This window comes from Leisingera sp. S232, assembly GCF_049800895.1.
Classification (GTDB): domain Bacteria; phylum Pseudomonadota; class Alphaproteobacteria; order Rhodobacterales; family Rhodobacteraceae; genus Leisingera.
Genome location: NZ_JBNAFX010000033.1, coordinates 1 through 44,456 on the forward strand (window position 1 = coordinate 1; position 44,456 = coordinate 44,456).

General features: G+C 61.7%; 41 protein-coding genes and 1 pseudogene. 17 read left to right on the plus strand and 25 right to left on the minus strand.

The features are described 5' to 3' along the window. Positions 1-1,176: elongation factor Tu (gene tuf / locus ACP151_RS16925; protein WP_424980071.1), on the plus strand; the 1,176-nt coding region annotated here is incomplete at its 5' end. Positions 1,177-1,472: 296 nt separating this feature from the next. Here tuf and ACP151_RS16930 read toward each other — a convergent pair. Further along, positions 1,473-2,291 carry a hypothetical protein gene (locus ACP151_RS16930; RefSeq protein ID WP_424980072.1) on the minus strand — a complete coding sequence of 273 codons (819 nt, stop codon included), beginning with the start codon at positions 2,289-2,291 and terminating at the stop codon, positions 1,473-1,475. A gap of 71 nt (positions 2,292-2,362) precedes the next feature. Here ACP151_RS16930 and ACP151_RS16935 point away from each other — a divergent pair. After that, positions 2,363-2,479, plus strand: a pseudogene (locus ACP151_RS16935) (hypothetical protein); the annotation flags it as partial. Positions 2,480-2,775: 296 nt separating this feature from the next. On the opposite strand, the gene ACP151_RS16940 reads toward ACP151_RS16935, so the two are convergent. Then, positions 2,776-3,594 (minus strand): hypothetical protein, encoded by an 819-nt coding sequence (locus tag ACP151_RS16940; protein ID WP_424980072.1) that lies wholly within the window; start codon positions 3,592-3,594, stop codon positions 2,776-2,778. Positions 3,595-3,860: 266 nt separating this feature from the next. On the opposite strand from ACP151_RS16940, the gene rpsJ reads away from it, so the two are divergent. Genes rpsJ through ACP151_RS16960 form a run of 4 tightly spaced genes read left to right on the plus strand, consistent with a single transcriptional unit; the run spans position 3,861 to position 5,806 of the window. After that, on the plus strand, positions 3,861-4,175 hold the full coding sequence (gene rpsJ / locus ACP151_RS16945; protein ID WP_019298501.1) for a 30S ribosomal protein S10: 315 nt from the start codon (positions 3,861-3,863) through the stop codon (positions 4,173-4,175). Between the two features lie 19 nt (positions 4,176-4,194). Further along, the gene (rplC, locus tag ACP151_RS16950) at positions 4,195-4,899 is read left to right on the plus strand and encodes a 50S ribosomal protein L3 (RefSeq protein ID WP_019298500.1); all 705 of its coding nucleotides are present in this window, start codon (positions 4,195-4,197) and stop codon (positions 4,897-4,899) included. Beyond that, the gene (rplD, locus tag ACP151_RS16955) at positions 4,896-5,513 is read left to right on the plus strand and encodes a 50S ribosomal protein L4 (protein ID WP_424980073.1); all 618 of its coding nucleotides are present in this window, start codon (positions 4,896-4,898) and stop codon (positions 5,511-5,513) included. The genes rplC and rplD overlap by 4 nt, the downstream gene beginning before the upstream one ends. After that, positions 5,510-5,806, plus strand: a complete 297-nt coding sequence (locus ACP151_RS16960; protein ID WP_424980074.1) for a 50S ribosomal protein L23 — start codon at positions 5,510-5,512, stop codon at positions 5,804-5,806. Before rplD ends, ACP151_RS16960 begins: the two co-directional genes overlap by 4 nt. A gap of 191 nt (positions 5,807-5,997) precedes the next feature. Here ACP151_RS16960 and ACP151_RS16965 read toward each other — a convergent pair whose 3' ends face one another. From ACP151_RS16965 to ACP151_RS17030, 14 genes are all read right to left on the minus strand, one after another. After that, positions 5,998-6,879 (minus strand): Ig-like domain-containing protein, encoded by an 882-nt coding sequence (locus tag ACP151_RS16965; RefSeq protein ID WP_424980075.1) that lies wholly within the window; start codon positions 6,877-6,879, stop codon positions 5,998-6,000. A gap of 31 nt (positions 6,880-6,910) precedes the next feature. Then, positions 6,911-7,129 (minus strand): calcium-binding protein, encoded by a 219-nt coding sequence (locus ACP151_RS16970; RefSeq protein WP_424980077.1) that lies wholly within the window; start codon positions 7,127-7,129, stop codon positions 6,911-6,913. 485 nt (positions 7,130-7,614) lie between these two features. Then, the gene (locus ACP151_RS16975; RefSeq protein WP_424980079.1) at positions 7,615-9,132 is read right to left on the minus strand and encodes an aldehyde dehydrogenase (NADP(+)); all 1,518 of its coding nucleotides are present in this window, start codon (positions 9,130-9,132) and stop codon (positions 7,615-7,617) included. Between the two features lie 132 nt (positions 9,133-9,264). Then, positions 9,265-9,945, minus strand: coding sequence for a GntR family transcriptional regulator (locus tag ACP151_RS16980; protein ID WP_424980081.1), 681 nt, complete (start codon positions 9,943-9,945; stop codon positions 9,265-9,267). A gap of 146 nt (positions 9,946-10,091) precedes the next feature. After that, a complete protein-coding gene (locus ACP151_RS16985) occupies positions 10,092-11,117 on the minus strand; it encodes a trans-3-hydroxy-L-proline dehydratase (protein ID WP_424980082.1) in 1,026 nt (341 codons plus the stop codon). Between the two features lie 20 nt (positions 11,118-11,137). Beyond that, positions 11,138-12,400 carry an NAD(P)/FAD-dependent oxidoreductase gene (locus ACP151_RS16990; RefSeq protein ID WP_424980084.1) on the minus strand — a complete coding sequence of 421 codons (1,263 nt, stop codon included), beginning with the start codon at positions 12,398-12,400 and terminating at the stop codon, positions 11,138-11,140. 11 nt (positions 12,401-12,411) lie between these two features. Beyond that, positions 12,412-12,666: a hypothetical protein gene (locus tag ACP151_RS16995; protein WP_424980085.1), complete on the minus strand. Its 255-nt coding sequence runs from the start codon at positions 12,664-12,666 to the stop codon at positions 12,412-12,414. 106 nt (positions 12,667-12,772) lie between these two features. Further along, the gene (locus ACP151_RS17000) at positions 12,773-13,723 is read right to left on the minus strand and encodes a proline racemase family protein (RefSeq protein ID WP_424980087.1); all 951 of its coding nucleotides are present in this window, start codon (positions 13,721-13,723) and stop codon (positions 12,773-12,775) included. Continuing rightward, positions 13,714-14,673, minus strand: coding sequence for a dihydrodipicolinate synthase family protein (locus ACP151_RS17005; protein ID WP_424980088.1), 960 nt, complete (start codon positions 14,671-14,673; stop codon positions 13,714-13,716). The genes ACP151_RS17000 and ACP151_RS17005 overlap by 10 nt, the downstream gene beginning before the upstream one ends. A gap of 66 nt (positions 14,674-14,739) precedes the next feature. Next, the gene (locus ACP151_RS17010) at positions 14,740-15,462 is read right to left on the minus strand and encodes an amino acid ABC transporter ATP-binding protein (RefSeq protein ID WP_424980089.1); all 723 of its coding nucleotides are present in this window, start codon (positions 15,460-15,462) and stop codon (positions 14,740-14,742) included. After that, a complete protein-coding gene (locus tag ACP151_RS17015; protein WP_424980090.1) occupies positions 15,459-16,121 on the minus strand; it encodes an amino acid ABC transporter permease in 663 nt (220 codons plus the stop codon). The genes ACP151_RS17010 and ACP151_RS17015 overlap by 4 nt, the downstream gene beginning before the upstream one ends. Positions 16,122-16,132: 11 nt before the next feature. Beyond that, the gene (locus ACP151_RS17020; RefSeq protein WP_424980091.1) at positions 16,133-16,795 is read right to left on the minus strand and encodes an amino acid ABC transporter permease; all 663 of its coding nucleotides are present in this window, start codon (positions 16,793-16,795) and stop codon (positions 16,133-16,135) included. Between the two features lie 73 nt (positions 16,796-16,868). Further along, positions 16,869-17,669 carry a transporter substrate-binding domain-containing protein gene (locus tag ACP151_RS17025; protein ID WP_424980093.1) on the minus strand — a complete coding sequence of 267 codons (801 nt, stop codon included), beginning with the start codon at positions 17,667-17,669 and terminating at the stop codon, positions 16,869-16,871. Between the two features lie 190 nt (positions 17,670-17,859). Then, a complete protein-coding gene (locus tag ACP151_RS17030) occupies positions 17,860-18,042 on the minus strand; it encodes a hypothetical protein (protein ID WP_424980095.1) in 183 nt (60 codons plus the stop codon). A gap of 368 nt (positions 18,043-18,410) precedes the next feature. Between ACP151_RS17030 and ACP151_RS17035 the strand changes: the two genes are divergently transcribed. Beyond that, complete coding sequence (locus ACP151_RS17035) at positions 18,411-20,321, plus strand: methyl-accepting chemotaxis protein (protein WP_424980096.1); 1,911 nt, start codon at positions 18,411-18,413, stop codon at positions 20,319-20,321. 75 nt (positions 20,322-20,396) lie between these two features. Here ACP151_RS17035 and ACP151_RS17040 read toward each other — a convergent pair whose 3' ends face one another. Both ACP151_RS17040 and ACP151_RS17045 read right to left on the minus strand, forming a co-directional pair. Continuing rightward, positions 20,397-22,610, minus strand: a complete 2,214-nt coding sequence (locus tag ACP151_RS17040; RefSeq protein WP_424980097.1) for an NADP-dependent isocitrate dehydrogenase — start codon at positions 22,608-22,610, stop codon at positions 20,397-20,399. Positions 22,611-22,915: 305 nt separating this feature from the next. Next, entirely contained in the window at positions 22,916-23,413 is a 498-nt protein-coding gene (locus ACP151_RS17045; protein ID WP_424980126.1) for an SH3 domain-containing protein, read from the minus strand. A 217-nt stretch (positions 23,414-23,630) separates the two neighbouring features. Here ACP151_RS17045 and ACP151_RS17050 point away from each other — a divergent pair, with 217 nt between their 5' ends. The 3 genes from ACP151_RS17050 to ACP151_RS17060 all read left to right on the plus strand — a co-directional run bounded on the left by ACP151_RS17050 (position 23,631) and on the right by ACP151_RS17060 (position 27,970). Continuing rightward, positions 23,631-24,617: a 2-hydroxyacid dehydrogenase gene (locus ACP151_RS17050; protein ID WP_424980098.1), complete on the plus strand. Its 987-nt coding sequence runs from the start codon at positions 23,631-23,633 to the stop codon at positions 24,615-24,617. 39 nt (positions 24,618-24,656) lie between these two features. Further along, positions 24,657-26,438 (plus strand): gamma-glutamyltransferase, encoded by a 1,782-nt coding sequence (gene ggt / locus ACP151_RS17055; protein ID WP_424980099.1) that lies wholly within the window; start codon positions 24,657-24,659, stop codon positions 26,436-26,438. A 128-nt stretch (positions 26,439-26,566) separates the two neighbouring features. Then, on the plus strand, positions 26,567-27,970 hold the full coding sequence (locus tag ACP151_RS17060) for an FAD-binding oxidoreductase (RefSeq protein ID WP_424980100.1): 1,404 nt from the start codon (positions 26,567-26,569) through the stop codon (positions 27,968-27,970). Between the two features lie 266 nt (positions 27,971-28,236). Here ACP151_RS17060 and aqpZ read toward each other — a convergent pair whose 3' ends face one another. Then, entirely contained in the window at positions 28,237-28,920 is a 684-nt protein-coding gene (gene aqpZ / locus ACP151_RS17065) for an aquaporin Z (RefSeq protein ID WP_424980101.1), read from the minus strand. Between the two features lie 479 nt (positions 28,921-29,399). Between aqpZ and ACP151_RS17070 the strand changes: the two genes are divergently transcribed. From ACP151_RS17070 to ACP151_RS17080, 3 genes are all read left to right on the plus strand, one after another. Beyond that, the gene (locus ACP151_RS17070) at positions 29,400-29,738 is read left to right on the plus strand and encodes a hypothetical protein (RefSeq protein ID WP_424980102.1); all 339 of its coding nucleotides are present in this window, start codon (positions 29,400-29,402) and stop codon (positions 29,736-29,738) included. A gap of 228 nt (positions 29,739-29,966) precedes the next feature. Continuing rightward, on the plus strand, positions 29,967-32,477 hold the full coding sequence (locus ACP151_RS17075) for a GcvT family protein (RefSeq protein WP_424980103.1): 2,511 nt from the start codon (positions 29,967-29,969) through the stop codon (positions 32,475-32,477). 308 nt (positions 32,478-32,785) lie between these two features. After that, positions 32,786-33,040 carry a hypothetical protein gene (locus ACP151_RS17080; RefSeq protein WP_424980104.1) on the plus strand — a complete coding sequence of 85 codons (255 nt, stop codon included), beginning with the start codon at positions 32,786-32,788 and terminating at the stop codon, positions 33,038-33,040. Positions 33,041-33,129: 89 nt separating this feature from the next. Here ACP151_RS17080 and ACP151_RS17085 read toward each other — a convergent pair whose 3' ends face one another. Together ACP151_RS17085 and ACP151_RS17090 are read right to left on the minus strand one after the other, a co-directional pair. Beyond that, positions 33,130-33,546, minus strand: a complete 417-nt coding sequence (locus tag ACP151_RS17085) for a VOC family protein (protein ID WP_424980105.1) — start codon at positions 33,544-33,546, stop codon at positions 33,130-33,132. Positions 33,547-33,766: 220 nt separating this feature from the next. After that, positions 33,767-34,357, minus strand: a complete 591-nt coding sequence (locus ACP151_RS17090; protein WP_424980106.1) for an HD domain-containing protein — start codon at positions 34,355-34,357, stop codon at positions 33,767-33,769. Positions 34,358-34,456: 99 nt separating this feature from the next. Between ACP151_RS17090 and ACP151_RS17095 the strand changes: the two genes are divergently transcribed. Continuing rightward, positions 34,457-35,305, plus strand: a complete 849-nt coding sequence (locus ACP151_RS17095) for a LysR family transcriptional regulator (RefSeq protein WP_424980107.1) — start codon at positions 34,457-34,459, stop codon at positions 35,303-35,305. A 22-nt stretch (positions 35,306-35,327) separates the two neighbouring features. Here ACP151_RS17095 and ACP151_RS17100 read toward each other — a convergent pair whose 3' ends face one another. From ACP151_RS17100 to ACP151_RS17110, 3 genes are read right to left on the minus strand one after another with little or no spacing between them, the layout of a single operon-like run. Continuing rightward, a complete protein-coding gene (locus ACP151_RS17100; RefSeq protein ID WP_424980108.1) occupies positions 35,328-35,984 on the minus strand; it encodes a DUF938 domain-containing protein in 657 nt (218 codons plus the stop codon). Then, positions 35,984-37,054, minus strand: a complete 1,071-nt coding sequence (locus tag ACP151_RS17105) for an NAD(P)/FAD-dependent oxidoreductase (protein ID WP_424980109.1) — start codon at positions 37,052-37,054, stop codon at positions 35,984-35,986. The genes ACP151_RS17100 and ACP151_RS17105 overlap by 1 nt, the downstream gene beginning before the upstream one ends. A 4-nt stretch (positions 37,055-37,058) precedes the next feature. Then, a complete protein-coding gene (locus tag ACP151_RS17110) occupies positions 37,059-38,021 on the minus strand; it encodes an aldo/keto reductase (RefSeq protein ID WP_424980110.1) in 963 nt (320 codons plus the stop codon). Between the two features lie 137 nt (positions 38,022-38,158). Between ACP151_RS17110 and ACP151_RS17115 the strand changes: the two genes are divergently transcribed. Both ACP151_RS17115 and ACP151_RS17120 read left to right on the plus strand, forming a co-directional pair. Continuing rightward, a complete protein-coding gene (locus ACP151_RS17115; protein ID WP_424980112.1) occupies positions 38,159-38,602 on the plus strand; it encodes a hypothetical protein in 444 nt (147 codons plus the stop codon). A gap of 3 nt (positions 38,603-38,605) precedes the next feature. Further along, positions 38,606-39,841, plus strand: coding sequence for an HlyD family secretion protein (locus tag ACP151_RS17120; RefSeq protein WP_424980113.1), 1,236 nt, complete (start codon positions 38,606-38,608; stop codon positions 39,839-39,841). 178 nt (positions 39,842-40,019) lie between these two features. Here the strand turns inward: ACP151_RS17120 and ACP151_RS17125 are convergent, their stop codons facing one another. Then, positions 40,020-40,370, minus strand: a complete 351-nt coding sequence (locus tag ACP151_RS17125) for a VOC family protein (protein ID WP_424980114.1) — start codon at positions 40,368-40,370, stop codon at positions 40,020-40,022. A 484-nt stretch (positions 40,371-40,854) separates the two neighbouring features. Between ACP151_RS17125 and dnaE the strand changes: the two genes are divergently transcribed. Continuing rightward, entirely contained in the window at positions 40,855-44,370 is a 3,516-nt protein-coding gene (dnaE, locus tag ACP151_RS17130) for a DNA polymerase III subunit alpha (RefSeq protein WP_424980115.1), read from the plus strand. The last annotated feature ends 86 nt before the right edge of the window (positions 44,371-44,456 follow it).

Sequence of the window (44,456 nt, forward strand, 5' to 3'; positions counted from 1 at the left end):
ATGGCTAAGGAAAAGTTTGAACGTAATAAACCGCACGTCAACATCGGCACCATCGGCCACGTTGACCACGGCAAGACCACTCTGACCGCGGCGATCACCAAATACTTTGGTGACTTCAAAGCCTACGACCAGATCGACGGCGCCCCGGAAGAAAAAGCCCGCGGCATCACCATCTCGACCGCGCACGTGGAATATGAGACCGACAACCGCCATTACGCGCACGTCGACTGCCCCGGCCACGCTGACTATGTGAAGAACATGATCACCGGTGCGGCGCAGATGGACGGCGCGATCCTGGTTGTGAACGCAGCTGACGGCCCGATGCCGCAGACCCGCGAGCACATCCTGCTGGGCCGCCAGGTTGGCATCCCGAAGATGGTCGTGTTCATGAACAAAGTGGACCAGGTTGACGACGAAGAGCTCCTGGAGCTCGTCGAAATGGAAATCCGCGAACTGCTGTCTTCCTACGAGTACCCGGGCGACGATATTCCGATCGTTGCAGGCTCCGCTCTGGCGGCGATGGAAGGCAACAAGCCGGAAATCGGCGAAGAGAAGATCAAAGAGCTGATGGCGGCTGTTGATGACTACATCGACACCCCTGAGCGCGCTGTTGACCAGCCGTTCCTGATGCCGATCGAAGACGTGTTCTCGATTTCTGGCCGCGGCACCGTTGTGACCGGCCGTGTTGAGCGTGGCGTGATCAACGTTGGCGACTCGATCGAAATCGTTGGTATCCGTGACACTTCCACCACCACCTGTACCGGTGTGGAAATGTTCCGCAAGCTGCTGGACCGCGGTGAAGCAGGCGACAACATCGGCGCCCTGCTGCGTGGTGTGGACCGTGACGGCGTTGAGCGTGGCCAGGTTCTGTGTAAGCCGGGTTCCGTGAAGCCGCACACCAAGTTCGAAGCTGAGGCCTATATCCTCACCAAAGAAGAAGGTGGTCGCCACACCCCGTTCTTCGCGAACTACCGTCCGCAGTTCTACTTCCGCACCACCGACGTGACCGGCACCGTGACCCTGCCGGAAGGCACCGAGATGGTGATGCCGGGCGACAACCTGAAGTTCGACGTTGAGCTGATCGCGCCGATCGCGATGGAAAACGGCCTGCGCTTCGCGATCCGCGAAGGCGGCCGCACCGTCGGCGCCGGCGTCGTTTCCAAAATCACTGAGTAATTTTGGAAACCGTGGGCGGCAGGCGGTTTTCCAAAGGAAAATCGCCGGGAACCCGCACCGGTGAGATGAAAGAAAGGGCCTCCTTTGGGGGGCCCTTTTTCTATGCGCCGCGCAAACGTAGGGTGGGCAATCTGTCCGCATTCCAGACCACAGCAATCTCCAGCTGTCATCCTCTTTGTGGCAACGTTTGAACAGGGCAGGGACCGGCCTGGGGCCGGAGGCCGTCTTGCAAAAGCTCCGGCGGAGCTTTTGAGGCCAGAGGGAGCGCCAGCTCCGGGGCGCTGGGGGAGTCCTGCTCAAAAATTTGATGATTTAAAAGTTCGGTCTACTTCGAATCTCGGGACAGGTGGGGCTTTACGGGCCAGCTTTTCCAACTGATATCGTTGACCCTTAACAAAAGGGTTTTCGCAAAATTCCAGTGTGTTGATTGGCGCGCGCTTAATGTACTCGTGTATCTCCCACCGCAAAGTATTGAGTTGTTCAGAGATGTGGCTGGATTGGTAGAGGAACGCATGGTCGTGGTACCAACTTTGGAACTCCTCAAGGATTAGATACTCTTCGCCGTCTTGTAGAGTGACGCCGTGGCTTTCCATAATCTGCTTTATTTTCTGAGCATCGGAAGCCAGTCTTGTAAAGTTGTGCTTCTCTATATTGCCACAGATCTTAAGAACTTCGTGGCGAGGGGTTTTGAGTGTCACCTCTGCTTGTATCGAGGGGAACCAAGCGTTCTCGATAACAGCTTCTTCATCTAGCCAGTTTGCAAATGTCAGAACTGCGTTTTCAAGCGCTTCGCTATAAGTTGCGATTGTGGGCCCTCGGGAAATTTTCTTAAGGTAGAAAAGAAATGTTCCATCGGACCCGCAAACCTGTGGTTTGGAAGGGGGAAGCCCGAAGGGCATCAATTTGTCCGTTGCCTTCGACGGTTGAGGTGCAGAAAGAAAGTCAGACAGACGTATATTGAACAAAGCCGCATGCTCGGCAGTGCGAAAGAGAATGTGAGGCCAAGTAGGTTCCCAAGTCTCGGCGAACATAGAGTAGTTAACGATGCTATCAATAAGTTCACAAACGGCAGTTAAGGCGATCAATTCTCTATCGATGCCTGTGAGGTCGTGCATTTTGGTTCAATTCCTTCTGGACAAAGCCTGAGGAACTCAGGTTAAGTTCAAATGTTGTCCCTTAACCAACCCTGAAGTTCGACGTTGAGCTGATCGCGCCGATCGCGATGGAAAACGGCCTGCGCTTCGCGATCCGCGAAGGCGGCCGCACCGTCGGCGCCGGCGTCGTTTCCAAAATCACTGAGTAATTTTGGAAACCGTGGGCGGCAGGCGGTTTTCCAAAGGAAAATCGCCGGGAACCCGCACCGGTGAGATGAAAGAAAGGGCCTCCTTTGGGGGGCCCTTTTTCTATGCGCCGCGCAAACGTAGGGTGGGCAATCTGTCCGCATTCCAGACCACAGCAATCTCCAGCTGTCATCCTCTTTGTGGCAACGTTTGAACAGGGCAGGGACCGGCCTGGGGCCGGAGGCCGTCTTGCAAAAGCTCCGGCGGAGCTTTTGAGGCCAGAGGGAGCGCCAGCTCCGGGGCGCTGGGGGAGTCCTGCTCAAAAATTTGATGATTTAAAAGTTCGGTCTACTTCGAATCTCGGGACAGGTGGGGCTTTACGGGCCAGCTTTTCCAACTGATATCGTTGACCCTTAACAAAAGGGTTTTCGCAAAATTCCAGTGTGTTGATTGGCGCGCGCTTAATGTACTCGTGTATCTCCCACCGCAAAGTATTGAGTTGTTCAGAGATGTGGCTGGATTGGTAGAGGAACGCATGGTCGTGGTACCAACTTTGGAACTCCTCAAGGATTAGATACTCTTCGCCGTCTTGTAGAGTGACGCCGTGGCTTTCCATAATCTGCTTTATTTTCTGAGCATCGGAAGCCAGTCTTGTAAAGTTGTGCTTCTCTATATTGCCACAGATCTTAAGAACTTCGTGGCGAGGGGTTTTGAGTGTCACCTCTGCTTGTATCGAGGGGAACCAAGCGTTCTCGATAACAGCTTCTTCATCTAGCCAGTTTGCAAATGTCAGAACTGCGTTTTCAAGCGCTTCGCTATAAGTTGCGATTGTGGGCCCTCGGGAAATTTTCTTAAGGTAGAAAAGAAATGTTCCATCGGACCCGCAAACCTGTGGTTTGGAAGGGGGAAGCCCGAAGGGCATCAATTTGTCCGTTGCCTTCGACGGTTGAGGTGCAGAAAGAAAGTCAGACAGACGTATATTGAACAAAGCCGCATGCTCGGCAGTGCGAAAGAGAATGTGAGGCCAAGTAGGTTCCCAAGTCTCGGCGAACATAGAGTAGTTAACGATGCTATCAATAAGTTCACAAACGGCAGTTAAGGCGATCAATTCTCTATCGATGCCTGTGAGGTCGTGCATTTTGGTTCAATTCCTTCTGGACAAAGCCTGAGGAACTCAGGTTAAGTTCAAATGTTGTCCCTTAACCAACCCCAAACGCACCGCCCTCTCCAAACGCAACGGTTTCGCCGCGAAACCCCTTGCCACATGGGGCCACAGGGCGTATAGGGCGCAAGTTCGCTGATGCGAATTGGGGCGGGATGATTCCCGCCTTTTGGGTTCGATGAGGGGTTGCGGTGGTCGCAGGCCCTCCTCTCAACCTCAACGCCTCAATAAAGGCAGATGTAATGCAAAGCCAAAACATCCGTATCCGGCTGAAGGCATTCGATTACCGCGTGCTGGATGCCAGCACCCAGGAAATCGTCAACACAGCCAAGCGCACCGGCGCTCAGGTTCGTGGCCCGATCCCGATGCCCAACAAGATCGAGAAATTCACTGTTCTGCGTGGCCCCCACGTTGACAAGAAATCCCGCGATCAGTTCGAGATCCGCACGCACAAGCGTCTTCTCGACATCGTCGACCCGACACCGCAGACCGTGGACGCGCTGATGAAGCTCGACCTGGCCGCCGGCGTCGACGTCGAAATCAAGCTGCAGTCGTAAGATCGGAGGGTATTAGAGTATGCGTTCCGGAATTATCGCTAAGAAAGTGGGCATGACCCGCCTGTTCATGGAAGACGGCAAGCAGATCCCTGTGACCGTTCTGTCCCTGGACGGCCTGCAGGTCGTTGCTCAGCGCACCGAGGAAAAAGACGGCTACACCGCCGTTCAGCTGGGTGCAGGTTCCGCCAAGGCAAAGCGCACAAGCCAAGCCATGCGCGGTGTCTTCGCAGCTGCCAAGGTCGAACCCAAGCGCAAGCTGGTCGAATTCCGCGTTCCCGCGGATGGCCTGATCGAAGTCGGTGCCGAAATCTCGGCCGAACATTTTCTGGCTGGCCAGAAAGTGGACGTGACCGGCACCTCGATCGGTAAAGGTTTCGCCGGTGCCATGAAACGGCACAACTTCGGCGGCCTGCGCGCCTCGCACGGTGTGTCGATCTCGCACCGTTCGCACGGTTCGACCGGTCAGTGTCAGGACCCGGGCAAAGTCTTCAAAGGCAAGAAAATGGCCGGCCACATGGGCGCAGCCCGCGTGACCACCCAGAACCTGGAAGTTGTGAAAACCGACGCCGAGCGCGGCCTGGTCTTCATCAAAGGCGCCGTACCCGGCCCGAAATCCGGTTGGGTGACCGTCAAGGACGCCGTGAAGAAGAAAGCCCCCGAGGGCCTGCCTTTCCCGGCTGCTCTGAAAACTGCGGAAGTTGCCGCGGAAGGTGGTGAAGCATGAAACTTGACGTGATCAAACTGGACGGCGGCAAAGCGGGCGACATCGAACTGTCCGAAGACCTGTTCGGCCTGGAACCGCGTGCGGACATCCTGCACCGCGTGGTTCGCTGGCAGCGCAACAACGCGCAGGCCGGCACCCACAAGGTGAAGACCCGCTCCGAGACCTCCTACTCGACCAAGAAGATCTATCGCCAGAAGGGCACCGGCGGCGCACGCCACGGTGACCGCAACGCGCCGATCTTCCGCAAAGGTGGTATCTACAAAGGTCCGACCCCGCGTTCGCACGGCCACGATCTGACCAAGAAGTTCCGCAAGCTGGGCCTGCGCCATGCGCTGTCCGCCAAAGCCAAAGCGGGTGAGCTGGTCATCATCGAGGACGTGGCTTCCGAAGGCAAGACTGCCGCTCTGGCCAAGCAGGTGAAAAACCTGGGCTGGAAACGCGCTCTGGTCATCGACGGCGCTGCCGTGAACGAAGGCTTCCTGCAAGCGTCCCGCAACATCGAAGGTCTGGACATCCTGCCGACCATCGGTGCCAACGTCTATGACATCCTGAAGCGTGACACCCTGGTGATCACCAAAGCAGGTGTCGAAGCACTGGAGGCTCGCCTGAAATGAGCGCGAAAGCAGCACACTACGACGTGATCCGCAAGCCGATCATCACCGAGAAAACCACCATGGCGTCCGAAAACGGCGCAGTGGTGTTCGAAGTGGCAATCGATAGCAACAAGCCGATGATCAAAGAAGCTGTCGAAGCTCTCTTTGGCGTCAAGGTGAAAGCGGTCAACACCACTATCACCAAGGGTAAGGTCAAGCGTTTCCGCGGCCAGATGGGCCGTCGCAAGGACGTGAAGAAAGCCTATGTGACCCTGGAAGAAGGCAACACCATCGACGTGTCCACTGGACTCTGAGATTTGCCGCTCTGAAAAATTGAAAGGCCCTCGCGAAAGCGGGGGCCTTTTTCACATGCATAGACAGCGAGCCATTGGTCCTTGCATAAGGTGCCAAATCGCCCGGGTTCGACAAATGCGGCTGTTTTTGCAGCTGAGTGTGCGAGGCCGATTGTCGGCGGCCTCGCATGTCTATTGGGCCAGAGGCCGGATCAAAACAGAAAGTCGCCTGTGTCGCTGATCTCAATCGTGACCGTCGCAGTGTCCTGAGCGCCGGAAGGATCAGTTGCTGTATAGGTGAAAGTGTCAAATGCGCTTTCGCCTTCTGACAGGTGTTCAAACGCGCCGTCGCCAGAATAGGTGAAAGTCCCATCGTTGTTGTTGATCACAGACCCCTGTGTTCCAGTTGTGTCGACTGTGAAGATCGAGGCATCACCATCCTGGTCAAATACGTCAGCGGCAATAATAACTTCAGGGCTGTCTCCCTGGAAATTGCCTGCGGCAGAGATTTCGTCAAACCCGATTATACCTGCAGCATTGTCGGTAAAATCAATGCCGCTCATTTGGAAGGAATATTCGGCACTGCCGCCATCCACGTCGCCAGAGAAGGAGAACGCCGCATCGACGCCCGGGCCGGTCGTATCGAGGATGACAAACCAGTCGCCGTTGGTCGTCGTGCTGCCCGCATAGCCGGTTAGTTGGATTGTAGAAGCATCAACCTGGCTGATGGTGCCATCGTTTACAGTCCAGCCGCCAATCACCATATCGGCGTTGTTGCCGTTAATATGCATAACAGCGCCGTTGGCCGGTGCCACGTCTTCAATGGCGAGGTTGGTGGCATCGCGCGGGACAACCTGAATATCGCCTGTGTCCAGATCGATGACATACCAGGTGCCAATGTTGGGCACGGTCTGGCTGCCAGAGTTTTCGGTCAGGTCCAGCTCCGGGTCAGTGTTGGTGCTGGCTAAGACGTCTTCAGCTTCTGGTGCGGAATTTGACGGTGTGAAGATGCCGCTTGCAACATCATAGACGCCGTCGTCAAACTCCAGAATTTCGAAGTGTTTCAGAATGTCGTTTCCGTCAGTTCCGGACACCCGCAGGGAATTGCCCCGACCGCTTGTGATTTCATAGTCGACGAAAGAGCCGGAAAAAAACTGCGGTATCGGTTCCGTCATTTCCAAACAGGATATCGTCACCTAGACCGCCGGTAACCGTGTCGTTTCCATCACCGGCATTGATGCGGTCTGCCGCGCCGGAACCGGCAATAGTGTTATCGTCGTCGTCGCCATTAATGCGGTTGAACAGTTTTCCCCGGCCAGGACCGGAAAAAAGATTGCGCCCCATTGTAGTCTCCCTACTCCAAAAGTTTTATGCGTTACGCAGCGTAAGTGGTAGATGTGCTGACCGTCAACAAAGACGCCTTTTCATTTGGGGAAATAGAAGAAATCTCAGCTTGGAGTTGATCTATTGTTGAATTCATGGGGGCTAATAAGCTCTCCGATTGTGAAATGTTGATCCGGTGCTGCGAATAGCTGCCTATTAGGGTGCGGAAAGAGTGGCTGTTCAATAACGGCTGCGGATTTCAGCCGCGAAGGGGAAAACAGTCGGCATATCCGCAGGCTGTCTGGATAGGTAATGGACGCAATTCCGAGGTTGGCATAGCCACTTTGGCCGAACACGTCAGCAGCTGGGGTCATATGGCAGCTGGGGTCATATGAACGTGTTGGCTCCGGGAGCCGCTTGGGCTGCGTTGCTGGACGAAAAAGGCCCCGGGTCACCTCCGGGGCCTTCCACATTGTCCGGGCAGCTTTCGCGTTAAACCGGCCCGCTCATCCCTCCTGCAAATCCTCCGGCAGCAATGCTTTGGGGATGTTCTGATAACACACCGGGCGCAGGAAGCGGCGGATGGACAGGGTGCCCACGGAGGTTGCGCCAAAATTGGTGGAGGCCGGGTAGGGGCCGCCGTGGACCATGGTGTCGGAAACCTCAACCCCGGTGGGAAAGCCGTTGGCCAGCACCCGGCCGGCCTTGCGCTCCAGCACCGGCAGCAGGGTCTGACCCTGGCCGGTGTCGGCGTCGTCCAGATGCAGGGTGCAGGTCAGCTGGCCTTGTAATGCGCGGGCGATTTCCAGCATCTCGGCGTCGTCCTGGGCGGTGATCACCAGACCTAGCGGGCCAAAGACTTCCTCAGCCAGGATCTGGTTGTTCAGCCAGGTGCGGGCGTCGGTCATATAGAGATAGGGCGCGGCGGAGCGGGTGTCGCAACTGGTGGTCAACAGCGCGCGCACGCCTGTGGTGGCGGCGACGCGGCGTTGACCCTTGCGATAGGCGCCGGCGATGCCCTCGGTCAGCATGGTCTGGGGCGCGGACTGGGACAGGGCGGCGGTGGCGGTGTCGATGAAACGCGCCGCTTCGGCACCGGCTGGCAGCACGGCGATGCCGGGGTTGGTGCAGAACTGGCCCGCGCCCATGGTCAGCGAGGCGGCCCAGCCAGTAGCGATTTCCGCGCCGCGATTGGCGAGGGCGGCGGCGAGGATGAACATCGGGTTCACGGACCCTAGCTCGCCAAAGAAGGGGATCGGCTCTGGCCGTGCGGCGCAAAGGTCGAACAGGGCGCGCCCGCCTGCGAGGGAGCCGGTGAAGCCCACCGCCTTGATCAGCGGGTGCTGCACCAGCGCTGCGCCAAGCTCGTGGCTGTCGCCCTGGATCAGGCTGAAGACGCCGGGGTGGAACCCGCATTTGGTGATCGCGGCGAGGATGGCTTCGGCGACGATCTCGCCGGTGCCGGGGTGGGCGCTGTGACCCTTGACCACCACCGGGCAGCCGGCCGCCAGTGCTGCGGCGGTGTCGCCGCCGGCGGTGGAGAAGGCAAGCGGGAAGTTGGAGGCGCCAAACACTGCGACAGGCCCCAGCGGGCGCTGCATCATCCGCAGGTCGGGGCGGGGCAGCGGGGTGCGGTCCGGCAGCGCGGCGTCAAAGCGGCGGTCGAGGTAGTCGCCCGTCAGGATGTGATCAGCGAAGGTGCGCAGCTGGCCGGTGGTGCGGCCTCGCTCGCCCTGCAGGCGGGCCTCTGGCAGGCCGGTTTCCTGGCTGCCAATGGCGGTGATCTCCTTGGCGCGGGCCTCGATCTCATCGGCGATGGCGCTGAGGAAAGCAGCGCGTTCTGCCCGGTTGGCAGAGCCATAGCTGGCAAAGGCGTCCTCTGCGGCCTCCACCGCTGCGTTGATGTCACTGACGCGGCCAACGGAGAACGGATGGCTGGGGCCGCTGGCAGGGGCGGAGGGGAAGTGGGTTTCGCCGGCGCGCCAGGAGCCGGCAATCAGATGGTGTCCGTGCGGGGTGAACATGGGTGGGCCTCAGTCTCTGGGCTGCCGGGCAGCGCGGGGAAATTCAATACAGGATAATGGATACAAAATACGAGCGATGCAAGAGGCCAACAGCAATTTGCAGGGCTTTGGCTCAGGACGCTGACCGGGGGGTTAGCCCTCGGTTGCGGCGCGGTGCTCTGCCACCAGCGACAGGAGCTCTTCTTTGGTGCGGGAAATGTGATGAGTCAGCGCGGTGCAGGCGGCCTCGACATTGCGGGCCTTGGCCAGCTCCAGCAGGTCGCGGTGCTCTTTCTTGGCGGGTTCGCGCTGTTTCATCACGCTGAGGTGCATCCGCACAAAACGGTCACAGTGCAGGCTGATGCCCTGCAGCACCTCATCGGTCAGCTTGCGGTCTGCCGCAGCGTATAGCGCGGCGTGGTACTTGTGGTTGAGAGTCCCCCATTTGGCCACGTCATTGGCATCGTAAGATGCATCCATGTCGTCGAGAATCTGGGTGCAGCGGGTAAAATCCTCGGTTGTCATCGCGGGAATGGCGCGGCGGAACAGGTCTGCTTCCAGCAGGATGCGCAGGTCAAAGATCTCTGCGATCTCGCGCAGGGAATGTTTGGTGACAGCGGCACCGCGGTTGTTGGTGAACTGCACCAGCCCTTCGGCGTCCAGCCGCTTCAGCGCCTCGCGGATCGGCATGCGGGAGACGTCGTATTCCTCTGCCAGCGCCTCCTGCCGGATGGTTTCGCCCTCTGCCAGCTCGCCGCTGAGGATGCGTTCGCGCAGGTCGTTGGCAATCACTTCCGGGAGGGAGCTGCGGGTAACGGCGCGTTTGCCTGCCATGGGAGCCTCGTGATATCTGCTGTTCGTATTTTGGATACGCTAGCGGCTCTGGCCCGTTTCTACAAGCAATTGGCCTGATGTCCGGCGGGACGCGGGTGTTGCCACCCTGCAGCCGGTTTTTGTATCCAAAGCCAGGGCCGAAACCGTCAGGCACCCCAGGTGTCACTGAGACGGTAGCCGCCGGGCCAGGGATCGTCCGGGTCGAGCATGTGCTGGTGGATGCCGGTGATCCAGCCGCGGCCGCTGAGTTCCGGCACGATCGCCGGGCGGGCGCCCACCGTGGTCTGCTCAACGATGCGGCCAGTGAAGCGGGAGCCGATGATGGATATCGCTTCAAACGTTTGGTCCGCTGTCATCTGCCCTTTGGCCAGCATCAGCGCCATCCGGGCCGAAACTGCAGTGCCGGTGGGAGAGCGATCCACCTTGCCCGGCTGGATGGCAACGGCAGAGCGGCTGCTGAGGCCGGTTTCCGTTTGCTCCAGCGGGCCGCAGAAGGCGCAGAAGGAAATGTGGGTCCAGTCCGGGTTCTCTGGATGGGTGAAACCCAGCTGCGCATTGGCGGCCTTTAGAATGCGGGTGCCCGTCTGGGCGATCTGCTTGGCGTTTGCCTCTGTGATTTCCAGCTCCAGATCGGCGGCCTGCACCACCACGAAACTGTCGCCGCCATAGGCGGTATCGACAGTCAGCGTGCCGATGCCCGGCACATCCAGGACAGCACCGATTTCACCGGCAAAGCTTGGCACATTCTTCACGAAGATCCGCTCTGCCTTGCCGTTCCGGCATTCGGCACGCACCCGCACCAGCCCGCCGGGGGCCTCCAGCACCAGATGGGTTTCCGGTTCCTGCATCGGAAGGATGCCTCCGTCCAACAGCACGGTGGAGACGCAGATCGAGTTGGAGCCGGACATCGGCGGGGTGTATTCCGGTTCCATGATGATAAACCCCATATCGGCCTCTGGGTGCTTGGGCGGCACCAGCAGGTTCACATGGCGGAACACGCCGCCGCGCGGTTCGTTCAGGACGAAATTGCGCAAAGTCTGGTCCTGATCAATGAAAGCGCGTTGCTGCCACAGGGTTTCGCCTGGCGGCGGTGCAACGCCGCCCACGATGACATCGCCCACCTCGCCCTCTGCATGGGCGGAGATCACATGGATTGTCTTGCTGCTGCGCATCGTTGCTTTGTTCCTTCGGGTTAAAACCGGGTGGCGGCATAGGGCTGCAACGGCAGTGTCGAAGCACGGTTCAGGGCCAGATCCGCGACCAGTTCTGCAGTGCCCGCTGCCTGGGTCAAGCCTAAATGGCCGTGGCCGAAGGCATAGATCACTCCGGGCGCGCGGGCAGAGCGGCTGATCACCGGCAGGCTGTCGGGCAACGAGGGGCGAAAGCCCATCCATCGGGTGCCGCCAGAGGTGTCGAGCTCCGGTAGGAAGCGCTTGGCTTTTTCCAGCAGAATATCTGCGCGGCGGTAGTTGGGCGGCAGTTTCAGCCCGCCCAGTTCCACGGCGCCGCCGACCCGCACGCCGCCGCTGATCCGGGTGACGACAAAACCATGCGCCGGGAAGGTCAGATGGGTTTTCAGGCCAAAGGCGCCGGGCGGCAGGGTGGTGTTGTAGCCGCGCTCAGTCTCCAGCGGGATGTTTTCACCCAGGGTGCGGGCCAGGTGATGCGACCAGGCCCCGCAGGCGGTCACGATTTGGCTGGCGGAGACCGGCCCGTCCTTGGTCTGGGCCACGGTTCGCCCGCCTTCGCTGCGCAGGGCTGTCACTTCAGCGGTGTCTATGCGGCCGCCGCGCGCCACAAAGGCCTGCGCCAGATGTTCTGCCCAGGTTTTGGGGTTTACGGTATTCATCCAGTCGGGGGTAAAGGCGGCATGGGTAAAGCACTGCGCCAGGCCGGGCTGGATGACTGCAATTGCCTCCGGGCTGCGCAGCAGATCAAAGCGGATGCCATGTTCGCGGCGCAGCTGCCAATCGGGCAGGGCCGCCCGGAAGGCTGTCTCGCCCTCGTACAGCTGCAATTGTCCCTCGCGCTGCATCAGCAGCGTGCCGTCCACATCGGCGATCTGGCGTTCCAGCGCGGCGCGGGAATGGGCCATCAGCAACACCTGCGCCTGCAGCGCCGCCTGATAGCGGCTGCGCCAGCTGGCGCGCCAGAACCGCAGCATCCAGGGTGCGATCCGCAGCGCATAGGCGGGCGGCACTGACAAGGGCCCCAGCGGGTCCAGCAGCCATTTCGGCGCCTTGCGCAGGATGCCGGGTGTGGCCAGCGGCACGATGTCGGTAAAGGCAAAGGCGCCTGCGCTGGCCGCCGAGGCCTCTGCCGCGACGCCCTTGCGGTCCAGGATACGCACGCGGAGCCCCTGTTTTTGCAGCTCCAGCGCAGCGCTGAGACCGATGATGCCGGCGCCGATGACGAGGATATCGTCTGTGTCTGTGTCTGTGTCTGTCACGGTCATGTCAGGTCCTTTTACAATCCGACCAGCAGTCCGACCAGCAGGGAGGGCAGCCAGGTTGCCAGCTCTGGCACCAGCAGGAAGGCTGCAGGAACCGGGCCCTGTGCGGCCATAAGGGGCAGCACCCTGCGGTAGATAGGGCCATAGGTCATGTCCTTGGGTGCGATGGAGCGCAGGTGGAAGATCGCGGGCGCCATCGGCCGTGTCAGATAGGAGGTCTGGATCACCGCCAGCACCAGGCTTCGCCGACGGCGGCGGTCATCTTGCATGCGACTTCTGCGGCGGCGGTGGCTGCGGCTGTGAAATGCATGACAATATCCTTTCTTCTGCTGTTGGCCGGCCCGAGTTTCCGTCCCGGACCTTGGTTGATGATGTTCAGGCGGCGGCTTCCCCGCTGTTGGAGATGCCGTTTCGAAAGGGATCATCGGGGCTGAAGAACAGCTTGCCCTCACCCATCACAAAGGCCTGTCCGCTGAGCGTGGGGATCACACCGCCATTCCCCCCAGGCTGATAGGACAGGCGGTAGGGGGAGCCGATGATGCTTTCCTGGATGATCTCCTGACCCGGTTGCAGCCGTCCCGCCGCCGCCAGGCAGGCCAGCCGGGCAGAGCTGCCGGTGCCGCAGGGGGAGCGGTCATAGGTGTCGTCCGGGCACAGCACGAAGTTGCGGCTGTGGATGCCGTCGCGCGGGGAGGGGCCTTGGAAAATCACGTGGTCGATGGGTTCACCATTCTCGCCACCTACGCCCTGGGCATTGGCTGCAGTGCGGATGGCGATGGCGTGATCGGTCAGGGCGCGGATGTTTTCCGGGCGCAGGGGCAGCGGGCTGGGCTCGACGATGAAGAACCAGTTGCCACCATAGGCGACATCACCTGTCACGGTGCTGCCATCCGGCAGGGTGACTCTGGCTGCGGCGGTGACGCGGCAGCTCTCAACGTTGGTGACGGTGACGGTATTGGCATCCTCCAGCCGCACCGTCACCGTGCCTGCGGGGGTCTCGATACGGTGACAGCCGGGGGTGATCCGGCCCAGATGGGCCAGTGTTACCGCCAGCCCGATGGTGCCATGGCCGCACATGCCCAGTACCGCGTCGGCGTCAAAATAGATAACGCCGGTTGCACAAGCCGGATCCCTAGGCGGCACCAGCAGCGCGCCGACCATGGCGGGCTGTCCGCGCGGCTCGCGCATCACCGCGCGGCAGAAGCCCATGTGCTCCTGTGCCAGCCGCCGGGCGCGTTCGGCCAGCGGTCCGGTCCCCAGATCAGGGCCGCCATTCAGGATGACCCGTGTCGGCTCGCCGCCGGTATGGCTGTCGACTACATGCATTCGGCGATGATCCCACCCTGTGTCGACCAGTCTGCGAACCAGGTGCGAAACAGCCTGTACTGCTGTTCGCAATAGTTGCGCTGGGCGTCCGACAGTTCGTCTGTCTCGTTGAAATGCAGGCGGTAGCTGTCCTCGCCGTTCAGCACCAGAAGGTGCTTGTAATAAAGGATCAGGTCCGGGCCTTCGTCGAAGGTGGACAGAACATGGATCGCGTCGGTCAGCTCCTGCGCGCGGACGCGGGCCTCGGCATGGCCCGCAGCCGCCAGTTTCGACAGGCGCGCCAGCAGCAGCGCCTCTTGCGGCAGGGCGCAGCCGATGCCGGTGATTGAGCCGGTGGCGCCGCAGTTGACAAAGCCATGGTAGACCTCGGTGTCGACGCCAACCATCAGCGTCACCTGATCGTCCTGGCTGGTGATATGTTCGGCTGCATAGCGCAGGTCGTCCTTGCCGCCGAACTCCTTGAAGCCGATCAGGTTCTTATGTTCTGCGCGCAGGGCAAAGAACAGCTCAGCCCGGGTGGCAAAGCCGTAGTAGGGGCTGTTGTAGATGATGGCCGGCACGTTTGGCGCCGCGTCCAGAATGGCCGTGAAGTGGTTTTTCTGCGCCGCCACGGATGTGCCGCGGGACAGCACACGCGGGATCACCATCAGGCCGGACGCGCCGACCTCCTGGGCGTGGCGGGCGTGATCGACGGCGGATTTGGTGTTGATGGCACCGGTGCCGACCACAACCGGCAGCCCGGCGGCGGCGAGGCGGGCGACGCCCTCCATCCGCTGTTCATCCGTCAGCAGCGGCCAGTCGCCCATAGAGCCGCAATAGACCACTGCCGACATGCCCGCAGCGATCATCTCTTCGCCCTTTTTGACCAGCGCGTCGAAATTCGGGGTGCGGTCCGGGTTGCAGGGGGTCATCAGGGCCGGCATGGTGCCGGTGAAGACGTTTGTAGACATTATCCAATTTCTCCAGTTGGGGGCAGGCCGCCGCTGGGAGGCACGGCAGCCTGGGGGGGGAAGGGGTCAGCGCACGTTGGCGAGGAATTTGCGGGTGTGTTCGGACCGGGCGTCGCCGAAGATCTGGGCGGGTGGGCCGATCTCCTCCATCACGCCCTGATGAAAAAAGGCCACCCGGTCGGAGACATCGCGGGCAAAGCCCATCTCATGGGTGACGCAGATCATCGTCATGCCTTCGTCTGCCAAGAGGCGCATGGTATCCAGCACCTCGCCCACCAGTTCGGGGTCGAGCGCAGAGGTCGCCTCGTCAAACAGCATGTATTCCGGCTCCATCGCTAGCGCGCGGGCTATTGCCAGTCGCTGCTGCTGGCCGCCGGACAGGGCGCCGGGATAGACGTCCAGCTTTTCGCCCAGCCCCACATGCTGCAGCTGTTTGGCGGCAATGTCGCGGGCCTCGGCCTTGGGTTTGCCTTTGACGATGCGCGGCGCCAGCGCCACGTTTTCCAGCGCCGTCAGATGCGGAAAGGAATTCCACTGCTGGAATACCATGCCCAGCTTCTGGCGTAGCGTGTTGATGTCGGTGCCTTTAGCATGAACATCGGTGCCGTCGACGGTGACCGTGCCGTCCTGGATCGCTTCCAGCCCGTTGATGCAGTAAAGCAGCGTCGATTTGCCAGAGCCGGAGGCGCCGATGACAGAGAGCACTTCGCCCTTCTGCACATCCAGGTCGATGCCTTTCAGAACGTGCAGAGCGCCGAAATATTTATGAAGGTCGCGGATGGAAATCATTGGGCCCACCTGTTTTCGAGATATGTGGCGTAGCGGGAAACCGGATAGGACAGCGCGAAATAGAAGGCGCCGGCCAGGGCAAGGATCAGGAACGGCTCCTGGGTACGGGTGATCAGGATCTGGCTGGCTTTTAACAGCTCGACATAGCCAAGCACCGAGACCAGCGCGCTGTCTTTCATCACCCCCAGCGCAACGCCGACCCAGGACGGGAACACCGCCCGCCCGCCGATTGGCAGCACCACATGGCGCAGGTCCTGCCAGTAGCTCAGCCCGAGGCTGCGTCCGGCGCGGCGCATCGGGGCGCCCACTGCCTCGATCCCGCCGCGGGCCACATTGGCCACCAGCGCCGCAGTATAGACGGTCAGGATCACGGTGCCGGAGGCAAAGGGGTCGAGGTTCAGCCCCACGATGGGGGCAAAATTGTAAAACAGAACCAGCTGGATGATCAGTGGCACCGAGCGGAACACGTCCAGCACCGGCGCCAGTGTCAGGGCTGTGGCGCGGCGGCCCTCGTACAGCATCCAGCCGAACAGGGTACCCAGCACCGTGCCGAGCGAGATCGACAGGACGGAAATCCACAGCGTGCGCAGCGCCGCCTCGCCCATGTACCACAGGTCATTGGGAGCAAAGCCGCTGAAAAACTTGAGTGTCGGTTCCATGGCGCGCCCCCTTAGTACCGGAACAGCCGGGCGGCCATCAGCCGCGAGCTGAGCAGGATCACCTTGACGATGGCGTAGTAGATCACCGCCGTGACGGCGAAGTATTCAAAGATGCGGAAGCTGCGGGAGGCAAAGAACTGGGTCTCGCCCGAGAGTTCGCGGAAACCCACCAGCATCCCCAGCGAAGACATCAGCACCGCCCAGACCATCTGGTTGGTGATCGGGTGGTAGACGATGCGGAACACCTGCGGGATCACCACGCGGCTGTAGGCCTGCCAGGGTGTCATGCCAAGGCTGCGGGAGGCGCGGATCTGGGTTTCCGGCACCGCCTTGAAACCGCCGCGAAAGTTTTCCGCCAGGTAGCCTGCGCAGTTGAACGTGAGCCCTGCCAGCACGATCAGATAAGGCGACAGATGCAGGCCAAAAGCGCCAAGTCCGAAGCCGAAGAAGAACAGCTGGAACAGCGCGGGCGTGTTGCGGGCCAGCTCCACCCAGACGGTGGCGAACCAGTAGACCGGTCCCCGAAGGTGCAGCCGTGCCAGCGCCAGGCAAAGGCCGATCACAATGCCAAGCACCATCGCCAGCACTGCCACCTGCAGTGTCAGGGCGGCTGCTTCCAGCAGGTCGGGCAGGCTTTTCATCACCGGCCGCCAGTGAAAATTATAGTCGAACATGTGGGGGTATGCTCCCTAGCCCCTGCCAGCCGCCGGGAGAGCGCGGCTGGCAAGGGCGGGTTTCACTGTTGGGTCAGTACAACACGCCGGGGATGCGCAGCTCGGGTGCTTCACTGCCGACATATTTGCCCCACAGTTCGCTGTAGCGGCCCGATCGTACCTGATGGGTCACAAACAGGTTCAGGAAGTTGATCCAGGTGACATCCTCGCGCTTGCCAACGACCGAGGTGTAATCGGTGGTCCAGGGCATCCGCGGGCCGGCCGCCAGGGTGTCATACTGCTGGGTCACCGGCAGCACCGCGGTGTTGGTGGTCAGGCCGATGTCCGCCTTGCCCTGCGCCACCGCCAGGAACACCTCATTCTCGGACTGATAGCCCTGATAGTTGTCCTCTTCACCCCATTCGGCGGCGATCTTCAGCCATTCCTGTTCCGGCACGGTGCCGATGGCGCCGGCCACTCGCTTGCCCTTGATGTCCTCGAATGTCTCGATGCCGCTTTCGGTGTTGATGACGCCCTGCGCAAAATAGATTGCGTAGGGAATGGTGAAACCGACGGTGCGCGCCCGGGCCAGGCTGTCGGAGGTGGCGCCGAACACCACATCAGCGCGTCCCGTCACGATGGCGGGCAGGCGCTCGGCCCAGGTGACCGGCAGGATTTCGGCGTCCACTTCCAGCGCCGCCGCCAGATCGTGGCAGTAATCAACGTCAAAGCCAGCCGGTTCGTTATTGGCATCGCGGTAGCCGATCGGCGGGAAATCCAGCACCACGCCGCAGCGCAGGGTGCCGCGGTCCACCACATCATCCAGCGTGTCCGCAAGGACAGGTGCCAAAGGCACCAAGGCAAGCGCCGCAGCCGCGGCCAGCGATTTGAACATGAGATCCTCCTGTCGGTGTTTGTTATGGAGAATCAAATATAGGATATTGGATACAAAAACTACAAATATGTGAGATCCTTGAGTTTCCGAAATAATTTCAGAATGTTAGACGCATTCTTCCCGCCGCTTTCGGCAGGACAGCGCGGCAGCGGGCAAGCCGCCGCCGCGCTATCACAGGGGGTTCTGCCTGTCAGAGGCCGGTTTTCTCCTCAAAGCCCGGACCCTTGAACCGGCGCACGCCTGCCAATCTGGCAGAGATTTCCAGCTGCTGTTCGGCCTGGCCGTCGATCCAGGCCTGTGGAGTATAGATTTTCGTGATGGTGCCGCCGCTGTTTTCAGCGTGCAGGCCGCCATCGCGGACAGAATTGCCCATGATGTTTTTCCAGTAATCGAGTTCTGATGCGCTGGCTGGTCTGCCAGCAAACAGGATCGCGCCGGTCCGGAAATCGGATCAGCCGCGGATCAGCCCCCAAGGGGCAAAACGGTCAAAATACATGTGATGCCCTTTCCTGCTGAGGGGTTTCGATGAGGACCGGAAAGTCCCCTGGAAGACCCGCTGTTTAACCCCCTGCAGGGCGTCTGCGAAGCAGGCAAATCAGGCCGCCCAAGCGCTGTGGCTTTTGGGGAGCAATAGTGTTGCGATTTTGCGCAGCGGTCGGCGGGGATTCGCTAGGACTTTCTTAGGATCGGAACCCTATTGGAAAGAGGAAGACGGCCCGAAATTGAAGGACCCCACTAAAAATGCCAGCCTTTTTCTATCGACTGCCGGTGCGGATTTACGCATTGGCTGCGCTTGCCCTCAGCCTGATGGCGACGCTGACCTTTCTGCTGCTTTGGCAGTCCGTAAAAAATGCATATGAGATGCGTTATTCTGAGCTGCATAACGTCACCGACGCGGCGGTCAGCCTGTTGCACGACCTGGAGGAGGGCGTCAAATCCGGCCGCTTTACAGAGCAGGAGGCCCGCGATATCGGCCGCGAACGGCTGACCGCGCTGAAGTTCGGCGGGTCTGGCTATGTGTTTGTCTTTGACCACGATCTGGTGGTTCAGGCGCATCCGGTGATGCCGGACTGGGTGGGCACCAATCAGGGGGCCTTCAAAGATGTGACCGGCATCAAGGTCTTCGAGGAGCTGGAGAAGATTGCTGCTTCCAAGGGGGCAGGGGAGCTGACCTATTACTTCAAGAAACCCGGGTCCGATGTGGTGGAAGCCAAAATCGGTTATGTACAGGCCTACAAACCCTGGGGCTGGATTGTCGGCACCGGTGCCTATGTTGCTGATATCGAGGCAGGGGTTTCCGTGATGCGCACCGAGGCGCTGATCATTTTCGGGATCAGCCTTCTGACCCTGGCGGTTTCGGCCTATTTCATCACCGGCAGCGTCACCGGTCCGCTCAACGGGTTGAAAACCCGCATGCAGACAATGGCGGATGGCGATACCAGCAGCGAAATCCCGTCAGCCAATGCGCGCAGCGAACTGGGGGAGATCGCCCAGAGCCTTGATGTGTTCCGTCAGGCGCTGATCCGCCAGCAGGAGCTGGAAGACGCGGAACACGCCCTGAATGACAAGCGCAGCAGGGTTGTGGGGGTGCTTAGCAGCAAACTGTCGGCGCTGTCCCACGGCGATCTGACGGCACAGATCACAGAGGTGTTTCCCGAGGACTATGAGCAGCTGCGCCAGGATTTCAATGCCACTGCCAAGAACCTCAGCGGCACGGTGGAGCAGGTGATCGCCGCCGCCTCCAGCATCCGCAGCGGTGCTGCCGAGATCAGTCAGGCGTCTGACGACCTGTCGCACCGCACCGAGAGCCAGGCGGCGACGCTGGAGCAGACGGCGGCGGCACTGGATGAGCTGACAGCAAGCGTGAAATCCGCCGCCGAGGGCGCCCGCAGCGTCGAGGCCACCATGGATGAAGCCAAGGAAGAAGCCCGGACCAGCGGCGAAGTGGTGCAAAGCGCGGTTTCTGCCATGACCGAGATCGAGGAAAGCTCGACCAAGATCAGCCAGATCATCAGCGTCATTGACGACATTGCCTTCCAGACCAACCTTCTGGCGCTGAACGCAGGCGTTGAGGCTGCGCGCGCAGGCGAGGCAGGCCGCGGATTTGCGGTTGTGGCTTCGGAAGTGCGGGCGCTGGCGCAGCGGTCGTCAGACGCGGCGATGGAGATCAAGGTGCTGATCTCCGACAGCTCTGGCCAGGTTGCGCGCGGTGTGGATCTGGTGGGCAAGGCGGGTGACGCGCTGCAAAGCATTGTCAGCCAGGTCAGCCATATCTCGCAGCTGGTGTCCGGCATTGCCGAAGGCGCGGCGGAGCAGTCCACCGGCCTGAACGAGATCAACACCGGCGTCACCCAGCTGGATCAGGTGACCCAGCAGAACGCGGCAATGGTGGAAGAAGCGACCGCCGCCGGCCATATGCTGAAAACAGATGCCTCCAAGCTGAGCGATCTGGTTGCCCATTTCAAGATTGCAGGCGGCAGCCAGCCAGCAGCCCCGGCGGCCCCGGCCAGGGCTGCAAGACCGCCGGCGCCAGCCCCGACGGCCCATGGCAATGAGGATTGGGGCATGCCGCCGGCGCCCCAGCCCGCGCTCCAGCCTGCCGCTGCAGCGGCCAGCGGCAACGCAGCCCGTGATCTGTGGCAGGACTTCTGACCGGGGCGCATTGAAAGCAAAAACGCCCGGGAAAGGCGTTCCCGGGCGTTTTCCGTTTCAGACTGTCCGCTGGGATCAGCCGATGATCGCGTTCAGCGTGGCCGAGGGGCGCATCACCTTGGCTTTCAGTTCAACACTCGGGCGATAATAGCCGCCGATGTCGGCCGCCGGGCCCTGGGCTGCTGCCAGCTCGGACAGGATCTGTTCTTCTTTGGCGCCCAGCTCCTTGGCGATGGGGGCAAAATGCGCGGCCAGTTCGGCATCGTCGCCCTGTGCCGCCAGCGCTTCGGCCCAGTAGCGGGCAAACCAGTAGTGGCTGTCGCGGTTGTCCGGCTGTCCGACCTTGCGCGAGGGCGAGCGGTTGTGGTCGAGGATGCCCTGGGTGGCGTCCTCGGCGGCGGCGCCCAGCACGCCTGCCTTGGCGTTGCCTTTGCTGTCGGCCAGGAAATTCAGGCTTTCGCCCAGGGCGCAGAATTCGCCCATCGAATCCCAGCGCAGGTGGTTTTCCTCCACCAGCTGCTGCACGTGCTTGGGGGCCGAGCCGCCCGCGCCGGTTTCAAACAAGCCACCGCCGTTCATCAGCTTCACGATCGACAGCATCTTGGCCGAGGTGCCCAGCTCCAGGATCGGGAACAGGTCGGTCAGGTAGTCGCGCAGCACGTTGCCGGTGATGGCGATGCTGTCGTTGCCTGCGGTGATGGTCTTTAGCGACTGCGCCGTGGCTTCGCGCGGGGCGAGGGTCACGAATTTGTCCGCCACACCTGCGGCCTCCAGCGCGGGCTGCACGTATTTGATCAGCTCGGCGTCATGGGCGCGGTTTACGTCCAGCCAGAAGATCGCCTCGGAGCCGGTCAGGCGCTGACGGTCCATCGCCAGCTGGATCCAGTTCTCGATCGGGGCTTTCTTGACGGTGCAGGAGCGCCAGATGTCGCCTGCTTCCACGTCGTGGGAATGCAGGGTTTCACCACCCGCCAGAACCACGCGGATGGTGCCGTCTGCGGGGGCCTCGAATGTGGTCGGATGGGAGCCGTATTCCTCAGCCTTCTGTGCCATCAGGCCAACGTTGGCGACAGCACCGGCGGTGGTTACGTCCAGCGCGCCATTGGCTTTGAAGAAATTGATGCTTTCGTCATAGACGGTGGCATAGCAGCGGTCGGGGATCACGCAGTTGGTGTCGCCCTTGTTGCCTGCCGCGTCCCAGCCCTTGCCGCCGGCGCGGATCACCGCGGGCATTGAGGCGTCGATGATCACATCCGAGGGCACATGCAGGTTGGTGATGCCCTTGTCGCTGTCGACCATATACATGGCGGGGCGTTCAGTCGTGACTGCCTCAATCGCTGCCATGATATCGGCATTGCCGGACACGCGGTCCAAGAGATCGCCCATGCCAGAGTTCGGGTTCACACCCAGCGCCTCCAGCTCGGCGCTGAATTTTTCAAACACGGGTGCCAGCCAGGCCTTGACCGCATGGCCAAAGATGATCGGGTCGGAGACCTTCATCATGGTGGCCTTCATGTGCAGCGAGAACATGGTGCCGTCGGCCTTGGTGTCCTCGATGGCGCTTGCAAGGAAGGACGCGAGGGCTTTGGCAGACATGAAGGTGGCGTCTGCCACGGTGCCTTCTTCCAGTGGCCAGGAGTCTTTCAGAACGGTGACAGTCCCGTCCTTGGCGGTGAATTCGATTTTTGCGTCACCGGCCTGGGCGGCGCTGATGGTCGCCGATTTTTCGTTGGCATAGAAGTCGTTGCCGGGCATCGACGAGACTTTGGTCTTGCTGCCCGAGTCCCACGCGCCCATCGAATGGGGGTTGGCCTTGGCATAGTTTTTGACGGCCTTGGCGGCGCGGCGGTCGGAATTGCCTTCACGCAGAACCGGGTTCACTGCCGAGCCCTTGATGGCGTCATAGCGGGCGCGGATGGCTTTTTCGGCCTCTGAGGACGGGTCTTCCGGGTAGTTCGGAATGGCGTAGCCCTGACCTTGCAGTTCAGTGATGGCAGCGACCAGCTGCGGCACCGAGGCAGAGATATTCGGCAGTTTGATGACATTGGCGTCCGGGGTCTTCACCAGCTGGCCCAGTTCTGCCAGATCATCGTTCTGGCGCTGTGCGTCAGACAGGTTCTCCGGGAAGGCGGCGATGATGCGGCCAGCCAGCGAAATATCCTTGGTGCCGACCGAAACACCGGCGGCGGCGGCGAACTTGCGGATGATCGGCAGGAAGGATGCCGATGCCAGTTCGGGCGCTTCGTCTACAATGGTATACAATATGTCCGGGGTTTGATTTTCTGCCATGTTTCACAACCTTTCAGCGATCTTGGAGGCGTTTATGACGTCAGCCGGGCGAGGCCCGTGCCAGGGGTTATTCCAGTGGTGTTTCGGCGCAGCCTGACGGGGCCGGAACAGGCTTGGGAAGCCATTGATATGGCTCCCATGTAGAACAGGATTGCTGCAGGTGCAATGGTCTGGCGTATCCGGCTCCTGCGCGGATTGCCGCGGCTGGCCCTGAGCCGGGCGGAGAGGGGCGCTGCCCCTCTTGGGCCTGGGGCCCAATTCACCCCGGAGTATTTTGGGAAAGATGAAAACCGCAAAGAAGGGGATTATTCGCGCAGCTCATCCGGGGCGACGCCCCAGAGTTTTTTCTTGGGTGCCCAGCCGCTGTAGCCGCCGGCCGAGATTTCACACCAGCTGGTTTCGCAGTCGCCAAGCCGTGCGACCACGCCCAGCTCGAAAGCGGCGGTCACAGGCGCGCGGGTGTCGGGGCGGGCATGTACGGTCAGCATGTCCTCTTCGATCAGCACGGTGCGCACACCGGACAGCAGCGCATAATGCACCCAGCCGCCGGCGCCGTCGCGGTCCTGCACCCGGCGCCAATGGCCGTATTCCGCCGTGATCTCCAGCGGCATGCCGCGACGTTTGAACACCCAGTCGATCTTATGGGTCAGCGACGGGCCGCGGCGGACATTGCCCTTGGCGGCTTTCATCGAGACATAGCGGGGCAGGGGAAGGTTGGTGACCGGTCCGCGGGTTTCGGCTGCACAGACCATGGCGGTCAGCACCGTCAATGCTGCTGCCGCTGCCAGATGGCGCATTGCCATTGCCGCGTTTTTCACTGCCTGCCCGCCTCTTCTTGTCCTGCCGGGTTATGCCCAGCCTCTTGGTCCGATGGTCTGCCCGTCTGGTTTTGCCCCGCCGCGCCCGGCAAATTTCCGGGCGGGTGACAGGGGGAATGCGGTTGGGTTCTTGTGCCTCTGCGCATCCTGCGCCACGATGCCATGGAGGCGTGCAAAATGAAAAGCCCAAGGGAGATCACAAGTGCCAAGAGACCGATTGAGTGTTGTTGTTACGCGACGGTTGCCGGAACCTGTGGAAACCCGGCTGAGCGAGCTGTTCGATGTGCGCCTGCGCGAGGATGACAGGCCGATGACCAAGGCAGAGCTGGCCACGGCGATGAAAGAGGCTGATGTGCTGGTGCCGACGGTCACCGATACCATCGATGCCGGGTTGTTGGGCCAGGCGGGCGAGCGGCTGAAGCTGATTGCCAATTACGGCGCAGGGATCGACCATATTGATGTGGGCACCGCCCGTCAGCGCGGGATTCTGGTGTCGAATACGCCCGGCGTGCTGACCGATGACACCGCCGATATGGCAATGGCGCTGATCATGGCGGTGGTGCGCCGCATGCCCGAAGGGCTGGCGGTGATGCAGAAGGGCGACTGGCAGGGCTGGGCGCCGACCGCTTTGTTAGGCGGGCGGATCGCCGGGCGCCGCCTGGGTGTTTTGGGCATGGGCCGGATCGGCCAGGCGGTGGTCAAACGCGCCGCGGCCTTTGGCATGCAGATCCATTATCACAACCGCCGTCGGCTGCGGCCAGAGACCGAGGAAACATTTGAGGCGACCTATTGGGAGAGCCTTGACCAGATGGTGGCGCGGATGGATGTGATCTCAGTGAATTGCCCCTCGACGCCCTCCACCTTTCATCTGATGAATGCGCGGCGGCTGAAGCTGATGAAACCCTCTGCGGTGATCGTCAACACCTCTCGCGGGGAGGTGATCGATGAGCACGCGCTGACCCGGATGCTGCGCGCGAATGAGATCGCAGGCGCCGGGCTCGACGTTTATGAGCATGGCACCGATATCAACCCGCGCCTGCGTGAACTGCCCAATGTGGTGCTGCTGCCGCATATGGGCTCGGCCACCATCGAGGGCCGTATGGAAATGGGCGAAAAGGTGCTGCTGAATATCAAGACATTTGAAGATGGCCACCGGCCGCCGGATCAGGTTGTGCCATCCATGCTGTAAGGGCGGCGGCACCGCTGGAATTGTTAGGGAGGGTTTTTCGTGAAGTCTGTATTTCTGGCTGCCGCAGTGTTTGCTGCGGGGGCCGCCGCCGGGCAGGAGGCCGCAGATGCGGTTGCCCCGGAGGCTGCGACGGAAGGTGCGTTTACGGCGCTTTCTCCTGCGGTTGCTGCTGCGCTGAAAGCCAAGGCGGCAGGTCAGGCAGTGGAAGCCGAAAACTGGATGGTTGCTGCCGCCAATCCGCATGCAGTCGAGGCCGGCGCGGCCGTGCTGCGGGCAGGCGGCACGGCGGCAGATGCCATGGTGGCGGTGCAGACCGTGCTGGGGCTGGTGGAGCCACAGTCCTCCGGCCTGGGCGGCGGCGCTTTTCTGGTCTGGTATGACGCTGCGACCGGTGAATTGACCACGCTGGACGGGCGCGAAACCGCGCCGTTGGCGGTCACACCGACCCTGTTTCAGGATGAAACCGGCGAACCGCTGCAATTCTTCGATGCTGTTGTCGGCGGCCTGTCTGTTGGCACGCCAGGCACGCCGGCGCTGCTGGAGGCGGCCCACCGACGCTGGGGCCGCGCAAACTGGCCGTCGCTGTTTGAACCGGCCATTCAGCTGGCCGAGAGTGGGTTTGCGGTCTCTGCGCGCCTTGCCGGGCTGGTTGAACGCGACGCCGAACGGCTGGGACGTTTTCCGGCGACCGCAGAATATTTCCTGCCCGGTGGCGTGCCCTTGCAAACGGGCGATATGCTTGTGAACCCGGACTATGCAGCGACATTGCGTGCTTTGGCGCATGACGGGGCAGAGGCGTTCTATGGTGGCTCCATCGCTGGCGGAATTGTTCAGACAGTGCAGAATGCGCCTGGCAATCCAGGCGTGCTCTCAGCTGCGGATCTGGGGCTTTACAAGGTCAAGGAACGCCCGGCCGTTTGTGCGGCTTACCGGCAGTTTGAAGCCTGCGGCATGGGGCCTCCGTCTTCGGGCGCGCTGACTGTGGGGCAGATCCTTGGCATGCTGAACAGCTTTGACATGGCGGCGCTGGGCGCCGACAGCGCCGAGGCCTGGCGTCTGATCGGCGATGCCTCCCGGCTCGCCTTTGCCGACCGTGGGCTTTACATGGCCGACAGTGATTTTGTGCCGGTGCCGGACGCCGGGCTGGTCGAACCTGCCTATCTGGACGAACGCGCGATGCTGCTGGAACGGGCGACGGCGCTGGAGGAGGCAGGCGCCGGCAAGCCGCCCTGGGATCACGCGATGCTATGGGCCAGAGATGACTCGATCGAGCTGCCGTCGACTTCGCATATTTCCATCGTCGACCAGTACGGAAACGTTTTATCGATGACCACGACCATCGAAAATGCCTTTGGCTCGCGGCTGATGACAAACGGTTTCCTGCTGAACAATGAGCTGACGGATTTTTCCTTCCGCACGCAGCACAATGGCAGGCCAATTGCCAACAGGCTGGAGCCGGGCAAGCGCCCGCGTTCTTCCATGGCGCCAACCATTGTCATGCAGGACGGCAAGCCGGTGCTGGCAATCGGCTCCCCCGGCGGCAGCCGGATCATCGGTTATGTGGCCAAATCGATCATCGCCTGGGCGGATTGGGGCATGGGGATCCAGGAGGCGCTGGCACTGCCGCATCTGGTCAACCGTTTCGGCACCTATGATGTGGAGGCGGGCACCAGCGCCGAGGAACTGGCGCAGCCGCTGATGGATTTGGGGTTCGAGGTGAACGCCCGCGACCTCACCTCTGGCTTGCATGCGATTGACATCGGCAGCGTTCTGAAAGGCGCAGCAGACCCACGCCGGGAAGGCATAGCGCTGGGCGGCTAGAGGTGGTTCGCCCGGATGCTGCCTGCAATGCATACCAGCTACTGGGTATTGCTTGCCTGCAAACGTCATGCGTAGGTTAACAGGTGAAATGTTCCGGGGGGTATCGCCCTCTGCCTGGGGAGATTGCCATGGTCCAAGCCACGTTACTGCCGCGCAATGAGGCCGGAATTGCCGCGGCCATTGATGCGTTGTCGCAGCAGTTTGGTGACCGGCTGCAGATCGGCCAGGCGATTTGCGAACAGCATGGCCATACCACCACCTGGATCACCAATCAGGCACCGGATGCGGTGGTCTTTCCAACGTCTACCCGCGAAGTCGCAGAGATCGTTGCGGTCTGCGCCGAGTATGGCGTGCCGGTTATCCCCTTTGGCACCGGCACGTCACTGGAGGGGCATGTGAATGCACCTGCCGGCGGCATCTGTGTCGACATGATGCGGATGGATCAGATCATCGCGGTTCATGCCGAAGACCTTGACGTCGTGGTGCAGCCGGGCGTCACCCGTGAGCAGCTCAACACCTATCTGCGCGACCAAGGGCTGTTCTTCCCGATTGACCCCGGCGCCAATGCCTCGCTTGGCGGTATGGCCGCGACGCGGGCCTCTGGCACCAATGCGGTGCGTTACGGCACCATGAAGGACAACGTGCTGGCACTGGAAGCGGTGATGGCCGATGGCGGCGTGATCCGCACCGCGCAGCGGGCCCGGAAATCCGCGGCCGGCTATGATCTCACACGCCTTCTGGTCGGCAGCGAGGGCACCTTGGGCCTGATCACCGAGCTGACCCTGAAACTGCAGGGCATACCTGAGGCAATCCGCTCCGCCCGGTGTTCCTTCCGCAGCGTTGACGCCGCCTGCCGCGCGGTGATGATGACAATTCAATACGGCATTCCGGTGGCCCGTATAGAACTGCTGGATGAGATGAGCGTGCGCGCGGCCAACGTCTATTCCGGCCTTGATCTGCCGGAAACGCCGCTGCTCTTGCTGGAGTTCCACGGCTCGGAGGCGGGCGTGGTTGAGCAATCCGACATGTTTGCCTCCATCGCTGAGGAATTCGGCGGTTACGGCATTTCCGCCACTTCCACGCCAGAGGAGCGCAGCAAGTTGTGGCAGGCACGTCACGACATGTACTGGGCCAGCCAGCAGCTGCGCCCTGGTGCCAAGGGGCTGTCCACCGATGTTTGCGTGCCGATTTCGCGGCTGGCGGAATGTGTCAGCGCAGCGCGCCAAAAGGCCGAAGGCATGGGCCTGCTGGCGCCGATGGTTGGCCATGTGGGCGACGGCAACTTCCATGCGCTGCTGCTGATCGACATGGACAGCGAAACGGAACGGCAGAAGGCGGATGAATACATCGGCTGGCTCAATGAAATGGCGATTGAAATGGATGGCACCTGTACCGGCGAACACGGTATCGGCCAGGGCAAACGCCCCTATCTGAAGCAGGAACTGGGCGAAGCCACCCGATATATGGCGGCCATCAAGGCGGCGCTGGACCCGGAAAACATCATGAACCCCGGTAAGATCGTCGAGATGTGATTTGCCTGGTGCGGCTGGACGTCCGGCGGTGCAGGCAGCTCGGACTGGGATCGGGACAAGACACAGTCTGCCGCAGCTAGGTGCCGCAGCAAGGGTTTACGGCGAAAATCAACCTGTCCTCTTTGTGGATGTCCTATGTGCATGTCGAGGGCCGGGGTGCCCTGGCCAAAGCTGCCTGCAGGCCTGCGGGTGCGATCCAAGGAGTCAGGAATGGAACGCCCCCGGACGGGGGCGCCCGCAGAGCGGTCACCGACGGTGCTGTGGCGTCATTCAGTCTGATCAAGAAGCCCGGATTTGAACAGCAGACCCGCTGCCACTGCACCCAGTACCGGAGCAACAATAAACAGCCAAAGCTGCGACAGGGCTGTTGACCCGGCAAACAACGCCGGCCCGATGGATCGGGCAGGGTTTACGGAAACGCCGGTGACATTGATGCCAACCAGGTGGATTGCAACAAGCGACAAGCCAATTGCGAGCCCGGCCAGCGCTGCGGGCGCCCGGCTGCCGGTTGCTCCTAGAATGACAACCATGAACAGGAAGGTCGCCACGGTCTCAAACAGGAAGGCCGCCAGGGCGTTATACTCGCCCAGATATCCTGTGCCCCAGCCATTCTGCCCCAGCCCGTTGACGGCAACATCGTAGTCCGCCTTGCCGCTGGCAACGATCAGAAGCACCAGCGCTGCAGCGATGGCGCCAGCGGTCTGGGCCAGAATGTATTTCAACGCCTCCGGCATCTGCATCCGGCCTGCTGCCACCATGCCAAGGGAAACTGCCGGATTGATATGGCATCCTGAGACTGGCCCGATTCCGTAAGCCATGCCGATCAGAGCCAACCCGAAGGCAAGGCTGATACCTGTCAGTCCAATGTCAGCCCCCGCGATCACGGCCGAACCGCAACCGAACAAGACAAGCGTGAAAGTACCCAGAAATTCTGCAACTTGTTTATTCATTGGAATTCGCCTTTGCTGCGTTGGACCTTGTCTGGATTGTGCACCAGAGACGGGAAGGCGGGCAGGGGAATTATCCGGCCTGAATGCCAGAAGCGGTCCGCGGCGCCTGCTGGTGACGTCTGTTTCGTGTTTGGCGGAGGATAGGCTTACGGCACATTGACCGCGTTATGCCATTATCCTGAGCGATCCCGGTTGCCGCTGGGCGAGACACGCCAGAGCAAGAGGTCACAGGGAAACGGCAGCAACCAACCAAGGAAACGGCAGCAACCAACCAAGCCCGGCAAACGCCCGCGGCTGTATCCGTCGCGGCACCGTTCGGACCTGCGACTGACCATCTTGGGGCGGCTGTGAAATCCAGACAATTTTAGCTCCCTGTCCTCAGGGGCGCCGGAAAGCCGCCTCAATTCTGTACCACCTTTGAAGCTCTAGTTAATGCAGCCAGGAGAAAATTGGCAACTTGCGAAACCGGAGGGCGAAAGATGGGACTGAAGAAAGCAATGGGCATCCTGGTGTTCAGCACCCAGGCGGTGATTGGTGCGGATTACTATTTTCAGACCCGCGATGCCGGCCTGCATTGGGGGGATCTCAGCGCCACCGACTACGGCACCATCGTGCAGGACCGTTTTGCCCGCGCGCGTACCGCCAAGGAAAGGGCGCGCCGATACGGGCAGGACAGCAGCCAGCCCGCCTGGCAAAAAGTCTCCAGCTCCGGCAGCAGTCTGCTGGGGGGCGGCGAGCAGGTGGCCAGTACCGCGAGCAACGCTGCGGCAGAGCCGCAGCCAGTTTGCGTCCGTCGCGGCAATATTGCCGAGTGCTGACCGTCTTCCGTCAGCTTGAAACCGAAGTGCAGGGGGCCGCGGCCCCCTTTTGCATGTGCAGAAAAACGCCGTTTCCAGCATTGCTGTCACAGAAAACCAGTCTGAATCCGGTATGCTGCGGCGCGCAAGGTCGGTTTTGGGTGTTTTTGCGTCGGCCTGATTTTGCGCGGATTTGCCTGCGCAGGCATAACCACTGCCAAGAATCTCACAAAGCTGGAGAGCCGGAGAATGAAAACCCAAGTCAAAGCACTTGTTGTTGGCGGCGGCGCCGTCGGCACCTCGATTGCCTATCACCTGGCCAAGGCCGGCTGGGACGACGTCATGCTGATTGAGCGTGACGAGCTGACCTCCGGCTCAACCTGGCACGCAGCAGGCCTGCTGCCGCTGTTCAACATGTCCTATGCGACAACCCATATCCACAAATACTCGGTCGATTTCTACAAGACCCTGGAAGAAGAAACCGGCCTGAACGCTGGTTTCGCCGTGGTGGGCAACCTGCGCATGGCGCAGACCCAGGAGCGTATGGACGAATATATGCTCTATGCCTCCACCGCGGAAACCTGCGATGTGGATTATGAGTGGCTGACCCCGGATCAGATCAAGGAGCGCTGGCCGCTGATCGAAACCGGCGACCTGAAAGGTGCGATCTACCACACCGAGGACGGCTATATTAACCCGGCAGACGTGACCCAGGCGATGGCCAAGGGCGCTCGTCAGCGCGGCGTTGAGATCCACCGCAAGCTGCAGGCCGATGCCTTCCACTGGACCGGTACCCATTGGGAAGTCACCTGCACCAAGATGGTCGAAAAAGGCGGCAACCTGGTGCCTTCCGATGAGCAGGTGGTGATCACCGCCGAGCACGTCGTGACCGCATCCGGCAACCACGCGCAGCGCACCGCCAAGATGCTGGGCATTAAAATGCCGGCCATCCCGGTCGAGCACACTTTTATCGTCATGGACAAAGACCCCGAGCTGGTCAAATGGCGTGAAGCGGGCAACCCCGAGCACCCCGTTGTGCGTGATGCCGACAATGAATCCTATGCCCGCGAAGAGCGCGGTGGCTGGATCCTGGGCATCTATGAGCGTGGCGCACCGGCGCAGTTCGAACACGGCGTGCCGGACAGCTTCCGTGCTGACCTGTTCCCGCTGGATCTGGACCGTATTGCCGAGCAGTATATGGCAATGGCTGAGCGGGTTCCGTCCTGCGCCGAATCCGGTCTGAAAGACGACTTCAACGGCCCGATCTGCTACACGCCCGACGGCAACCCGCTGGTTGGCCCGGCACCGGGCCTGCGCAACATGTGGCTGGCAGAAGGCTTCTCCTTCGGCATCACCGCCGCAGGCGGCACCGGCTATTATCTGGCGCAGATGATGGTCGATGGCGAAGCCGAGATCGACATGGCATCGCTGGACCCGAAACGCTACTCCTCCAACTGGATGACCACCGAGTTCGCGGCCCGCAAGAACGAAGAGTGCTATGAGCACGTCTACATCCTGCATCACCCGGACGAAGAGCGCGCGGCCTGCCGTCCGCTGCGTACCGCGCCGGCATATGACCGTCAGAAGGCCCGCGGCGCACAGTTCGGCTGGGTCAACGGCTGGGAACGTCCGAACTACTTCGGCCCTGTCGATGCGCCTGAAACCTTCGACCACGACTCCCGCTCTTTCCGCCGCGGCGGTTGGTGGCAGCATGCCGTGGACGAAGCCAAGGCGATCCGCGAAGGCGTTGGCCTGGTGGACGCAACCGCCTTTACCAAACACATCGTCAAAGGCCCCGGTGCAACCCAGTTCCTGGATTGGTTCACCTGCAACAAACTGCCCAAGATTGGCCGCATCAACCTGACCTATGCGCTGACGGTTGCCGGTACCACCCGCACCGAATACACCATCGTCCGCAACGGTGAGAACAACTACTATCTGGTCTCCGCCGGTGCCTGGACCGAATATGACGCGGACTTCCTGCGCAAGGCCGCCGAAGACAAGATGGAAGAGTTCGGCTATATCGAGATTCAGGATGTGACCAGCCAGTGGGGCGTCTTTGCCATCGCAGGCCCCAAGTCCCGCGATGTGCTGAAAGAGGTGATTGTCGACGCCGATCCGGAAACCGCACTGTCGAACAAGCGTTTCCCCTGGCTGTCTGCCAAGCAGATCGAACTGGGCATGTGCCCGGTCAATGCGATCCGTGTGGCTTATACCGGTGAACTGGGCTGGGAACTGCATCACCCGATCGAGATGCAGAACTACCTGTTCGACCTGCTGGAGAAAGCCGGCGAGAAGCACGGTATGAAGCTGGTGGGTGCCCGCGCCCAGAACTGGCTGCGCCAGGAGAAATCCTACCGCGCCTTCGGCAACGAACTGGGCCGCGACGCGACCCCACTGGAAGCCGACCTGCCGCGCTTTATCGACTTGTCCAAGGACTTCCATGGCAAGGACAAGCTAGAAGAGACCGGCGTGCGCTTTAAGTGCTGCACCGTTCTGATCGACGGCCCGGCGGATGCAGATCCCTGGGGTCACGAAGCGCTGTATCTGGAAGATGGCGTCACGCGCGTGGGCCGTCTGACATCCGGCGGTTACTCGGTTGCTTTCGAGAAATCCATCGGCATGGGCTATGTCACGCCTGAGATCGCGGTCGAAGGCACCAAGCTGAAGGTCAAGATGCTGGACCAGCTGTGGGACGCGGTTGTCACCTGCGACAGCCCCTATGATCCGAAGAACGAGACCATCCGCCAGAATGGGTGATTTCCGGTCCGGCCCCTTCGGGGGCCGGCCTACCGTCTGAGGGACGGGTTGAGGACATCACGGGCGGAGCCCCGAACCATACAGAAGCGAAAAAATAGCCCCGGCCAATGTGCCGGGGCTATTCTTGTTGGGGGGGCAATCTTCGTGCTTGCACAGGGCAAAGTGAACGGCTCATGCTGATGTGTTTGGACTATCCACCCTGGCTTCCACACCCTGAAAACACACATGTCGGCAGGCAGCTCGCAGTTGTCCGTTGCATCCATCAAAGATGCCTCCAAGTAGAGAGGCATTTTCTGCATGGAACGAGGATGACTTTCGGCAATCTATGCGCAGGCTCGCTAGAGCTGGCCTCTAAGGTTTTGCAGCGTGCTGGCTTTACGGAGTATCTGGACAGCATCCCGCGCAGCAGCCTGTTTACCTGTACACCTGATGAATTCGAAGCCGTGGCTTCATCAGAAGAATCGCAGGCTGTTGGCCCGGATCTTGTCGTGAAAGCAGTTTTGCGGCTCGGTGAGGAAGGGTTTGATGCCACGGAAGAAATTGCCTGGTTGGCAGAGCGGTAGCGCTCGCAACGCTGTCCACAGCGTCAGGCGAAAGGCAAATCAGAAGAGCCTCGGCTGGCAGAGAGCGCCCGTGGTTTGCGCAGCCCGTCCTATCCATCCCGTCCCGGTTCGCTTGGATCACTTGAAAACAGCGCGATCTTGTTGCCTTGGGGGTCACGCAGGTAGCCAACATAGAAGCGCGGCCCGTAAGTGGCCCGAAATCCCGGTGGACCTTCGTCAGAGCCGCCTGCGGCAAGAGCGGCGGCATGTAGGTCGCGCACTTGCTTTTGGTTGCGCGCCTGGAAGGCGACCATCGACCCGTTGCCAGCCGAGGCCTGGCGCCCGTCAAAGGCTGGTTTGACGTAGAAATCGGGCAGAACGGGAGATTGGCCCGGCGGAACCGGCAGCGCGAAACTCAGCCCTTCTGGACCCTCCTCTAGGCTGTAGCCGAGGGGAGGCAGGAATGCAGAATAGAAGCGTTTCGCAAGGGACAGGTCATCCGCGCCAAATGTGACATAGGCAATCATGTAAGGGCGTTCCTTCCAGACGTCAGGCCATTCACCTAAGACTGTTGCAAGGTTGTAAGGCGGTAGGGGCTGCGGTTCAACACGGGGGTCTCCTCCCGCCCGTCACCGTTCGGATGTGACATCCGAAGGTTCCCGTTGGGCCAGGCAGGCCGCGCCGAAGGCGCGGCCTGCCTGGCCCGTGGCGACGGGCGCAGCCCGGCGCAAAACCTGACTGGCAGGGTCAGTCTTGTGCTGTCTCTGCCAGTTCCATGTGACCTCCGCCGCGCGACAGCACCTTGCGCAGGATCGGCTCGAAAAATTCCAGCGGCTTGGTGGGATACTCCGGGTCAAACGCGCATTGGTCGTATTCTTCGCAGAAATAGCGGCAGTCTTCCCAGTATGGGCTGTCGCGGTATTTATCGCGCGCATTGCGGTCGCCGCCGAAGTGGTGGTTGTAGTAGAAGCCCTGGAACACGCAGTGGTGCTTGAGAATCCAATAGGTTTTCTCGCTGACATAAGGCTTCATCATCGCCGCCGACAGCTCGCCATGGTTGTAGGGGGACAGGATGTCGCCGGTGTCATGCACCAGCGCGGCGACGATAATCTCGTCATCGGCGCCATCCACCCAGGCGCGGGTCGCGGCCTGGAGGCTGTGCTGGTAGCGGTTCACCGGGTAGGGGGTCCAATCCTCGTCCAGCGAGCGGATCGCATCGAGAATGCGGTCAGGCAGAGCGGCGTTGTAGGCCTCCTCATAGGCTTCGACGGCCTTCCAGTCCTCGGCGGTGGTTTCAGTGAAACTGGTCCAGGTTGGCTTGTGGCTTTTGTCCAGCATTGGCGCGGTCCTTTGGTTGATCTGCTGGCAGGGTAGCAAGCCAGTTCTGAGCAGGAAAATGAATTGATTTGCTCAGACTGAAAGGAAATACTGATTGCCATGCAGGTCAGCGCGTTCAAAACCTTTCTGGCAATCGAGGCCGCAGGCAGTTTTCACGCTGCGGCCCGGGCGTTGAACGTGACCCAGACCACCGTCAGCGCCCGGATCAAGGCGCTGGAGGCCGCACTTGGCACGCCGTTGTTTGAACGCGGCCCCGGCGGCACGCGGCTGAGCATGGCGGGGCGCCAGTTTCTGCCCTATGCCGAGCAGATGATGCGCACCTGGGAGTTTGTCTCCGGTGATCTGAAGGCCAGCCTGGCGGGGCAGGTGCCTTTGCGGCTGGGGGCGCAGCTGTCGGTCTGGGATCCTTTGCTGGTTGATGTGGCGGTCTGGCTGGAGGAAGTGCAGGGCACGGTGCCGTTCACCCTGAACTATGACCATACAATGAACATGGGCGAGGCGGTGGTCCGCCGCCTGCTGGATGTGGCGATCGTGAACGAGGTGCCGCCAGGCACGCGGCTGACCGCACAGGAGCTGCCGCCGGAGCGGCTGGTGCTGGTGGCGAACCGCCCGCTGCGGCTGGGACAGGATGGGCTGCCCTTGTTCATCAATCTGGAATTTGGGGCGGAATATGATGCGCAGCTGCACGATGTGCTGCCGGCCCGCCGCCGCCAGCATATCGTGCTGGGCAATGCCCTGATGGGATTGCGTTACCTGCAAGGACGCGGCGGCATGGGGTATTTTCCAGCCTGTATGGTGGCTGAAGCACTGGCGGCGGGCGCGCTGCATCTGGTGCAAGGCGCGCCGGAGATCCATCTCAGCTGCCGGGCGCTTTATCTGCCGGACAACCCGGCGCTGGAGCATATCCGCCAGGTGGTCCGCGGCCTTCACGAGGTGCGGGGCGGATAGCGCGCAAGCCGGAAAGAGGCGTTTAATTTGCGGGTTTTGCAGCCACCAGCGCGAGGTTATTGGCAGGCATCTCCACCGTCTGAACCAGTTTCAGCCCTTCGGACTGCAGCCAGGTGGTGACCGCGGTGTCGTCTTTGTAGCCGGTTTCCGGGTCATGGGTGGTGAGGGCTGCATGGAAGGCACGGTCACCGTCGCTGATCAGCTCTCCGCTGCGCAGGAAGGGGCCATAGATCACGAACAGGCCGTCGGGAGCGAGGGCCGCGGCGGCCTCGCGGATCAGGGTGCGGGCTTCGTCCGTGCTGATCAGATGCAAAAGATTCACCAGAACAATCAGGTCCTGGCCTGCATGATCGGCCCCCCAGCCGGGGGCAGTGGCATCCAGCATCACAGGGGCTGCGATGTTGGGAAGCCCGGTTTCATCGGCATAGGCCTGAATACTGGCGCGGCGGATGGCGTCCACCTCAGATGGCTGCCACATCAGGCCGGGCAGGCGGCTGGCATAGGCCACAGCATGCTGGCCGGTGCCGCTGGCAATCTCCAGGGCGCGGCCCTGCGGCGGCGCAAACCGGGCCAGAAGATCACAGATCGCTTCGCTGTTGCGCACGGCGGAAGGGGCAAACAGCTTGCCGTCCTGCGGCTGGGCAACCGAAGCCACACCGGGAACCGGGCGCACCGGCATCAGCGCAGCCTCGCAGGGGAAAGGGCGGCAACCGCCGTCGCGTCCAGAACCGGCGGCCGACCTGCTGTCAGATCAGCAATCAGCTGCGAGGCGGCTGGCGCGGTCATGATGCCATAGCCGCCCTGGCCTGCGCACCAGATGAAATCCGGCTGATCCGGGTCCGGCCCCAGCACCAGAGTGCCGTCGGCGACAAAGCTGCGCAGCCCGGCAAAGTTGCTTTCCACCCGCGTGACCGGCTCTGTCACCATGTCCTCGTAGCGGGCCAGCCCCTCTGCCAGCACCATGTCGTCGGCATAGGCGTCATGCGGTTCTACCGGGTCGGCATCAGCGGGGGAGACCAGCAGCTTGCCCGCATCGGGTTTGGCGTACCAGGTTTCGCCCGCGCCGATCATCATCGGCCAGCCGCTGACATCCTGGCCGCCGGGGGCGGGCAGCCGCGCCATTGAACGGCGCTTGGGCTGCAGGCCGATGGTCGCCACCCCGGCAAGCGCGGCCAGCTTGTCAGCCCAGGCGCCAGCTGCGTTGACCAGATTGCGGGCGGTGTAGATGTCACCGCCCGCAGTGATCTGCCAGCCGCCCGCAATGCGGGCGACCGCAGTCACCGGCGCCTTGGTCACAATCCGACCGCCTGCGGCGCGCAGGATCCTGGCAAAATCCTGCAGCATGCGATCGGTGTCGATATCTTCTGCGGCGCTGCTGATGGCGGTGAAGCCGACCGTTTCCGGGTTCAGGACAGGGATCATGGCGCGGGCCTCATCCAGGTCCAGCGGTGCCATGCCCAGTTCCTCCACGTCGCGGGCGAAAAGATCGGCCTCTGACTTGGCGCCGACCAGCATCAGCCCGCGCGGTGACAAATAGCCGCCTTCGCGCAGGTATGCGTTACTGGCGCGGTTCAGGTCGATGGTGGGGCCGTGGCCGTAGTTTTCCTCAAACAGCGCCGCAGAGCGGCCGGAGGAATGGTAGCCAAGCGCGTCTTCCATTTCGAGCAGGGTGACGCTGCCGAGGTCCGCCAGCCGGGCTGCGGCGCTGGTACCTGCCATGCCGCCGCCGATGACGATGAAGTCCTGCATGGGCCTAGTCCTTGTTGTCTTCTTGTTCTTCCAGTCGGTCCGTGGCGGGGGCGGGCCGCGGGCTGAGCGCTTGGATGGCGGCATATAGGTCGCTGTCCAGCCTGCAGTCCAGCGCCGCCAGTGAGGGCTGCAGCTGTTCTGCGCTGCGGGCAGAGATGATCGGCACCGGCGCCGCCGGGTGGGCGGCGGCCCAAGCCACCGCGAGCGTGGCAGGATGGGTGCCACGCTCGGCGGCCAGCTCTGCCAGGGCGGTTGCGGTCTGATGCATTGTTGCGGTTCCATAGCGGGCGCCATAGCGGCTGTCCTCGCTGAGCCGCCCGCCACCACCGCCGGCATATTTCCCGGTCAGCAACCCGCCGCCCAGCGGTGAATAGCAGGCGGCGGTTATGCCCTGGTCGGCGCACATCGGCAGGATTTCCACCTCTGCCTGGCGTTTTACCAGCGAATACATCGGCTGCAGGATGTCCACGGCCAGGCCGCAAGCCATCCCGGCCATCTGCGCCTTCATCACCTGCCAGGCGGCAAAGTTCGACAGTGCGGCATAGCGGATCACGCCTGCGGCCTTGAGCGCGGCAAAACAGTCCATCGTCTCGCGCAGGTCGGTATGGGGGTCGAACCGGTGCAAGTAGAAGACATCCACCATGTCCAGATCCAGTCGGCGGCGGCTTTGGTCCAATTGGGTGCGCAGGTTGGCAGCGCTGGCACCGCCCTCGTAACCGGCTTTGGTGGCGATCAGCAGCTGGTCGCGTTCGCTTTTGATCAGGCGGCCGAGGATCTGTTCGGAGGTGCCATCAGTATAGACCCAGGCGGTGTCGAAATGGGTGATGCCGGCGGCGCGGCAGGCGGCGTACATCTCTGCCGACTGTGCCTGGGTGGCTCGGCCGCCGAACTGCATGCAGCCAAAGGCAAAGCGGCTGGCAGGAGTGCCATCAGGGCTGGTGAGGGGCGTGCATGGAATCTGTGTCATGGCCAGAGATTTACACGCAAGGCCGGGCAGGCAAAGGGCAATTCAGGCTCTGGACAGACAAATTGCTTGGTCAAATGGCGGGACAGTGCAACTATTGGATGCAGTTCGAGAAAATAATTTGAAACGGGGGACGGACCATGACGGCACCCAACGCGCATCCGATGGCTGCGGGGCATATTCCTTCTTATGTCACTGCGGCGGACGGCAGCGATTATCTTTTTACCTTTATGGCGGTCTTCACGGTTGTACTGATCCTGCTGATCGGTGTCGCCTATTTTACCCTGCACGCGCTGCCCGAGAAGATGGCACACAAGAGCAATCATCCGCAGTTCCAGCTGGTCGGTATTCTGACGCTGCTTGCCTTGTTTACCCACAACAACGTCTTCTGGGTGGCGGCGATCCTGATGGCGGGGTTCCAGATCCCGGATCTGGCGGCACCGCTGCGCGCCATTGCGGATGCAGTCCGCGGCTTGGGGCGGGAGCCCGAGGCGCCTGTGCCGCAGGGCGGCGATACCCCGCAGCCGGATGAACCGGTTGCGGCTGCGCCAGTGCGGGCTGAACCTGTGGCTGAGGGGCATTGAGCGATGATTGAAACACTGCTGTGCGCGCTGGTCACCATCCTGCCAGACTTTCTGTTCCGCCGTTTTGTGCAGGGCAAACGGGTCGGCCAGGAGCTGACGCTGTTTTCTGTCTGGTATGAGCTGCGCTGGGGCCTGACAGCCTGCGTGATGCTGACCCTGATGGTGATCACCACGCTGTTCTATTTTCATCCGGCAACCAATACGGTCGCCTCTTACTTCCGCACTGTCACCATCCTGCCGCAGGTCGGCGGGCGGGTGGCCGAAGTCTATGTCGTCAACAATCAGGAGGTGAAGGCAGGCGATCCGATCCTGCGGCTGGAGGGGCTGTCGCAGAAGGCCGCGCTGGAATCCGCGCGGGCGGCGATTGCTGAGGTGGAGGCGTCGCGCAAGCTGGCGGATACCGACCTGGCCCAGGCGGATGCGGGCATTGCCCAGGCGCAGGCCGCACTGGCGCAGGCGCGCGACGATCTGGAGCGCAATCAGACATTGCGTGATCAGGGATCAAGCGCAGTGCGCCCGGCAGAGATCGAACGACTGGAGAACCTGGTGGACCAGCGCATGGCTTCGGTGGCGGCAGCGCAGGCGCAGAAGGCGGCGGTGGAACAGCAGATCGAAGTGCTGATCCCGGCACAGATGGCCAGTGCCCAAGCCCAGCTGCACTTGGCGCAGGCCGAGCTGGACAAGACGCTGATCAGCGCCGGTGTCGATGGCCGACTGGAGCAGTTTGCCCTGCAGGTCGGCGATTATGTCAGCCCGGTGCTGCGGCCTGCGGGCATTCTGGTGCCACTGGCCTCAGGCAGGAACCGGTTCCAGGCAGGCTTCAACCAGATGGCGGCGCAGGTGATCAAGCCCGGCATGATCGGCGAAATCGGCTGTATGACCCAGCCCTTCACGGTGATCCCGATGGTGGTGGTCGAGGTGCAGGATGTGATCGCCTCTGGCCAGCTGCGCCCAACGGATGAGCTGCGCGACCTGGGCAACATGCGCAAGCCCGGCACCATTACCGTGTTCATGGAGCCCTTGTATGAAGGCACCGCAGAGGCGCTGCCGCCGGGCAGCAATTGCCTGGCCAATGTTTATACCAGCAACCACGAGCGGCTGGAGCATGACGACAGCATCGGCACCGCTGAGTGGGCCTTCCTGCATGTGGTGGACACCATCGGGGTGGTGCATGCGGCAGGCCTGCGGCTGCGGCTCTTGCTGATGCCGGTGCAGACGCTGGTTCTGTCCGGCCACTAAGGCACGGGGAAACCGGCGGCGCGGCAGGTGCCGTGAAGGCGGCGCGCCGCCGTCTGGCTGCTTGGTGGCCGGACTGGCTCTGACCCGGGTGTCAAGGGCACTGTGGACAGGCTGGCCGCACCGGTGGCCTGTCCCGGAACGGATGGGACTGTGCGGCGGCATCTGCCGCCGCTGTCTGTCAGTCCGCAAAGCAAAGCTTGTTTCCGTCCAAGTCCCGCACATAGGCCGAAAACCGCGGCCCGCGCGGTCCCGGCGCACCCTCGCAGGTGCCACCGAGTTCAAGGGCTTTCTGGTGCAGCCGGGTGGTTTCCTCTGCTGACCCAAGGCTGAACCCCACCATTGTACCGTTGCCATTTGAGGCGGGCGCGCCGTCGAAAGGCAGGGCAGTCGCAAAGGCAAAATCATCCCGCACCCAGTAGGTCATTCGATCGCTTGGCCGGACCTGGGTGAGCCCCAGGCCGTCGAAAAGCGCGTCATAGAATTTGATCGATGCATCCATGTTGTTGGTGCCAACAACGAAATAGTTCATTTTCAAAAGCAGTCTCCAATGTGCCTTAACCTGCTGAGGTCAGTTGCCAGCAGGCCTGTGGTAGGGGGCGTACATCAGGTCGGTGACAGGGGATGTCAGCAGGCTTTGGAAAGAACACGGCCAAGCCCAAAGCGGATAGGGCCCGTCGTGTCCCGCCACTGCACCGCTTGCTGCGGGATGCCGTCTGTGGTGTGGGCCGCATGCGCCAGGCGTGAGGTGCCAATCTGCGCCACTGCGGTTGATGAATGCTCGTTGGGACAAAAAGTCACCAGATCGTTTTTCGATCCGCATCTCTCCTGCTTGGGATGCGCGGGTCATCTGCGCGCGGTCTGCCGTGGGATTGGAGGCAGCAGGGCGCCGAACATGCCATCCGCGCCCCTGTTCGCCTGAAAAGATCAGACATGGTCACCGCATCGGTTTTGGCAGGGGCCGGAGGCGCAGAACGCCCTTTCACCCCGCTGCATCAATACGGTAGCGTGGCGGCATGACAAGCTCTCCCCGATTCATTCACCTGCGCACCCATACCGAATACTCTCTGCTCGAGGGGGCGCTGCGGCTGAAGAAGCTGCCGGACCTGTGCAAAAAGCACGAAATGCCCGCGATTGCGGTCACCGACAGCAACAACCTGTTCTCGGCGCTGGAGTTTTCCGTGTCGGCCAGCGGTGCCGGTGTGCAGCCGATCATCGGCTGCCAGGTGGATCTGCGGTTTGCAGAACCGGCACCGGGGGAACGCCCCAAACCGCCTGCACCGCTGGTGCTGCTGGCCCAAAGCGAGGCGGGGTATGAGAATCTGATGAAGCTGAACTCCTGCCTCTATCTGCGGCAGGGGGGAGAGCTGCCTTATGCGACACTGGAGGAGCTGGAAGAGAACGCGGGCGGCGTGATCTGCCTGACCGGCGGACCGGACGGGCCGGTAGGGCGGCTGCTGCAGATGGGACAGCGTCCTGCCGCAGAGGCACTGATGCAGCGGCTGAAAGGCATCTTCCCGGACCGCCTGTATGTTGAGCTGCAGCGCCATCCGGGCGAACACGGCCAGCCGGAGGCAGAGAAGCAGACCGAGCGCGGCCATGTGGAGATGGCATACGCCATGGGCCTGCCGCTGGTTGCCACCAATGACGTCTATTTCCCAAGCACGGAGATGTTCGAGGCCCATGATGCGATGATCTGCATCGCCGAAGGCGCCTATGTTGATCAGGTGGAGCCGCGCCGCCGCCTGACCGCGCAGCATTACTTCAAGAGCCAGGAGGAAATGGTTGCGCTGTTTGCCGACCTGCCCGAGGCGATTGAAAACACCGTGGAAATCGCCAGGCGCTGTGCCTTCATGGCGTACCGGCGCGATCCGATCCTGCCCAAGTTCGCCGATGACGAGGTGGCGGAGCTGCGCCGTATCGCCAACGAGGGCCTGCAGCAGCGGCTGGCGGTGATCCCCCATGCGGTAAGCGTCGAGGAATACCAGGAACGGCTCGATTTCGAGCTGGGCATCATCGAGGGCATGGGCTTTCCCGGCTACTTCCTGATCGTTGCCGACTTTATCCAATGGGCCAAGGACCACGACATTCCGGTGGGGCCGGGGCGGGGCTCTGGTGCGGGTTCTTTGGTCGCCTATGCGCTGACGATCACCGACCTTGATCCCCTGCGCTACAGCTTGCTGTTTGAACGCTTTTTGAACCCGGAACGGGTGTCGATGCCGGACTTTGACATCGACTTCTGCATGGACCGCCGCGAAGAGGTGATCAAATACGTGCAGGAGAAATATGGCCGCGACAAAGTGGGGCAGATCATCACCTTTGGCGCGCTCTTGTCCAAGGCGGCGGTGCGCGACATGGGGCGGGTTCTGCAGATGCCCTATGGTCAGGTCGACCGGCTGTCCAAGCTGATCCCGGTCGAGGGCGTGAAGCCGATGTCCATCGCCGACGCGCTGAAGGAAGAGCCGCGCCTGAGCGAAGAGGCCCGCAATGAGCCGGTGGTGGACCGGCTGTTGACCTATGGCCAGCAGGTCGAAGGCCTGCTGCGCTCTGCCGGCACCCACGCCGCGGGGGTGGTGATCGGCGACCGGCCACTGGATGCGCTGGTGCCGCTTTACCGCGATCCGCGCTCGGATATGCCCGCGACCCAGTTCAACATGAAATGGGTGGAACAGGCGGGGCTGGTAAAGTTCGACTTTCTGGGCCTGAAGACGCTGACCGTCATTCAGAACGCCATGGACCTGATCTTTCAGTCGGGCCGCGATCTGCATGTGGCCGAGGATGGCACCCTGCTCTATGAGCCGCCCGAAGGGGCTACAAACCAGATCAACGCCATTCCGCTGGATGATACGGTCACCTACGACCTCTACTCCCGGGCCAAGACGGTGGCGGTGTTCCAGGTGGAATCCACCGGCATGATGGATGCGCTGAAGCGCATGAAACCCACCTGCATCGAGGACATCGTGGCACTGGTGGCGCTCTATCGCCCCGGCCCGATGGAAAACATCCCGGTCTATTGCGAGGTGAAGAACGGCCAACGCGAGATCACCTCGGTGCATCCGCTGATCGACCACATCCTGGAGGAAACCCAGGGCATCATCGTCTATCAGGAACAGGTGATGCAGATCGCCCAGGTGATGGCGAATTATACCCTTGGCGGTGCGGATCTGCTGCGCCGAGCGATGGGTAAGAAAATCAAGGAAGCGATGGACGCCGAACGCCCGAAGTTTGAAAAAGGCGCGGCGGAAAACGGCGTCGACAAGAAAAAGGCCAGCGAGGTCTTCGACCTCTTGGAGAAATTCGCCAACTACGGCTTCAACAAATCCCACGCGGCGGCCTATGCGGTGGTCAGCTATCAGACCGGCTGGCTCAAGGCGAACCACCCGGTGGAGTTCATGGCCGGTGTCATGAACTGCGATATTCATCTGACCGACAAGCTGGCGATCTACTTCGAAGAGGTGAAAAAAGGCCTGAAGCTGAAATACGTGCCGCCCTGCATCAACCGCTCGCTGGCGACGTTCAATGTTGTGAAGGGCGAGCTGGTCTATGCGCTGGGCGCGCTGAAGAACGTCGGTCTGGACGTGATGCGGCTGGTGGCCGAAGCCCGTAACGAGGACGGCCGCGAGCGTCCCTTTGTCAATGTTTTCGACTTTGCCCGCCGGGTGAATTTGAAAAAGGTCGGCAAACGGCCGCTGGAGATGCTGGCGCGGGCCGGGGCTTTTGACCAGCTGGACAGCAACCGCCGCCGGGTGTTCGAGAGCCTGGGCGCGCTGGTGGATTACTCTGCTGCGGTGCATGACCAGCGCAACTCCAGCCAGGTGTCGCTGTTCGGCGAAGCGGGTGAGGACCTGCCCGAGCCCCGCCTGCCCAATGTGCCGGATTGGCTGCCGGCCGAGCGCCTGTCTGAGGAATTCAAGGCGATCGGCTTTTACCTCTCAGGCCATCCGCTGGATGACTACATGCCCGCGCTGAAGCGCAAGGATGTGATGACGCTGGATGAGGTGACGGCCAAGGCAGAACGCGGTCCGTTCATGGCCAAGATGGGCGGTGTGGTGGCCGGGCGGCAGGAGCGTAAATCCGCGCGCGGCAACCGCTTTGCCTTTGCCCAGCTGTCGGACCCGTCAGGCGCCTATGAGGTGACGCTGTTCTCCGAGGTGCTGGAGAAGTCCCGCGAGTTTCTGGAAACCGGCGCCAAGGTGGTGATTACGGCTGAGGCGACAATGGAAAGCGACCAGCTGAAACTGCTGGTGCGCTCTGTCGGGCCGGTGGACAGTGCCATTGCCGATGCCGGGCGCAGTTCCCTGCGGGTCTACCTGAGTGATGCAGCGGCTGTCGGCACCGTGGCGCAGGTGCTGGAGGACGCCAAGGCTGCGGCCCGCAATGCCGCGCGCGGCGAGGTCTACATGTACCTGCAGGACCCCGGCCTGCCCGGCGATGTGGAGATGGACCTGGGCCAGGCCTTCCCGATCAACCCGCAGATCAAGGGCGCGCTAAAGTCGCTGGATGGGGTGATGGATGTGGAGGAGATTGTCTGACGTCAGCGCCAATGGGACAGTTTAGGATGATTTGATAAGAGAGGGTTTCTGGCACATCGTAACCACCAAGGAGTGGAGATGAGACA

What these genes read in the sequence shown, in the direction of transcription:
- ACP151_RS16970 (WP_424980077.1), bottom strand. Translation starts at nt 7,129, where the DNA reads ATGGGGCGCAATCTTTTTTCCGGTCCTGGCCGGGGAAAACTGTTCAAC.
- ACP151_RS17035 (WP_424980096.1), top strand. Translation starts at nt 18,411, where the DNA reads ATGCCAGCCTTTTTCTATCGACTGCCGGTGCGGATTTACGCATTGGCT.
- ACP151_RS16990 (WP_424980084.1), bottom strand. Translation starts at nt 12,400, where the DNA reads ATGACCGTGACAGACACAGACACAGACACAGACGATATCCTCGTCATC.
- ACP151_RS17045 (WP_424980126.1), bottom strand. Translation starts at nt 23,413, where the DNA reads ATGGCAATGCGCCATCTGGCAGCGGCAGCAGCATTGACGGTGCTGACC.
- ACP151_RS17025 (WP_424980093.1), bottom strand. Translation starts at nt 17,669, where the DNA reads ATGTTCAAATCGCTGGCCGCGGCTGCGGCGCTTGCCTTGGTGCCTTTG.
- ACP151_RS17110 (WP_424980110.1), bottom strand. Translation starts at nt 38,021, where the DNA reads ATGACACAGATTCCATGCACGCCCCTCACCAGCCCTGATGGCACTCCT.
- ACP151_RS17080 (WP_424980104.1), top strand. Translation starts at nt 32,786, where the DNA reads ATGACTTTCGGCAATCTATGCGCAGGCTCGCTAGAGCTGGCCTCTAAG.
- ACP151_RS17030 (WP_424980095.1), bottom strand. Translation starts at nt 18,042, where the DNA reads ATGGGCAATTCTGTCCGCGATGGCGGCCTGCACGCTGAAAACAGCGGC.
- ACP151_RS17070 (WP_424980102.1), top strand. Translation starts at nt 29,400, where the DNA reads ATGGGACTGAAGAAAGCAATGGGCATCCTGGTGTTCAGCACCCAGGCG.
- ACP151_RS17020 (WP_424980091.1), bottom strand. Translation starts at nt 16,795, where the DNA reads ATGTTCGACTATAATTTTCACTGGCGGCCGGTGATGAAAAGCCTGCCC.
- aqpZ (WP_424980101.1), bottom strand. Translation starts at nt 28,920, where the DNA reads ATGAATAAACAAGTTGCAGAATTTCTGGGTACTTTCACGCTTGTCTTG.
- ACP151_RS17120 (WP_424980113.1), top strand. Translation starts at nt 38,606, where the DNA reads ATGATTGAAACACTGCTGTGCGCGCTGGTCACCATCCTGCCAGACTTT.
- ACP151_RS16985 (WP_424980082.1), bottom strand. Translation starts at nt 11,117, where the DNA reads ATGCGCAGCAGCAAGACAATCCATGTGATCTCCGCCCATGCAGAGGGC.
- rpsJ (WP_019298501.1), top strand. Translation starts at nt 3,861, where the DNA reads ATGCAAAGCCAAAACATCCGTATCCGGCTGAAGGCATTCGATTACCGC.
- ACP151_RS17085 (WP_424980105.1), bottom strand. Translation starts at nt 33,546, where the DNA reads ATGATTGCCTATGTCACATTTGGCGCGGATGACCTGTCCCTTGCGAAA.
- ACP151_RS17100 (WP_424980108.1), bottom strand. Translation starts at nt 35,984, where the DNA reads ATGCCGGTGCGCCCGGTTCCCGGTGTGGCTTCGGTTGCCCAGCCGCAG.
- dnaE (WP_424980115.1), top strand. Translation starts at nt 40,855, where the DNA reads ATGACAAGCTCTCCCCGATTCATTCACCTGCGCACCCATACCGAATAC.
- ACP151_RS17015 (WP_424980090.1), bottom strand. Translation starts at nt 16,121, where the DNA reads ATGGAACCGACACTCAAGTTTTTCAGCGGCTTTGCTCCCAATGACCTG.
- ACP151_RS17075 (WP_424980103.1), top strand. Translation starts at nt 29,967, where the DNA reads ATGAAAACCCAAGTCAAAGCACTTGTTGTTGGCGGCGGCGCCGTCGGC.
- ACP151_RS17125 (WP_424980114.1), bottom strand. Translation starts at nt 40,370, where the DNA reads ATGAACTATTTCGTTGTTGGCACCAACAACATGGATGCATCGATCAAA.
- ACP151_RS17090 (WP_424980106.1), bottom strand. Translation starts at nt 34,357, where the DNA reads ATGCTGGACAAAAGCCACAAGCCAACCTGGACCAGTTTCACTGAAACC.
- ACP151_RS16930 (WP_424980072.1), bottom strand. Translation starts at nt 2,291, where the DNA reads ATGCACGACCTCACAGGCATCGATAGAGAATTGATCGCCTTAACTGCC.
- ACP151_RS17010 (WP_424980089.1), bottom strand. Translation starts at nt 15,462, where the DNA reads ATGATTTCCATCCGCGACCTTCATAAATATTTCGGCGCTCTGCACGTT.
- ACP151_RS17060 (WP_424980100.1), top strand. Translation starts at nt 26,567, where the DNA reads ATGGTCCAAGCCACGTTACTGCCGCGCAATGAGGCCGGAATTGCCGCG.
- ACP151_RS16960 (WP_424980074.1), top strand. Translation starts at nt 5,510, where the DNA reads ATGAGCGCGAAAGCAGCACACTACGACGTGATCCGCAAGCCGATCATC.
- ACP151_RS17105 (WP_424980109.1), bottom strand. Translation starts at nt 37,054, where the DNA reads ATGCAGGACTTCATCGTCATCGGCGGCGGCATGGCAGGTACCAGCGCC.
- ACP151_RS16975 (WP_424980079.1), bottom strand. Translation starts at nt 9,132, where the DNA reads ATGTTCACCCCGCACGGACACCATCTGATTGCCGGCTCCTGGCGCGCC.
- ACP151_RS17000 (WP_424980087.1), bottom strand. Translation starts at nt 13,723, where the DNA reads ATGCATGTAGTCGACAGCCATACCGGCGGCGAGCCGACACGGGTCATC.
- ACP151_RS17040 (WP_424980097.1), bottom strand. Translation starts at nt 22,610, where the DNA reads ATGGCAGAAAATCAAACCCCGGACATATTGTATACCATTGTAGACGAA.
- rplC (WP_019298500.1), top strand. Translation starts at nt 4,195, where the DNA reads ATGCGTTCCGGAATTATCGCTAAGAAAGTGGGCATGACCCGCCTGTTC.
- ACP151_RS17115 (WP_424980112.1), top strand. Translation starts at nt 38,159, where the DNA reads ATGACGGCACCCAACGCGCATCCGATGGCTGCGGGGCATATTCCTTCT.
- ACP151_RS17005 (WP_424980088.1), bottom strand. Translation starts at nt 14,673, where the DNA reads ATGTCTACAAACGTCTTCACCGGCACCATGCCGGCCCTGATGACCCCC.
- ACP151_RS16995 (WP_424980085.1), bottom strand. Translation starts at nt 12,666, where the DNA reads ATGCAAGATGACCGCCGCCGTCGGCGAAGCCTGGTGCTGGCGGTGATC.
- ACP151_RS17095 (WP_424980107.1), top strand. Translation starts at nt 34,457, where the DNA reads ATGCAGGTCAGCGCGTTCAAAACCTTTCTGGCAATCGAGGCCGCAGGC.
- ACP151_RS16980 (WP_424980081.1), bottom strand. Translation starts at nt 9,945, where the DNA reads ATGGCAGGCAAACGCGCCGTTACCCGCAGCTCCCTCCCGGAAGTGATT.
- rplD (WP_424980073.1), top strand. Translation starts at nt 4,896, where the DNA reads ATGAAACTTGACGTGATCAAACTGGACGGCGGCAAAGCGGGCGACATC.
- ACP151_RS16940 (WP_424980072.1), bottom strand. Translation starts at nt 3,594, where the DNA reads ATGCACGACCTCACAGGCATCGATAGAGAATTGATCGCCTTAACTGCC.